Raw genomic sequence first — 56454 nt, 5'->3', positions numbered from 1 at the left:
ACCAGCGGCCACAGCACCACGTCGAACAGCCGATGGGGACTGCGCAGCAGGACGTAGGCGTGGCGCCGGGCCACGGCTCGGATCCGCAGCCAGCTCGAGCCGGTCATGCCGGCCCGTCCGTCTGCTGGGCGCCGACCGGGCGCTCGTGTTCGTCGGGCCGGCCTCCCGGTCCGGCTGCGTTGTCGATCCGGCCTCCCGGTCCGGCTGCGTTCTCGGGCCCGTCTCCCGGGCCGGCTGCGCTCTCGGGCCCGCCTCCCGGGCCGGCTGTGCTGTCGGGCTGCCCTGCCGGGCGGGCCGCCTCGACGGGGTCACCTGCCGGCCCCCCCGTCGCCAGGTGAAGGAAGACGCCCTCGAGGTCGCGCCGGCCGAAGCGACTCGCCACCGATGAGGGCCGACCGTCAGCCACCACCCGACCCGCCGCCATGAAGACCACCCGCTCGCAGAGCCGCTCGACCTCGGCCATGTTGTGGCTGGTGAGGAGCAGGGCCGTGCCCTCGGTGTCGCACAGCTCGGTCAGCCCCACCCGGACTCGCCGGGCCACGTCGGGGTCCAGCGACGCCGTGGGCTCGTCCAGCACCAGCAGGCGGGGCCGGTGGAGGGTGGCCTTCACCACGCCGACCAGAGTGCGCTGCCCGGACGACAGCTCCGTGCCCAAGCGCCCGGCCAGATGGCCGATACCGAACCGCTCGAGGGCCATGGTGATGCGCTCCCGCAGGTCCCGGACCCCGTAGAGCTGGCCGAACATGTGGAGGAACTCCCGTACCCGGAGTCGCTCCGGCAAGGGCAGATAGCCGGCGGCGAAGCCGACCTCGCCCATGGCCTGGCTCCGCTCCCTCGGGAGGGGATGGCCGGCGATTCTCACCGAGCCGGAGTCGGGGAGGATGGCGCCCAGCATCATCAGCAGGGTCGTGGTCTTGCCGGCACCGTTGGGGCCGAGAAGACTGACCCGCTCGCCCGGACGCACGACCAGGTCCACCCCGTCCACGGCGCGGACGCCCTTGAAGCGCTTGACAAGCTGATGGGCGTCCAGCACCGTGTCCACGCCTTCCACTCTGTCAGGCGGGGACGGGGAGCCGGCGAGGAATAATGAGCGGGACAGAGCCCCAGCAAACATCGCAGCCCCCGGGCGAGGCCACCGGCCATGGCCGCCAGGCCCTGGGGATCGGGCGGTTCATCAGCAAGCGGGGCGCCGCACCCGACGACAGCCCGAGCGTGGCGCGGTTGGTGAGCTTCTCCGACGGCGTCTTCGCCATCGCCATCACCCTGCTTGCGTTCCAGCTGCGGGTGCCCAAGGTCGACAACGGCTTCTCGGCGTCGCAGCTCGCCAACGCCCTCGGCCACGATGCCCACCAGTTCGTGGTCTACGGCATCTCCTTCGCCATCATCGGCCAGTTCTGGGTCATTCACCATCGGGCGTTCCACCATCTGTCGGGGCACGACCGATGGCTGGCCTACGCCAATCTCGTGTTCCTGTTCTCGCTCTCGTTCCTGCCGTTCTCTGCCAACCTGTTCGGTGAGTACCGGGACAACCGCACGGCGGTGATCCTTTACGGCGCCAGCTTGGCGGCGGTGAGCCTGACCTTCGCCCTGGTCTGGTTCACCGCTGTACTGCGTGGGTTCGTCGAATCCTCCACCGATCCCCGCCTTGTCCACATGTTGAGCTGGCGGGCAGCGTTGGTGCCGGCGGCCTTCATCGGGTCGACGGTGCTCGCCCTCTTCGCCAGCCGTACCGTCGTGGAGTACTCGTGGCTCGCCGTCATCCTTGTGTTCATCGGCATCGCCGTTGTCTATGCCGACCTGCGGGGCCGCTTCTAGCGCGCCTCGTGGAAGATGACACCCAGGGTGAAGCGGACGCCGGACGTCACCGTGCTGATCCCGTGCCGCATGAGGGCGCGGTAGTGGTGGCGGCTTCCGGCGACGGGCCGGTAGCGGGTCGGGAAGATCACAGCGTGGCCCAGCGGGACCGCGACCGACGTGCCGCGCGACTGAGCGCGCGGACGCTGCTCGACAAAAAGGTTCTCGCCGCCGGTGAAGTCCACCCCCGGCTCGGTCAGGGCGACCGTGAGCTGCAACGGAAAGGCCACGTCGCCGTACAGGTCCTGATGGAGGTTGTTGTACCCCCCGCGTTCGTAGCGCAGGATCAGCGGTGTCGGCTTGGTCTGTCCGGCGGCCCGACACACGTCGACGAGCTGCTGAAGGTGGGGCGGATGGCTCGGGGCCTCGCCGAGGCGCGTCGCCCAGGTGTTGGCGAGCGCCGCCAGAGGTGGATACGCGGCGTCGCGGAGCTCCGCCACTGTCGCCGGCAGCGGGTAGGCGTAGTAGCGGTAGCGTCCTTCTCCGAAGCGATAGCGTGCCATGTCGATGGTGGAGCGAAATGTGGCGTCCTCTTGGAACTGGTCGCGTAGCCACTTGCACTCGGCGCGGCTCAGCACGGCGGTCGTCGTCACGGCGTAGCCGTCCCGATCCAGCCCCGCGGCGACAGCGTCCCAGTCGCACGCCTCGACGCGCCGGCGCACGGCGCCGGGCTGTGTCGTCTGCGCCTTCGCCGCCGACGTCATGCCGAGGAGGCGAGCGCGGGCCGGCAGTCCCGGCAGGGCCGGTAGCCGGCGTCCATCGCTCGGTCCAGGGTGCGGAAGCCGACACGGTGGGACGGGTCGATGCGCCGAGCGTGATGACAGCTCGGGTAGCAGACGACGCCGGTCGTGTCGCTGCCCAGGTAGTGGATGCCGGCATCGGCCAAGCGGCCTGCCTCCTCGAGGTCCACGTCCTCGGCACTGAGCAGCTCGTGCTTCATCGCCGGCCCCAGGGCATAGTTGCCGATCTGGCCGTCGCTGCGCACGACGCGGTGGCACGGAATGAGGATGGGCACGGGATTGTGACCGAGAGCTGATCCGGTGGCCCGCACGGCCTTCGGCCGGCCGATCTCACGGGCGATCCAGCCGTAGGGGCGGGTCTCTCCCCGAGGGATCTCAAGCGCCTTGCGCAGCACGGCCTCCTCGAACTCGCTCAGCCCCCGCAGGTCGAACGCGAGGTCGGCGGCTCGTCCGCTGCGGAGGGCGGGCACGAGGCCGGCGGGCGGCCGATTTGCCCGCTCGATCGGCCGGCCGAAGCGCTCACGAAAGTCCTCTGCGAACCGGTCCATGTTCTCCTCGACCTGGGCGGCGGGGCGCACGTAGCTGATGCCACGGTCGGTGAAGGCCACGAACACGCCCCCCAGCGGGCCGGGAGAGAGCACGTAGCGGGCGATCACGCGGGCGTCGAAGTCGTCGGGCGGCTCGGCGACCAGCTCCCCCAGTACCCGGGTCAAGGGATCGTCGTCGACGTCGATGTCATGGGTAGGGCGAAACGGCCCGAGGTCGCGGGGGCTGCTCACGTGAGCTCCTCCTCCAGGTTGGTATCGGCGATCAGCACGCGTAGGCGCGCCAATCCGCGCGAGACGTGGGACTTGGCGGTGCCTTCGGGACATCCGAGGACCGCCGCCGTCTCCGAGAACGAAAGGCCGACGATGTGGCGGAGCACGACTGAGAGGCGCTGGGTCTCGGGTAGCTCGGCCAGCAGGTCCTCGACGACGCTCCTCAGCTCACGTCGACGGAGGTGTTCCTCGGGCCCACCCGAGGGGGCCCGGGGCTCGGGAGACGAGTCCAGCGGCACCTGGGCGGGCCGGCGGCTGGCGGTTCGAACCTGATTACGCCACAGGTTCAGCACGATCGTGACCAGCCAGGGCCGAAGCTGCAGCTCGCGGATTCGCTCGGGCGGGTACCCGCGCAGGGCCTGATAGGCGCGGAGAAACGCCTCGGCTGCGAGATCGGCAGCGTCGACCGGCCGTCCGGACATGCGCAGCGCCGTCGTGTACACCGCCTGTCGGTAGCTGCCCACCACCTCCGAAAAGGCGCCGTCGAGGTCGCTGCTGAGGCGGACCGTGAGCGCAGCCCGAGCGTCGGTCGCGGTCGTCATGTCATCAAGAACACCGCGAACCGAGACCGGTTGCACCGGCGGGCCGATCGGCCCCGGTCAGCCTGTCAGCAACGCAGCTGGGTGTGGGGCGGTCCCCAGCTGTTCGCATCGTTGATACGGAACCACTGCCCGCCCTCGCAGGCAACCCAGGCGCCCTTCTGCCCGTCCATGCCGCTCACGGCGTTGGGGTTCCAGTGGCTGAGGTAGCCCTCGACGGTTGGGCTGTACGCCTCTGGGCCACCCGCCCAGGTCCCGAACATGCCGCGCGGCGTGGTGGGCTCGCTGAACACACCCTGCTGGAAGGTCTGGACGTTGAGGTTGGGACCCGCCAGCTGGAGGGCACTGAAGATGTACAGCGCGGTCCAGTAGGCCTCCGGGTAGTACTTCTCCGCCGGCTCCTGGCCGGGGCGTGCGAGCTTGAAGACCTGATAGGCCTCGGACTGGGCCTTGGGCGGGAACGCGAACGCCTGGGCGGCGCCGGCGTGCGACCACTGGGACTGGGATGTCTCCCGAGCCTGGGGATCGAGCCACGGCGTGACGGTCCACTCGGGCGAGTAGCTCTGGCTGTCGGCCGAGCGGCTGAGGAAGATCTCCATGATGGGATCGCACCCGCAAATCACCGTCGTCACGCCGGCGCTTCGCATCTGGGCCATGATGCTCGTCGACTGCTGCTCCTCCGTGCTGATGTTGATGGAGTAGCTGACCCGCTTGGCGATGGTCGTGCCGCATTGCGAAGCGAGCCCGCTCTGGAACTGGTCGCCCTCCTGCATGTACTGAGGGTTCTCCGGCGTGATGAGGCCGAAGGTCCGGGTCCGGCGCTGATAGCTCGGATCCCCGGCAAAGATCGCAGGCATGCCGGCCGCTCGGCGGCAGATGCCCTGGACGCCCGCGGTCGTGATCTTCGTGCCGTCGGGGGCGATCGAGTACTCGTAGGGGGCGTACTGGCGGAACCAGGACTGCGGCAGGCCTACCGCCCCGATGGCGATCACGTGCTGTTGAGCGAGATCCTCGTCGTAGGGCTGGGTCGAGGCCAGAGTGGGGCTCGACGACAGGTCCAGGAAGCCACCCATGCTCCTGGCTGTGGCCGCGTCCGCCTGGGCTCCCTGCAGGTCCTGACCCTGGTCCTCGGCGATGTTGTCGCCCTGACCGTTGTAGTCCTTCACCGCCACGTGGCGCCCGTAGAGCTCGTAGCTCTTGTTGAACAGGTCGATATATGCACGTAGGTCGGACAGGTACTGGTCGTCGCTCCCGGGTGCCGCGCTGCCGGCCGCGGCGAAGGCGGCCTTCTCCTCGGCCGAGTTCGTCCTCCTGAAAACCGCCGTGATGGTGTCCCCGCTGACACCGGCCGCCGTAGCTCCTCCGTTGTTGCCGTGATAGGCGGGAACACACGGCGGGGCGTACACCGTCCAGGCCACCTGCTTCGCCCCGTTGGCACATGCCCCGCCGCCGCGCGTCGCGCCCCCCGAGCCGGTGGCAGCGGCGGGCGTGATGCCCGACGCCGAGGCGGAGCCACCGCCCGCCCCGCCGGCGGCAACCCCTTGGACGCCAGTGCCTCCGCCGCCGGCGGCCAGGCTGCCCGCCCCGCCTGCGCCCGTCCCGCCCGCTGTCGACCCGCCGGAGCCCGAGGCCTGCACGTGCTGGCCCGGCTGGTTGATGGAGGGCACGAGGGTGAGCACGAGAACGAGGGCGATGAGGGCGACGCCCATCGGCGCGTAGCGCCTCGCCAGGCGGGCCAGATACCGGCGCACCATGACTTCCACCTGGGTGCTGTCGAGCGCCGGCGGCGAGGAGCGCGGGGCCGGCGTCATCGGCTTGCCGCCCGCGCTTTGCGCACGTCCACACGCCTCCGCCGCACCGCCTCGACGGCACCAAGCACACCCACCCGACCTGCCCCAGACACCCCAGACACCCCCAACCTCGTCCTGACGGCTTCGTCAGCTTATCCCCCGGATCCAGTGCACAGCGGGGGCGCCCCGGCTACCGCCGTCCGGCCATGAACCACAGCGCCAGCTCCATGGCAGCCAGTCCGAACCACAGCCCAGCCACCGTCCACCTCCCCAAGGCGAGACCGACCACGAGAGCGATGACGAGCCAGACCACCCCGAGCGCCCCGAACAGGCGCCGCTGCCACCGTCGCCGTTTGAGCCGTGTCCCCGACGCCGGCGCGCCGTTCAGCGATGCCACCTGGCAACCATAGGTCGGCCCGGGAGGCCGGCCCGTGTGAGGCCGCTGGCGCCGAGCGTCCAGGCCCGGCCCGGCAGGGCCACCGGGCAGCACACCAATCACGCCGCCGTGCGTCAGCCAGGGGGATGTTCGGGTAGACCCTTGGTGTGGACAATGTGTTGAACCCGATGGCTGCCGCCGAATTGGTGAAAGCCCCATCTCGCGCCCTCGCCGGCGCGCTGACATGCGTGACCCGTCCGGTGGCGGAGGTGATCGGTGCCGTCCCCGCGCTCAGCCAGATCGGGCTGCTCCGTCCAATGCGGCCCGACCAGGTCGTCAGCGTGGTGGCCGCAATGCGCCGTTGGGGTTTGACCCCCGCCACCGGCTACGCGGCTGCGGCGGTGCGCTTCCCGAACGCGGCGGCGGTGATCGACGAGGCGGGGACCCTCAGCTTCGCCGAGGTGCACCGCCGCACGACGTCACTCGCCAACGGCCTGGCCGATTCGGGCATTGGTGAGGGTGACAACGTGGGAGTCCTCTGCCGCAACCACCGCGGCTTCGTGGACGCGACCATCGCGCTGTCGAAGCTCGGCGCCAACGCCTACTTCCTCAACACCTCGTTCGCCGGACCCCAGCTCGCCGAGCTCATCAAGGCGGAGAAGGTGACGGGTCTGGTCTACGACCAGGAGTTCACCGAGGCGGTCAAGCAAGGTGCACGGAGGTGCAGACGCTTCGTGGCCTGGGTCGACGAGCCCACCGGACGCGGACGTTCGAGTGATCCGACGCTCGAGAGCCTCATCGCCACCCACAACGACCGCCATCCCGCCCCGCCGGCCAAGCCCGGGCGTCAGATCATCCTCACATCGGGCACGACGGGACGGCCCAGAGGAGCAAACCGCGGCGCGCCGGGCACGCTCAACCCGCTGGTCGCCTTCCTCTCCCGGATCCCGCTCCGACATCGGGACACGACGCTCATCGCCGCACCGCTCTTCCATGCGTGGGGGCTCGGCAACTACGCCTTGTCGCTGGTGGCTGGGGCGAGCGTGGTCCTCCATCGTCGATTCGACCCCGAGGCGATCCTCGCCGCCATCGAGGAGCATCAGGTCACGGTCCTGGCTGCCGTGCCCGTCATGATCCAGCGGATCATGGACCTGCCCGAGACGACCCGCCGCCGGTACGACACACGGTCACTGCGCGTCGTCGGCCTCAGCGGCTCGCCGCTGTCCGACCGGCTCGCCCATTCGTTCATGGACTCCTTCGGCGACATCGTCTACAGCCTTTACGGATCGACCGAGGTTGGCTGGGCCGCCATCGCCACGCCCGAGGACCTTCGCGAGGCGCCCGGCACCGCCGGTCTTCCGCCCCGAGGCACGGTGATCCGCATCGTGGACGAGAAGGGAGACGAGGTCCCCGTAGGTACGACGGGTCGGATCTTCGTCGGCAGCGAGCTGCTCTTCGAGGGGTACACCGCCGGTGAGAGCAAGGAAATGCTCGACCAGCTCATGTCGACGGGAGACCTCGGTCACCTGGACGAGGCCGGGCGGCTCTTCGTGGAGGGCCGGGAGGACGACATGATCGTCTCAGGCGGCGAGAACGTGTTCCCCCAGGAGGTCGAGGAGCTGCTCCGGGCCCACGATGCCGTGGCCGACGCGGCAGTGGTCGGCGTCCCCGACGAGCATTTCGGCCAGCGCCTCAAGGCCGTGGTCGTGGTCCGGGACGATCATGGTGTCTCGCCTGACGCCCTCAAGGCCTACGTGCGCGCGAACCTGTCCCGCTTCAAGGTGCCGCGGGACGTCGAGCTCGTCGATGACCTGCCGAGGAACCCGACCGGGAAGGTCCTCAGGAAGGAGCTCGACGGCAGCGCCGACCGCGACTGAGCGCAGCGCGGGCCAGGTCGTGCTCGAGGCTGGAGCCGCGTTGTGACCTGAGTCACTTGCTAGGCGCCAGCAATTGGATGCACCAAGCAACTATCCGGGCTATCCTTGGGGCATGACCGCCACGGACGACATCTCGGCGCTCGAGCGAGCGCTGATCCGTGCAGCCCGCACGGTCGGCCGCCTCGACCTGCCTGCTCGGCTCGCCGAGGTTCCCCTCGGGAAGGAGTCCTACTGGTTGCTGAACCGGGTCGAGGAGCTCGGCCCGATGCGGGCGTCGGATCTGGCCGCCGCCCTCAACCTGGACGCATCCACGATCAGTCGCCAGACCCACAAGCTCGTTGACGCCGGCCTGATCGAGCGGAGCATCGACCCCGTCGACGGTCGTGCCTGCCTCCTCGCCGTCAGCGAACGGGGACGCGACGCCCAGGCGGAGGTCGTCTCATTCAGACGCCAACAGCTCGCCGAAATGCTCCGGGAGTGGTCCGACGCCGACCGCCGCCTCGTGACCAACCTGCTCGACCGCCTGGCCGACGATCTCGGTGGGCCGGAGGGCGTCAGCACCCGTTCCGCGACCCGCGCCCCTCAGCGCGTGCCGCAGCCGTCATGACCACGGTCGCCCGGCCCGAGCCGTCAGGGCCCCTCGAGCTCACGCACCGCCAGATCATGGTGGTGCTGAGCGGCCTCATGCTCGGAATGCTGTTGGCCGCGCTCGACCAGACCATCGTGGCCACCGCCCTGCCCACGATCGCGGGCGACCTGGGGGGCATCGGTCACCTCTCCTGGGTCGTGACGGCCTACCTGGTGACGTCCACCGCCGCGACCCCCCTCTACGGCAAGCTCTCGGACCTCTACGGGCGCAAGCGCCTCTTCCAGGCCGCCATCCTCATCTTCCTGGCCGGCTCGGTGCTGTCGGGCATCAGCCAGAACATGCTGGAGCTGGTGGCCTTCCGGGCGGTCCAGGGCGTGGGCGCAGGCGGGCTGTTGGCGTTGGCCATGGCCATCACCGGTGACATCGTGAGCCCCCGCCAGCGGGGCCGCTACCAGGGCTACTTCGGCGCCGTGTTCGCGCTCGCCAGCGTGGGCGGGCCGCTCCTCGGCGGCTTCTTCACCGACCACCTGTCGTGGCGATGGATCTTCTACATCAACCTACCTATCGGCGTTCTCGCTCTGGCCGTGACCTCGGTCGTGCTCCGTCTGCCCTTCGCCCGGCGCAAGGCAGTCGTCGACTACACGGGCGCGACGCTGCTCGTCGGTGCCGTCGTCGCCCTGCTCCTCGTCACCGTGTGGGGCGGCAACACCTACCCGTGGGGTTCACCGCCCATCATCGCCATGGCGCTCGTCGGCGTGGGCCTGGTCGGGGCCTTCGCCTGGTGGGAGCAGCGTCGGGCCACCGAGCCGATCCTGCCGCTCGGCCTCTTCCGCAACCGCGTCTTCAGCGTCGCCAACGCCACCACCTTCTTCCTGGCTATGACGATCTTCGGCGCCATCATCTTCCTGCCTGAGTACATGCAGCTGGTGACGGGCGCCTCGGCGACGGTCTCGGGGCTGCTCCTGCTGCCACTCATGGGCGGCCTCCTCGTGGCGTCCATCGTCAGCGGTCGCCTCGTCACCCGCGTCGGTCGCTACAAGGTCTTCATCGTCATCGGGGGCGCCCTGCTCGTGCTGGGCATGTGGCTCCTGTCGCACCTCGGGCTGCACACGTCACGAGTCCTCGCCGGGGCCTACATGGTCCCGCTCGGGGTGGGCATGGGCATGATGATGCAGAACCTGGTGCTGGCCGTGCAGAACGCGGTCCCCATGAAGGACCTCGGCACCGGCACGTCAACCATCAACTTCTTTCGGTCCATGGGCGGCTCCTTCGGCACTGCCATCTTCGGCGCCGTACTCACCGCCCGGCTGAACAACTGGCTCCCGCGCCTGCTGCCCGGTGGCTTCCACGGCCACGTGACCGCCAACTTCGTGTCATCGCCGCAGTCGGTGCGGGCCCTCCCGGCTTCGGTCCGCTCGGGCGTGGTCCTGAGCTTCGTCCACTCCATGCACACGGTCTTCATGGTCGGGATCCCCGTCGCGATCGCGGCGTTCCTGCTCGCCACCTTCCTGCGGGACCTTCCGCTGCGCCGCCAGTCCCACATCGGCATGGAGGAGACGGTGCCGGTGCCGGTGGAGGCGGAGGGCATCGAGGACGTCTTGGCTATGCCCGAAGGGGCCGTTTCGCGAATTTGAGCGGTCGGCCGGGTGGAGGCTGGTGGGCCTCCCGGTAGGCTTACGGCGGCCACCTCGGAGAGAATGCTGCCATGGCCCCCCCGATCCTGCTGACCGTCGACGACGACCCCGGCGTCTCCCGCGCCATCGCCCGCGACCTGCGCCAGCACTACTCCGAGGACTACCGGATCCGCCGGGCCGAGTCGGGCCAGGAGGCCCTCGACACGCTGTCGGAGCTCAGGGACCGCGGTGACCGGGTCGGCCTCCTGCTGGCCGACCACCGAATGCCGCAGATGAACGGGGTGGAGTTCCTGGAGCGGGCGCAAGAGGTGTACCCGGAGGCACGCCGGGTGCTCCTGACAGCCTACGCCGATACCGAGGCGGCCATCGGCGCCATCAACCGGGCCGATGTCCATTACTACCTGCTCAAGCCGTGGGACCCGCCCGAGGAACGGCTCTACCCGGTCATCGACGACCTCCTCGAGGACTGGCGGGCCCAGGATCGGCCACCCTTCGAGGGTGTGACGGTCGTGGGGCACCGGTGGTCGGCGGCGTCGCACGACATGAAGGACTTCCTCACCCGCAACCAGGTCCCGTACCTGTGGAAGGAGCACGGTCGCGACGAGGAGGCGGACCGCCTGCTGGCGGCCAAGGGCATGAGCCCCGACGACCTGCCCCTGGTCGTCGTCCCCCCCACGACGAAACTGCGGTCGCCGTCCACGGCCGAGGTCGCCGCCGCCCTCGGGTTGACCCGTACACCCAACCTTCCCTTCTACGACCTCATCGTCGTGGGTGGCGGTCCCGCCGGGCTCGGCGCCGCCGTGTACGCGGGCTCGGAGGGGTTGAAGACGGTGCTCGTCGAGCGCGAGGCAGTGGGCGGCCAGGCCGGTCAGAGCTCTCGTATCGAGAACTACCTGGGTTTTCCGTCTGGGATCTCGGGCGCCGACCTGGCCCGCCGCGCCGCCACCCAGGCGCAGCGGTTCGAGGTCGAGACCCTGCTCGTGTCCGAGGTCGATGCCCTCGAGATCTGCGGGTCGGCCCGGGTGGTGCGGATGCGCGACGGCACGGAGCTACAGGCTCGCTCGGTGCTCCTGACCACCGGCGTCGCCTACCGTCGGATCGGCATTCCCGAGGTGGAGCGGTTCACCGGCCGCGGCGTCTACTACGGGGCGACCATGACCGAGGCCACGAGCTGCGAGGGCGACGACGTGTACATCGTCGGCGGAGCGAACTCAGCCGGGCAGGCTGCTGTGTACTTCTCCCGCAAGGCTCGCAGCGTCACGCTGCTCTATAGGGGCGCGTCGATCGAGCGGTCGATGTCGCATTACCTCGTGGAACAGATCAGGGAGCACCCGAGCATCACGGTGCGGGAGCAGACCGAGATCGTCTGGGCCGACGGCGACGACCACCTCGAACAGGTGCGGCTTCTCCACCGGCCCACCGGCACCGAGGAGAAGGTCGACACCTCGTGGCTGTTCGTGCTCATCGGCGCCGCCCCCGGCACGGAGTGGCTGGGCGACACCGTCCGCCGGGACGATCGGGGCTTCGTCGTCGCTGGACCGGATCTGTTGGTCGACGGCAAGCCGCCGCCGGAGTGGCCGCTCGAACGTCACCCGCTCTTCCTCGAGACCAGCGTCCCCGGCGTCTTCGTGGCGGGCGACGTTCGCAGTGAGTCGGTCAAACGGGTCGCCTCGGCCGTGGGCGAAGGGGCGATGGCCGTGAGCCTCATCCATCGCTACCTGGATCAGCAATGACGCTCGTCGACGAGCTGCGGGGCTGCTTCCTGTTCGAGAAGCTATCCGACGAGCAGCTGACCTGGCTGGCCGAGCACGGACAGGTCGTGACGTACGACGAAGGCGAAGAGGTCTTCCACGAGGGCGAGCCGGCCGAGGGGTTCTTCGTCCTGTTCGACGGCCAGATCCAGATGCTCAAGCGGATCACCGGCGAAGACGTGGTGATGAACACGACCGATCACCACGGCGCCTACGCGGGAGCCATCCGGGCCTTCGTGGAGAGCGCGGACGACAAGGTCTACGTCAACACCCTCCGGACGCTCACGCCCGTGCGGTTCTTCCGACTGCAGGCGGACGATTTCGCCTACGTCCTGAAGACGTGGTTCCCGATGGCCGTCCACCTGCTCGACGGGATGTTTCTCGGTCTGACGAACGTCGAGAACATCGTCGGCCAGCGCGAGAAGCTGGTCGCCCTCGGGTCACTCTCGGCCGGCCTGGCCCACGAGCTGAACAATCCCGCCGCCGCCGAGGTGCGCGCCGCGCAGGCGCTGCGGGAGCGGCTGGGCGACGCCCGCCGGGCCATCGTCGCCCTCGCCGCCCAGGTGGACGCCGAGACGTTCGCGGAGATCGTGGCCCTGCAGGGCGCCGCCGCCGAGCAGGGTCGCAACTCAGAAAAGCTGTCGGCGCTCGATGCCGGCGACCGTGAGGACGAGCTCGGCCAGCGCCTCGAAGACGCCGGCGTGCCCCGGGGGTGGGACATGGCGCCCACCCTCGTCGCCGCCGGTGTCGACTCGGACTGGATCGAGCGGGTCACATCCCTTGCGGGCAACCGAGTCGAGGACGTGCTGGCGTGGATGGTGGCGGCCCTGGACATCGACGCCATGGTCGAGGAGCTGTCAACGGCTGCCGGCCGCATCACGACGCTGGTCGGGGCCATGAAGAAGTACAGCCGGGTGGACCCGTCGGCCATGGAGGCCGTCGACGTCCACGAGGGTATCGAGAACTCGCTGGTCATCCTTCAACACCGCCTGAAGCAGGGGATGGAGGTGGTTCGCGAATATGACCCCAACCTGCCCAAGGTGCCGGCCTATCCTGGCGAGCTCAACCAGGTGTGGATCAACATCATCGACAACGCCATCGACGCCACCGAGGGCAAAGGAACGCTCACCATCCGCACTGGTCGCCAGGCCGACTCGGTACTTATCGAGATCGCGGACGACGGACCCGGGATCCCGCCCGAGCTCCAGCGACGGGTGTTCGAGCCCTTCATCACGACCAAGGAAGTAGGCAAGGGAACGGGTCTCGGGCTCGACATCTGCTATCGCATCGTCGTCCGTCGGCACCACGGCGACCTGACGGTCACATCGTCGCCGGGCGACACCCGCTTCCAGATCCGCCTCCCCCTTCAGCAACCGGCGACCACCCATAAGAAGTAGCGTCGGGAGTCTGCCGCTCCGACAGGTGACGGGGGGAGATCGTATGAGGTCTGACGAGGTTCGGGCAGCCGGTCGCCTCGCCGGCCAGCTGTTCGGCGGGGTGGTCTCCGAGGTGGAGCACGTGCACCAGGCCGTGGCCAAGCGCTCCTTCGGTCCCACCGGGCCGTTGGGGCGCCCGGCCCGGGTGGTGCACGACGGCATCGCCCAGGCGGTGTACGGAGGCCTGCGCGGCGGCGGCTCCATCGCCGGGGCGTGCACCGGACAGGTCATGTCGATGGTCGCTCGCGAGGATCGAGAGACGGGCCCGAGCTCCTCGATGAACGTGGCGCTGTCGGCGCTGAACGCCGCGATCGGCGACCGGCTCGCCGATGCCGGCGATCCCTTGGCCATCCCCATGGCGGTGCGGGAGGTGGGCCGGGATGTCGTCCTGACGCGCGCCGCGCTCGCCGCGACACACCCGCGTGCCACCCCGAAGCTGGTGGTGTTCGTCCACGGACTGGGCGAGACCGAAGGCTCTTGGAGACCGGGCCGGGGCGCCGTCGACCAGGTGAGCTATGGCGACGCATTGCGCGACGAGCTCGGTTACACCCCCGTGTACCTGCGCTACAACACCGGACGTCATATCTCCGACAACGGCCGCGAGCTCGCTGGGCTCCTCAGGGAGCTGACCGACGCCTGGCCTGCGCCGGTCGAGGAGCTGCTCCTGATCGGCCACTCGATGGGAGGTTTGGTGATCCGCAGCGCCTGCCACGATGGCCAGGCCGCCGCTGAGGCGTGGGTCGGCGCAGTCCGCCACATCTTCTATCTGGGCTCGCCTCATCTGGGCGCGCCGCTCGCTCGAGGAGCCGGTCTGCTCGGCTGGTTGCTGGCCAGAGCGCCGGAGACGAGAGCCTTCGCCCCCATGGTCAACGGACCGAGCGCCGGCATCCGAGACCTGCGCTTCGGCTACATCCTCGAGGAGGATTGGATCGATTGCCACGCGGAGACCTGTCTGCGCGATCACCGCCATGACGCCCCACTCCTCGACGGCGCCGACCACTACGCCATCAGCGTCACCGTCACCACCGACCCCTCCCATCTAGTCGGACGGCTGGTCGGCGACCTGCTGGTCCGGCCGGCAAGCGCGCACGGGCGCAGGCGGCGGCACCAACACGTCGCCTTTCCCGTAGACGGCGAACGGCAGCTCGGGGGCATGCATCACTTCGACCTTCTTCGGCATGGCGATGTCTGGGCAGAGATGCGTAGCCTCCTCGACCCCTCTCGTCGTCGATCGCCGGACATCCCGGATCTCACCCCACTGTCCTGAGCGATGGGCACCATCGATCGACGAACACCCGTGCACGGGTCTGTCGCTCCCGGGTTTGATCCGGTGCACGACGCCTTTGTCGACAACCTCGACTCGGGACGCGACGTCGGAGCTGCCGTTGCCGCCTACCACCACGGTCGAAAGGTGGTGGACCTGTGGGGCGGCACGGCGGACCCCTCCACGGGACGACCGTGGGAGGAGGACTCCATCGTCTTGGTGTTCTCCACCACGAAGGGGGCGACAGCTCTGTGCGCCAACGTGCTCGCCGAGCGAGGGGCACTCGAGGTGGACGCCCCCGTCGTCCGCTACTGGCCCGAGTTCGCCCAGGGAGGCAAGGCAGAGATCCCCGTCAGGTACCTACTGTCGCACCAGGCCGGGCTGGCGTGGATCGATGGCGAGATGAGTCTCGATGAAGCGCTCTCCTGGGACCCCGTCGTCGCCGCTCTGGCCCGGCAGACGCCCAACTGGGACCCGGGCACGCGACACGGCTACCACGCCACGACCTACGGATGGTTGGTCGGCGAGGTGATCCGTCGGATTACGGGTACCAGCGTTGGGAGCTTCTTTCGCACCGAGATCGCCGAGCCCCTCGGTCTCGACTTCTGGATTGGGTTGCCAGAGGCCGAGGAGCGGCGCGTGGTCCCGGTGATTCCGTTCGAGATCCCCAAGGACGCCGACCTGGCCGAGATGATCGACGCCTTCCTGGGACCCGGCAGCAGCCTTGGCAAGGCGCTCGTGGCCCCCGGCGGTGCTCTCGCTGATCAGGTGGTCTGGAACTCGCGCGCCATGCGCGCCGCCGAGGTCCCCGCTGCCAACGGCGTGACCGACGCTCGCTCCTTGGCCCGTATGTACGCCAGCATCATCGGCGAGACGGACGGTATCCGTAGCCTCGGGAAGGACCAGATGCAGCGGGCCACTACCCGGGTCACCAGCGGACCGGACTTGGTGCTTCTCGACCTCGACATCCAGTTCGGCTTGGGCTACATGGTGCCCTCCGAGCTCATCGTGATGGGCGGGCCCAGGAGCTTCGGCCACTTCGGGGCCGGCGGCTCGGTTGGATGGGCTGACCCTGACGCCGGGCTTGCTGTCGGGTACGTGATGAACCGGATGGACATCGGTCTTGCGGGCGACGTTCGCAGCACCAACCTGTTCAACGCCGCATACCACGCGGCGTCCGGGTCGTAGACCGGGCCGACGACCGTCGGGTCCTTCCCCGCCCTCGACTCACCGACATCTCAGTCCACCACGAGCGCCAGGCAGGACGTTGCTCGCGGTCGATCCTCACTCCGTGCGCTGAGCGACGGTGACGACGGTGGGAAAGGACAGTCCGAACACCCGAAGGACGGGGCTCTGGCGACGCACTCGAAGGCCTGCAGCCTCGACGCGGGCGCGCATCTCAGCGCGGGTCGGCCAGTAAGCAGGTTGACCGGCCCTGGCGAACAAGCTCTGCGCCATGCGCGCTGCAGCGACGCTGCGAGGGTTCACGACCGCCACGATCACCCGACCTCCCGGGACGAGGACCCGGCGAAACTCTCGCAGCGCGGCGTCGTGATCGCTGAACCAGTGGAAGGCCTCGGTCGATACCACGGCATCGGCGGACTCGCTGCATACCGGGAGTCGGACAGCGTCGGCCTGGACCCAGGGGCCGATCCGGCGACGGGCCGCCTGCTCGAGCATGCCCAAGGAGAGGTCGAACCCGCAGATGAGACCGCTCAGGAGCGCTCCAGTCCGAGCAGTCAGGATCCCCGTGCCACAACCCACGTCCAGAACGCGTCGGACCGGTTGGGTCCGCAGCTCGGCGAGAACCGCCTCGTGAACCGGCCGGTACACCGCCCATTGGGCAGGCGGCGCATCATAGAAGCGCGACCAGATGTCGAAGAAGGCTCGCCGAGCCCTGGGTACTTCTGGCACCTCTCCTCGAGGATCTCGAGCTCGCCGTCGAGCCGTCTCGTCGGTTCCTACCCTTTCGCCAGCCGAATGGACACCTGGCTGTGTGTTGCCCACCCTGAGAGCACCGGCGAGCTGCCACCCAGCCCGCTGTGGACGTCCGGGCGTTTGTAGAGCCCCTTCCTGGGTAGATCCCGGACGAGAGCGGCCGGGCGACGCTTCTGTCCTGGATGGCGCAGGCCCTTCTCGGGCAAGGCGTTCGCAACGGGGGATGGCTGACCAATGGAACGACTGAGCGGGCTCGATGCGTCTTTTCTCTACTTCGAGACGCCTGCCAATCACCTGCACGTGTCGTCGGTGATGACCTTCGATCCCTCGACGGTGCCGAACGGGTATTCGTTCGCTCACATCAAGGAGACGGTGGCCGAGCGTCTTCACCTCGTCCCTCCGTTCCGTCGCCGGTTGGTGAGCGTGCCCTTCAACCTTCACCACCCGGTGTGGATAGAGGATCCCGACTTCGATCTGGACTTCCACCTGCGTCGGGTCGCGGTCCCCGCCCCGGGGGCTCACGACGAGCTCGTCGAGCTTGCCGGACACATCGTCAGTCTCCAGCTGGACCGATCGAGGCCCCTCTGGGAGATCTGGGTCGTGGAGGGATTGGAGAATGGACAGGTCGCCACGATCTCGAAGATGCATCACTCCACCATCGACGGTGTCTCGGGGGCCAACATCCTGGCCCACCTGCTCGATCTTGCTCCGGAGCCCACCGAGGAACGACCACCGTCGCGATGGGAGCCGGAGCGAGAGCCCTCGGACGCGGCGATGCTCGGACAGGCATTGGCCTGGCGTCTTCGACGGCCAGTCGAGCTGGCCAGGCTCGTCCCCACCACGGCGGGCGCACTGTTCAAGCTCGCCTTGCGTCGTCGGGGCGGCGCGCCCAAGGGAGCGACACCGCTGACCGCCCCGCGCACCTCGTTCAACTCCACCATCACTCCCCACCGCAGGGTCGAGCTCGTGAGTGTCCCCTTGGCCGACGTCAAGGCGATCAAGAACGCCTTCGGCGCGACCGTGAACGACGCAGTCCTCGCCATCTGCGCCGGAGCCCTGCGGCGCTACCTCGAGGAGGAAGGCGAGCACTTGGAGAAGCCTCTGCTGGCTACGGTGCCCATCTCCGTTCGCGCCAACGGCGACGGACCTGGAGCTGGGGCCAACCAGGTGTCGGCCATGTTCACCTCGCTGGCGACCGACATCGATGACCCGGTGGAGCGCCTTCAGATCATTCACGAGTCGACCACCGGGGCCAAGGAGGAGCACAACGCCGTCGGGGCCACGATGCTCCAGCAGTGGGCCGAGCTGGCGGCCCCCAACGTGTTCTCCCAAGCGGCTCGGCTGTACTCAGCCATGGGCTTGGGGGGACGGCATCCTCCCATCCACAATGTCGTCATCTCGAACGTGCCAGGACCGCAGTTCCCGCTCTACTTCGCCGGGGCCCGCCTGACCGCGCTGTACCCCCTCGGCCCCATCTTCGACGGCCTCGGTCTCAATATCACGGTCTTGAGCTACCTCGACACGGTCGGGTTCGGCCTCCTCGGCGCTCGGGAGCTCATGCCTCGCCTCAAGGCGTTGGGATCGGCCATAACCGACGCGACCGCCGAGCTCAAGAAGCGGGCCGGCGCTACGGAGCGATCGGCGCCCAGCTCAGCGGGGCAAGCCGGGCGGACCGCGACCCCGGTGGCCCCGCACCAGCCTTAGAGCCGCTTGCCTCGAAGTCGAGGTAGCACCTTGTCTCCGTACACACGAAGGGCGCCATGAGGGTCGGCGCCCGATGCGTTCTGAAGACAGACGACAGTGGATCCCATCTTCTCGATCCCGCGCACCCGTTCAGCGTGCTCATCAGCATTTGACGAGATGATGTAACTCCGGCAGAACTGCTCATCGGAGATCTCTGATGCCGCCTTGGCGTGCATCTTGGCGGGGTCGTGCCAGTCGTCGGAGTAGTACTCACGGGGCTGAGCGGCCTTCCACACTCGAGCACCGTCCAGGGCCGCCTGGTCCTCGTCGGCCCACGAGAAGCCACTCTGCAGGATGATCTCACCGGGAGCCCTCCGCAGGCCCTCACAGGCCTCGCGGTAGGCCTCCACCACACGAGGTGCCAAGCTCGGATCGGCCAGGGTCCACATGCCGTCCCCGAACCGCGCTGCCAGTCGCGCCGCGCCAGGGCCGAAGGCCGAGATGTAGATCGGTGGGCGTCGCTGGCCCTTGGTGTGGAGATAGGCGGCGTTGGTTCGGAAGAACTCGCCATTGTGGTCGACCCGTTCACCCCGGAGCAGTCGGGTGATGATCTCCAGCGCCTCCTCGAGCCGAGCGACCTGCCCTCGAGGGGAAGGCCACTCCATCCCTGTCGGCACCTCGTTCAAGGCTTCACCCGAGCCCAGCCCGAGGAACGCTCGTCCGGGAAACAGCTGCTCGAGGGTCGCGAACGCCTGTGCGACCACCGCAGGGTTGTAGCGGTGCACCGGTGCGGTCACTCCCGTACCGATCGGGATCCGCTTCGTCGCCTGACCGATGGCACCCAGCAGAATCCACGCCTGGCCGGACTCGCCAGGCTCCCACCAGGGCTGAAAATGGTCGCTCACGTTGAGGGCGTCGAAGCCGGCCGCCTCCGCCGCCACCGCCTGTCTCACCAGGTCGCTCGGTGGGAACTGCTCGGTAGCCAGCTGGATCCAGTAGCGATTCTCCGTCATCTCGTCCTCCTCGTTGCGCTGGCCTACCCCCGGCGGACCTGACCAGCAGCGAACCGAAAACGTGACGAGCTCGGCGCTGCGGAACGGCTCATTGACTTCACGGTTTCTACCCACCGCCCGGATGCACGAATCGTGTCCTCGGGCGCACAATGCTCCCCGCCAACGCCCGCTCAATTCACCCCGTGGTCGCGCCCGCCACCGTTAGGTAACGCCCCTATGCGGGTACAACAAACGGGTACCCGATTGGAAGGAAGGTCAATGGCTACTTCAACTCGTCAACGAACAGATGTCGCCTTCGGCGCCGCCGAGGACGCTGTCCGGGCGAGCATCGAAGCCGCCGAGAAGATCGCTCGTACATCCCTGCAGGCGGGCTCGGATGTCGCTCGAACGGTGCAGAATTCTCTGTCGACCGCGCTCGAGGCGCTCGTGCCTTCCCAGTCGAGCCATCACTCCGGCTCCTCCTCGAACCGGAGCAGGGGTAGCTCGGCGCCACACACGACGCGGCGGTCGTGACGAGCCGAAGATGGGGAAGATCGACGCAGCTGTGAGATGCATGGGATAGGCACGGACCGGGTCGCCCGTCTGCCCTCGATGAGCTCGTTATCGGGCGCCTGGTCCAGCCTTCCGCTCACCTCGGAGAGGAGACATCGATGCCGCAACAGGCGTGGAACGACAAGCGCGAACGACAGTACGAGCATGTGAAGGAAGGGCTGCGGACACGCGGCCGGCCACCGGGTGTCGCGGAGGAGATAGCCGCCCGTACGGTAAACAAGGAGCGGGCGCGCGCGGGTGAGTCGCGCAACGCCAGCAAGACGTCGACCCAGGACATCTCTTCCGGCCGTCGGGGTGGTATGCGATCCCACCGCGGCGCTGGCGGACGAACCTTCGACCAGCTGTACAACGAGGCACGGCGGCGAGGTGTCCGGGGTCGCTCGAGGATGACCAAGGCGCAGCTCGCTCGGGCCGTCGGCGAGCGCTAGCTCGAGGTGAAGCGGGCCTAGACGTGGTTCGAGAACTCCACCTGCCACCGCCACTCACGGTGGTCGTCGGCATGCCACCAGGCGGTCAGGATCCCCGCCTCTCCTCCGGGAAGGATGACGAGGCGGCCGAGGTCGCCCTCTGACGGCCAACCGTCCTGGAGACGAATTTCACCTCCGGACCGGATGAGGAAGGACATCGGCCCAGGCTCGTGGCGTTCGAGGTCGTAGCCGGCAGCAATGACCTTGGAATCCTCGCCCCGCACGACGACGTCGAGCTTCGGCGGGGCGGCGTGAACAAGTACACGGTCCCCAGCCGCCTCAGACGCGACACGGCTTCGGGCGTACGAGATTCCGGTGGCACCCATGGATGGGAACCAGAGGTCCCAGGTCTCGATCATGATGGTCATTCTTGCGGGCCGCATCTCCACGAGCCAAGAGCATCCCCGCATCGCCACGTTAGGCGGGCGTGATCGCGGGGGATGAATACCGCGACAGCGTGCGACGAGCCCGGCAATACGTGGAGCCGGCGAGTGCGGACGCTGGCTGTGCGTCACGGTCCTGCTGCCCTAATGCAGCAACCCGCGACCCTCTGTCGGCGGTTTGGGAGATGGCGATGGTGTCGGTCATATTCATGTACGGGCGTGACGGCTCTCCTCCCCTCAGCACGAGAACCGACGACGCCGAAGTGCTCAAGAGCGGGTTCTATTACTGCCCCTCATGCGAAGTCTACGGACGAGGCACCGAATGCTGGTGGTGCAACAATGCCGACGTGCAATGGACCTACGCTCCCGACCGGAGGGCGCTGCCTGCCAGGATCGACACCCGGTCGATGCGCTCCGCGTGGCGAACTCCCGACGACCTCGAACACTGGCTCGACGACGACAACATCGAGGACGAGCTCTGGAGGGCGCACCCGCGCCGGTGACCAGTAGGGCGGACCGCGATTGCCTGATTGCGCGCTCGTCGGGCCGCCGCAGTTGCCCGCCCGCTAGCCGTTCAGGTACGGCATCATGGCCGACGGGTACCGATCGCCGGCGGCCACCCCGATCGGCGCGGCGTCGTCAAGGCGACGCCGATCCTCATGAGTCAGCACGACGTCGAGGGCGGCGATGTTCTCCTCGACCCGTTCGGGCTTCGTCGTCCCGGGAATGGGAACGAGGTCCTCGCCGGCCGCCATCACCCACGCCAACGCCAGCTGGGCCGGGGTCACTCCCTTGTCGTCGGCTATCGCTCGTACCCTGCTGACGAGCTCGAGGTTGCGGCGAAAGTTCTCACCCTGAAAGCGTGGGTTGTCCCGCCGCCAGTCGTCCGCAGCGAGGTCGTCGGGCGAGCGGATCTGGCCCGTCAGGAATCCTCGGCCAAGTGGGCTGTAGGGCACGAAGCCGATGCCCAGCTGGCGCAGGGTCGGCAGGACGTCGGACTCCATGTCGCGGGTCCACAATGAGTACTCGCTCTGGACCGCAGTAATGGGATGGACAGTGTGGGCGCGGCGGATCGTATCGGCCGACGCCTCCGACAGGCCGAGGAAGCGAACCTTGCCGCTGGTCACCAGTTCGCTCATGGCACCGATTGTCTCCTCGATCGGCACCAGCGGGTCGATACGGTGCTGGTAGTACAGATCGACCTGGTCGACGTTGAGACGCTTCAGGGAGCCGTCGATCGCGCGCCGAACGTAGTCGGGCCGACCGTCGGGCCCGCGGTCAGGATCCTCGAGCGATCGAGACCCGAACTTCGTCGCCAGCTGCAGCTCGTGGCGCCTTCCAGCGATCGCCTTTCCAACCAGCTCCTCGTTGGCGTAGGGACCATAGCCCTCGGCGGTGTCGAAGAAAGTGGTCCCGAGCTCGATGGCTCGATGAATCGTCGCCATCCCCTGCGCGTCGTCGACCGACCCGTAGGCGAACGACATCCCCATGCAGCCCAGACCCAGCGCCGAGACCTCGAGACCCTGCCCCCCCAATGTCCGCCGGAGCATGCCAACACCTCCTCGCCGCCCACCCTATGGCCATCCATTCCGGCCAGCGACGCCGGCGCAGTCCAGGGAGCCTGCCCTCGCCCGGTCGCTCAGTTCCCCCAGACGTGCTACCTCATTGCCCTGTTTGGGGGGGATTGGAACGGGGTAGATGAGAAATTGGCGGGGGAGCGCCGGCGCCGGGGCGGAGGGAGCGAGAAGAGGGGCACACGGCGGAGTGCCCCTCTTCCTCGCATCCCCGGACGGCACAACGCATCTCGGACGGAAGAGGCCGGCTTCGACTCGGTGTGGGCGGACGAGTACCTCGAGCGGGGCAGAAGATCCCCGTTTGTCGCATTTCGGTATGGGGGTAGAGACATCTCGTCCGGCCTGTTGGAGGGGTTTCGGGCAGCCCTAGCCCGAGCGATCAGGGCATCACCCCTCCTGCGGGCCGACACACTTCCGGGGGCCCTTGCCACGCGCCGCTCGGGCCACCTACCGAGACAATCCGATCCCGGGAGCGAACAAACCGTGCCGCGGCGGTCCGTCACCGCACTCAGCGGCGCCCGTTCTCGCAACGTCCACCTGCGGGACGTCGTCGCGGGGCGAGCGCTGCGCACTTGGAATATCGGGCATCAGGGCGATGGTTGGCTTGAGAAATCGAGAACTGCACGAGCGGCAGAGTTGCTATCGCCTCCCAAGGAGGTGACGAACGTGAAAGCACTCAGTTTGCTGATCGACCTTGTCCGGTGGGGTGAGCCGTGGGACATCGAAGTGGACGAATCCCCCCGGCCGGGCTGGCGGACGTCCTCGCAGGCATGAACAGCATCAGTGCGTAGCCCACACCGAGAGGTCTTGTCGCGACGTTGGCGCAGAGGAGCCCGTCCTGCCCGCCTTCGGGGAGCCTCGAAGGGCCGGGGACCTGCCTCGGCGGCTACGTTGTCGGTCGGTGTCCCGGGAGGCACGGTGCACGTCGAGACTCAGCTGGTACCCGATCCCATAAGTGCGCTTGCGGCCAGGCAGCTCATCGAAGCCGCGTTGCAGCGATGGGGTGATGACGACGCCACCGAGGTGGCCACCCTGCTCACTACCGAGCTGGTGACGAATGCCATCGTTCACGCCCGAACGGACTTCGCCCTCAGGGTTGTCACCCACGAGAACCGTCTGCGGGTTGAGGTGTGCGATCTGAGCCATGACCCACCGCGGCTCGTCCCGATCCAAGACGCCGAAGAGCACGGACGGGGGCTGCACCTGGTGCACGCGCTGTCTGCATCCTGGGGCGTCGATTGGCGACCGGACGGCAAGGCCGTCTGGTTCGAGTTGGCGGAGGTCCGCGCCGAGGCGGCTCCGACGGCCGGCAGCTGACGCGTGCGGGCACCCGTGCGATGGTCTCCGCCACCCGGTGGGACAGGACTTCGGTGGTGGCGTCTGCGAATTCCTCTGCGGCTGTCCTGGCAAGGTGCCACCGAGCGTGAGGTTCTCATCGTCCACGGACCGGCAGGATGGGGAGAGGCGTCACCGATGCGAGGCTTCCCATGCGACCCGAAGATGGCCGCGCGTTCTGCCATCGAGGCTGCCGAGCGCGGGTGGCCGGCACCCCGACGTCACTCGATCTCCGTCAACTCGACCATACCGGCGCTTGGACCGACCGAAGCGGCCCGCGTCGCAGGCGACGACGCGGCCATGGGCGTCACGTGCTTCAAGGTCAAGGTCGGAGCAGGCGACGACGTGGGTCGTGTCTCGGCCGTCAGGGACGCGGTGGGCGCCGCCGCCACACTTCGAGTCGATGCCAACGGGGCATGGGACCTGGACACAGCGCGGGCTCGGCTTGGGGCGTTGGCACGCTTCGACCTCGAACTTGCGGAGCAGCCCGTCGCAGGGTTGGACGACCTGGCCCGGCTACGACGTCTCGTGAAGGTGCCCCTGGCCGCTGACGAGGCTGTGAGGGACGTGAACGACGCCCGGCACCTCAAGAGGCTGGCCGCCGCGGACGCGATCGTGGTGAAGGTACAGCCCCTTGGTGGGGTTCGGAAGGCGCTGTCGGTGGTCGACGAGGCCGGCGTTCCGGCGATCGTGTCCTCGATGCTGGAGACCTCCGTCGGGCTGGCCGCTGGCGCAGCGCTGGCAGCCTGCCTCCCCGATCTGCCCTACCCCTGCGGACTCGCCACGGGCTCGCTCCTGGCCGCCGACGTCGCCGACGATCCGCTGCTGCCCCGCGGCGGCATCATCGAGCTCAGGCCGGTGGCTGCCAACCCGGCGCGCCTCGACCGCTTGTCGGTGCCCGACTAGTGCTATAGCCGAGCGGCCACCAGAGACCACGGCTCACCTGAGCTCGTGGCGGGCCACTTTGCCGACAGCGGAGCGGGGCAGTCGGCCGACAAGGACCAACTCCCGCGGCGCGGCGTAGGCAGGGAGCTGATCGGTGACAAACGTGCGCAACGAAGCCAGGTCAGGCGGCTTTGCGAGGTCGCGGGGGACGACCCAGGCGACCACGCGGTCACCCCACTCCGGGTCGGGGCGGCCAGCCACTGCCACCTCGCTGACCAAGGGGTGACCTGCGATCGCGGCCTCGACGGCAGGGGGCCACACGTTCTCACCGCCGGTGATCACTAGGTCCGACATTCGACCCAAGACAGTGATCCGCCCGTCCGGTTGGATCGCTCCCGCGTCGCCAGTGGAAAGCCACCCGTCGGAGGTCTTCGGGTCGTGGCCGTCCCGATAGCAGCGCAGGAGCATCGGTCCACGGAGCATGATCTCTCCCCCGACGACGCGCGCCTCGACAGCGTCGAGGGTCCGCCCGTCGTACACGACCCCGCTGCCCGTCTCGGTCATGCCGTAGGTGGCGATCACGTTCTTCGGAAGCCTCGGGGGCGGCGTGCTCCCACCGAGCAACACCGCGCGGAACAGCCCCGCCTCGACCCGGGCGAAGGCGGTAGCCACCAGTGAGACGAGCGTCGCGCCATCAACCCGAGCGGCCCTTATCACCTCGGCGGCGTCGAAGCGAGGGAGCGCGGTCAACCTGGTGCCGGTGAGGAGCGCCCGGGTGATTACCGCCAGCCCGCCGATGTGCGCCACGGGGAGGCACGCCAGCCACCGGTCGGACCGGACATCGACGCCGAGACGGGTGCTGGTGGCCGTGGCCGAACTGGCCACGGCGTCATGGGTGAGCACCACCCCCTTCGGCTCGCCCGTCGTGCCGCTCGTGGCGACGACAAGGCCGTCGCCGGCCTCGACCGGCATCCCGCCGGGGCGGTTCCATCGCTCACCGTCGCCGTCTACCACCACCGCTGGCCGGAGAGTGTCCAGCAGCCGATCGGCAGCCCGCGGCGGCAGCCGGGTGTCGACCGGGACCACGGCGTCCCCGGCGTCCCAAGCTCTGCGCAGCTCGGTCACGAAGGACGGACCGCCGGGCACGGCCAAGGCGACAAGGGAGGGCACGGGCGACTACGGTAGCCCATTGTACGAGTAACTACTCTAGGAGTAGACGCTTGGCGACTATGCGCTTCGGAGGAGCCGGTCTCATGCCAACGACCGCCGCGCCTGTCTGGGTCCGCTCGGGCGACTACGGGGACATCGATTACGAGACCGCCGAGGGGATCGCCAAGATCACCATCTGCCGGCCCGAAGTCCGCAACGCCTTCCGGCCGCGCACTCTGTTCGAGCTGAGCCACGCCTTCACCGCCGCCCGTGACGATCCGACGGTCGGCGTGATCATCCTGACCGGACAGGGTGACCGGGCCTTCTGCTCGGGTGGGGACCAGCGGGTCAGGGGTGACGATGGATACCGCGACGAGGCCGGCGTCGGTCGGCTCAACGTGCTCGATCTCCAGATCCAGATCCGCCGTACCCCGAAGCCGGTGGTGGCCATGGTCGCTGGTTACGCCATCGGCGGCGGCCACGTGTTGCACGTCGTGTGCGACCTGACCATCGCTGCCGACAATGCCTGCTTCGGCCAGACCGGCCCTCGAGTGGGGTCCTTCGACGGGGGCTACGGTTCCGGGCTGCTGGCGCGCATCGTCGGGCAGAAGAAGGCAAGGGAGATCTGGTTCCTCTGTCGCCAGTACGACGCCGAGGAAGCGCTCGCCATGGGCCTGGTGAACGCCGTTGTCCCTCTCGAGCAGTTGGAAGACGAGACCGTGGCCTGGTGTCGGCGAATGCTCCAGCATTCCCCGCTCGCCCTCCGGATGATCAAGGCCTCCTGCAACGCCGTCGACGACGGGATGGCGGGCATCCAACAGCTGGCCGGAGACGCGACCCTGCTCTACTACTCGTCCGCCGAGGCGCAGGAAGGTCGCGACGCCTATCTCGACAAACGCTCTCCCGACTTTGCTCGCTTTCCCCGGCGTCCGTGAGCATCTCATGCGACCCGGGAAGAACCGTTGGGTGCTGGGGGCGAGGCCGAGGACGCTTCCCGCTGCCGTCGCACCGGTCCTGGTTGGCACTGCGGTCGCGGCCAGCGAGGGACCGGTACGGGCGTGGAGGGCGGCGGCGGCGCTGTTGGTAGCGCTCGCTCTGCAAGTCGGCGTCAACTACGCCAACGACTACCAGGACGGGACCCGGGGTACGGATCGTGAACGCGTAGGCCCAACCCGCCTGGTGGCCTCCGGACTGGCCGCACCAGCCCAGGTCCGCGCCGCCGCCCTGCTGTCGTTCGCCGTCGCCGGCGCCGCTGGAGCGGCCCTGGCGATCGCCGTGCAACCCTGGCTGCTCCTCGTCGGCGCCGCCAGCATCGGCGCCGCGTGGGCCTACACCGGCGGCCCTCGGCCCTATGGGTACCGCGGCTGGGGCGAGCTCTTCGTGTTCGTGTTCTTCGGGCTGGTGGCCACGACCGGCTCAGCATTCGTCCAGCACGGCCGACTGTCGGGGCTGGCGCTGGCCGCATCGGTGCCACTCGGCCTGCTGGCTGCTGCGCTCCTTGCGGTGAACAACCTCCGGGATCGTCCCCAGGACGCGCTGGCCGGCAAGCACACGCTCGCCGTGCGCTTTGGAGACCGGGGAGCCCGGCGCTTCTATGCCGCCTTGGTGACCGCGGCCCTCATCAGTCCGTTCTTCATCGCCATTGCCCGCCCGCGAGCGCTGGTTGCCCTGGTTGTCGCCCCGCTGGCTGTCCGCCCGATGCGACGGGTGCTCTCCGGCACAACGGGCTTCGCTCTGGTGGCGGCCCTCAGCGAGACCGCCCGTCTGCAGCTCTTGTTCGCGGCCACGCTCGCCGTCGGCGTTTGGCCACGGTGAACGACGACCTACTGGCCCGACGCAGCCGTATTCGATCGGCTGAGGAATGGCTCGACCACGGCCAGGAACGCTTCTGGACGTTCGAGGTGCACGGCGTGGCCGGCGTCGGGGACAAGCGCCAGCTCGGCGTTCGAGCCGATGGCGCTCACCATGGCCTCCGCCCGGTCGCAGAACACCGCGTCCTTGGCGCCGGCGACCGCGAGCACCGGCATGCCCAGGGCGTGGAGCCGCGGCCACAGGGGCTCCTGGGCGCCTGTCCCGGCGAGGCGCAGACTTGTCGCCAGGCCCGCTACGGTGTTCTCCCGCCGGGCGTCGAGATGGGCCTCTGCTGGCCCGAGCGAGGCAAAGAGCGGGCCCGCCAACCACTGGTGGAGGAACGCTTCGAGCCCGATCTGCTCGAGCTCACCTGCCAGCCGATCGTCGGCCGATCGTCGCCGCCGTCGGCTTTCGCCATCCACGATGCCAGCCGTGCCGCTCACCAGGACCAGGGATCGGACCAGGGAGGACGCATCCAGGGCGAGCTGCAGGCACAGACGGGCTCCCATCGAGTAGCCGAGGTAGCTCGCCCGCCCACCGACGGTGCCGAGCAGCCTTGCGCCCCCAGCCACGTCGGTGGCGACTTGCGACGAGCCCCCGTGGCCGGGCGCATCGACCCGGACCACCTCGAAACGACGGGCCAGGGCGCGGCTGACTCGGCCCCACGACCGGCGCGTCTGGGTGAATCCATGGACCAGGACCGTTCGCGGACCGGACCCCTCGACCTCGGCATGCAGCACCGAGCCATCGTTGCATCACCGGCAGCCCAGGCGGAAGCGCCGGCAAGATCGGCAGCGCCGGCGACGCCCACAGCGCAATGGACGTAGCCGCAACGTTCTGCGCCACGCTGGTCGACGAGTGGCGCCGCGCCGGGGTGACCAACGCGGTGGTGACGCCGGGCTCGCGATCGACACCGTTGCTGTTGGCATTGGGCGCCGAGGAGCGGATTCGCTTGCACGTCTTCCTCGACGAACGCTCGGCCGCGTTCTTCGCACTCGGTATCGGGCTGGCGAGCGGCCGGCCGGCGGTCGTGGCGACGACCAGCGGTACGGCAGCGGCCGAGCTGCTTCCGGCGCTGACCGAGGCCCACCACGCTGGAGTGCCGCTCATCGCTTGCACCGCCGACCGTCCTCCGGAGGCCCATGGGATCGGTTCTCCCCAGACGATCGACCAGTCTCGCTTGTACGACGCGGCCCTGCGCTGGCGCACGGACCCGGGCGTGCCCGACGCTTCCACGGCGAGCACCTGGCGCTCCCTCGCAGCGCGAGCCGTCTGCGAGGCGCTCGGGGCGAGCGGGCGGCCGGGTCCCGTTCATCTCAACCTCGCCTTCCGTGAGCCTTTGGTCGGCGAACGCGGGTCGCTCCCGGCCGGTCGGCCCGCCGGGGCGCCTTGGCACCGCGCCCTGGCGTCCGGGGCGCCCTCCCCATCCACCATCGTCGAGCTGTCCGAGCTGGCATCGGGCCGCCGGGGGATCATCGTCGCCGGTGCTGGCTCGGGCGATCCCGACGGTGTGCACGAGCTGGCGGGCATCCTCGGCTGGCCAGTACTGGCCGACCCCCGCTCCGGCTGCCGCCGCCCGGGGCACACCACGGTTGCTGCCTTCGACGCCCTGCTCCGGCACGGCCCTCTGGCCGCTGAGCTGACCCCTGAGGTCGTGCTGAGGGCAGGGGCACCGCCGGCGTCCAAGGTCCTGGCCGGGTGGCTGGCGGCGTCCCGCGCCGACCAGGCGGCCGTAGAGACCCATGGCTCGTGGCTGGACCCACAGCGAACGGCCCGGGTGGTGGTCGCGGCCGATCCTGGTGCGGCGTTTCGGGCCATGGCCCGCAGCGGGCCTGCGCCCTGCGCCCCCGGCTGGCTGGAGACCTGGGCCGTCGCCGAGTCCACCGCACAAGAGGCCCTCGACCGTGTGTTGGCCCGCCACCGGGCGCCGACCGAGCCGGGGATCGCCCGGGCTCTGGTCGACTGTCTACCGACTCAGACAACGCTCGTCGTCTCGTCCTCGATGCCGGTCCGCGACGTCGAGTGGTTCGCCAGGCCGCGTCAGGACGTGCGCGTGGTCGCCAATCGGGGGGCCAACGGCATCGATGGGGTCGTCTCGACAGTGCTTGGCGCTGCCGCCAGCCGACCCGGGTACCCGACGGCAGGGCTCCTCGGCGATCTCGCGCTGCTGCACGACGCGGGAGCGCTTCTCGGCGCCGCGCTCCGCGAGCTCAACTGCGTCATGGTCGTCGTTGACAACGACGGCGGCGGCATCTTCTCGTTCCTCCCCCAGGCGTCGGCGCTACCCGACGATGAGTTCGAGCGCCTCTTCGCCACACCCCATGGTCTCGACCTGGCCGCCCTGGCCAGACTTCACGGCATCGCCACGTGTGAGGTCGAACGGCTGGACGAGCTTGCCCCGGCCGTGGGGGCGGGGTTCAAGGCGGGAGCGACGACGATGATCGTGGTTCGCACCGAGCAGCGGGCGAACGTGCGCGTGCACGACGAGCTCCACGATGCCGTCGCTGCTTCCCTCGACGAGCTCGATCGCCGAGCTGGCTGACGCATCCTGAGTCTGACTGTCTTCTGACGCTCCGCCTCAGGGCCGCACGATTGCGTTGAGCATGGCCTGGAGCTTGAGCTCGGTCTCGACCAGCTCCGCCTCGGCGACGGATTCGGCGACGATGCCCGCGCCGGCCAGCAGCCGGGCGTTCCCGCCCGCGAGCTGCGCCGAGCGTATGCCGACCGCCCACTCACCGTCGCCAGCGGCGTCCACCCATCCGACGGGCCCCGCATACCGCCCGCGGTCGACACCCTCCACGGCGGCGATGTGGGCCAAGGCCAACTCGGTCGGGGTCCCCGCCACGGCCGGCGTGGGGTGGAGCGCCAGCGCCACCTCCAACGCCGACGGGAGAGGGTGGGCGAGCCGGCCTTCGATGGCAGTGCCGAGATGGGCGACGATCCCGACGGGAACGAGTGACGGGACTTCCGGGACCTCGAGATCGCGACACAAGCGAGCGAGCGTGCTACCCACTGCATCGACCACGAGGCGGTGCTCGTGACGTTCCTTGGCCGATGTCATCAGCGAGGACTCGGCCGCGAGGTGGGAGCCCGCCGCGCCGTCCCGCGGGGCGGTGCCAGCGAGGGGCTGGGACCGTACCCGCTCACCATCACGCGCGACGAGCAGCTCCGGACTGGCGCCCACGAACCCATTTGCCGCGAAGACCATGCAGGACGGGTAGGCGGTCCCGAGCCGTCGGAGCACCTCGGCAACAGGGATCGTGCGACTCGCCGCCACCGCTACCTCGCGAGCGAGCACGACCTTCCCCAGGCGGCCGGCAGCCACCGACCGAGCCGCATCGGCGACCTGTTCACTCCAGCGGCGCACGTCGGTCACAGACCGCACCGTGTACTCGACCGGCCGAACGTCGTCGCGCACGCGTGACTGCTCGCCGCGCCACCTGGCCGCGCCGGCGACAACGTCGGCGCGGGGATCCGAACCGGTGATGGTAAGCGACGTCGTGCCATCGCTCTCGCGCCGCACCAGAAGCTCGGGGACGATCAGTTCACCCTCGATCGACGCCGAGAAGGGCAGGGCCCCGACAGCCACCGGCGGATGCGGACCGTCCACGTCGATCGCGGCCAGCAGCTCGTGAACGTGTGCCGCCGCCGAGCCCATCCGTCCAGGCGCGACCCTCACCCTCGCCGCAACTCCCCTGCCGGCAAAGCCCGTCCCCGTCTTCTGCCACAGGACGCCGTGTTGTCCGGCAACGCGAGCCAGGTCCACGTCGGTGCCAAGCTCGACCGTCTTTGCCACCAGGGCTCCCCGCCGTGCCAATCCCGTGCGGGTGGTCATGATCGCGTCCCGACGAGGAGCTGCACGATGCCCCCTGAGAGCAACTGCCGGCGAGCATCGGAAAAGCCTGCGGCGGCGATCATGGCGACCAGGGACGCCGGAGGCGGCAGATAGGCAACCGAACGGGGCAGGTAGCGGTACGCCGCTCCATCCGACAGCGCAGCTCCGAGGCGCGGCACGACCTCGGTGAAATAGAAGTGGTGCCCGAGCCGCAGCGCCGGGTTGGTCGGCTCGGCCACCTCCAGGAGCGCGATGCGACCGCCCGGACGCACGACCCGGGCCAGCTCGACAAAGAACGCATCGAGGCTCACCAGGTTGCGGAGGGCGAACCCGCAGGTTGCACCGTCGACCGATGCCTTCTTCAGCGGGAGGTGGTCCACGTTCCCGCGTACCAGCGGCGCCACGGTGTGGGCAGCCCCGAGCATGCCCGCAGACAGGTCGACACCGAACGCTATGAGCTCCGCCCGCCCCAGCTCGACGCAGAGGTCGCCCGTCCCGCAGGCGAGATCGAGCACGGACGCCCCGGGCGGCAACCCGAGAGCGGCGACGGTGTGGCGGCGCCATCTCCTGTCGAGGCCGAACGTCATGAGCCGGTTCAACCGGTCGTAGCTGGGGGCGATCGTGTCGAACATCGCCGTCACCCGGCGGAACTTTTCGACGCCCTGAGGCAGGGACTCCGTCCCGCCCCGGCTCACCCCTCCACCGCCAAGGGCCGCTCGAGGCGACGCAGTGCCTCGGATCGCACCGCCGCCACCTCGTCCTGATCGCCGACAGCCTCGATGTGCTCTTGGGCTACCGCCAGCAGGGTTCGCCGAAAATGGTGGGCGACCAGCGAGACCGTCGCCGGCAGGAGGGCGTCGAACGCCTCGACCAGGCGGGCCGCGGCCTCGGGATCCTCGTCGCCCCCACGACGTTGGGCCTGGCGCACGTGTTCGTCGAAAAGCTCGACCGCCCTCTCGGCCAACACCCGAGCGGACCGAGCGTGGAGGCGGGCCAGTTCGAGGACGTCGCCGAGCGGCAGCCCGTACTCCAAGAGCCGGAGCCCGGCCCGCAGGGCGGCGCTGTCTGCCTCGGTGTAGCGGCCTTGCCCTTCGTGGCGACGAGGGATGAGGACTCCCTCCTTCTCCAGGGCCTCCAAGAGGGCCACGGGCACCCCGGCTCGCTCCGCCAGCTCGGAGAGGGTGAGGAACTCCTCGGGCGATCCGTCGGGACGCCCTTCGTCGGCCCCTCCGACGACAGCCTCGACGAGGGCCTCGTCAGCGCGACCGAGCTCCTGCCGGACGATTCGGCCGATCACACCGAGCGTGAAGCCGCGCTCCTGGAGTCGACGGATCTCCCGGAGCCGCTCCAGGTGATCGTCGTCGTAGATCGCGACCCGTCCGATGCGCCTCGGCGGGGGCAGGAGGCGCTTGGCCTGGTAGAAGCGAATCGTGTCGACGGAAACCAGGGCCGCTCGGGACAGCTCCTCCACCCGGTAGTCCACGCACCCACTCTAGGAGTAATCACTCCGAGAATGCGAGCCGAGGACGGCGTCGCCTCGTCATGCGACCGCGACGGCCGCAAGCTCGGGACGTAATCGAATCATGTCAGAGAGATCACCGTCGTTATTGAAGAGAAAGATGCGCGACAAACTGCATCTTTTAAGGTATCCGGCGTCTCAGGGGGCCTTGTCAGATTCGTCGTCGACCCGTACCCTGGGGCCGTCGGCCAGTGTATTTCTGGTGCGGACGGTGGGTGGATTGGGCACGCAGCACGTCTAATGCAGCTGACATGCTGCGGGGGTTGTCCAATATGAGCACAAAGTGCCCTTCTGAGATATCGGCCAAGGCGTCAATGCCGGGCATCACACCGCCCACCCGAGCCGGACGCATCGGCACATCGCTGATGCCCGACCCGACCTGTTGATCGCCAAGTGTTGCTGATGTCCCTCGAGCCTGGCACCGTCGCGCCCACTTGTACCCATCCGCTCCGTGTCGCGCTGCTCAACAGCGACGAGCTGACATTGGAGGGCCTGCGGAGCATGCTGGCCCCCCATCGCGACCTGGTCGAGGTGGTGGGCAAGGTGCCCGTCACCGAGAACCTCCTTGCCACCCTCGCTGAGGTGAGGGCCGAGATCGTTCTGGTCGAGGTCCGACTCCTGGCTGCCACCGGGTTCGAGCCGTCGGCATGGCGGGCGGCTGGGGAAGCCCCGTTTCAGGTCGTGATCTTCACCTACGAGGCCGACGAACAAAGCGTCTCGGATGCTCTTCAACGGGGAGCCTCGGGATATCTCCTCAAGTCTGTGAGCGGCGATCAACTGGTCAACTACCTCTTGCAAATCCGCGACGGAGCGGTACTTCTCGATCCCACCCTGGCCACCCGGATCGCCATGGGCGCCGCCCACACCGAAGGCGAGCATTGGCCCGGCCACGAGCTCGGCCTCTCCCGCCGAGAGAGTGAGGTACTGAGCCTCCTCGTCGACGGCTTGAGCAATCGCACGATCGCTGACCAACTGGTTGTGGGCGAGGAGACGGTCAAGACCCACCTGCGCTCCATCTACAGGAAGCTCGACGTGAAGGACCGTGCACAGGCCGTCGCCAGCGTGCTCCGTGCCGGCATCTTCACCTGATGAGACGAGCAGGGACGGTACCGCCCGCGTGCCGACACTGACATCCCGTGGTGGATGCGCTCGGGCTGTGATCGCCTCTGGCCCCTGAGCCAGCACGGAGATGGGACTGTTCGTAGGCTGTACAAAGGATCCATTCGAGCGGAGACATACTGCCAATGCTGGAGATCCGTCTTTTGAGCGAGCAGCGGGTCACCGGCGGACCGGAGGCTGACGGTCGTTCATCGTCGTCTCGTTCGGTCGCGCTTCTCGCCTATCTCATCCTTCACGCCGGGGTTCCCCAGGCCAGGCTGCAGTTGGCTGGCGTTTTCTGGCCCGACTCCACCGACGCCCAGGCCCGTACGAACCTACGACGCGAGCTTCACAACCTGCGGGAGATGCTCGGCGGCGACCCTTCCTTGGACGTCGATCCAACCACGTTGACGTGGCGCGATTGTCCCCTTTGCCGGGTTGATGTCCGGGTCTTCGACACTGAGCGTCAGGCGGCGTATTCCTCGAGGGCGGCTGGGGACAGCGCCGGGTTCCTCGCTCACGCCGAAGCAGCGATGGCTGAGTACCGCGGCGACCTCATGCCCGGATCCTACGACGACTGGGTAGTCGAGGCGCGAGAGCCTCTGCTCCGGGCATGCGTGGATCTGTGTGACGGAACGATTCGTGCGCTGCGCGACACAGGCGACCGGACCCGCGCCGCGGAGGTCGCCCGTAGGCGAATTCAACTCGAGCCCCTCGAGGAGGTCGGATATCGCTTCCTGATGGAGCTGCAAGCTCAGTCCGGAGATCGGGCGGCCGCAGTGAGCACGTACCACCGCTGCGCGACGGTGCTGGAGCAGGAGCTGGGCGTCAGCCCGCACCGTGAGACCACCGCGATCGTCGACCGGCTGCTCGACGGCCGCGATGCCCCCGAAGAGCCGCAAGGGTCGGGGGGAGTCCGGCCTCGGCCGACTCGGGCGGCCGGTGCTGGGCTCGTCGGTCGTGGCAACGAGGTTGCGCTGCTCGTTGAGCGGTGGCAACAGGCGGCTGGCGGACAGAGCGGCCTCGTCGTCGTGTCGGGGGAAGCCGGAGTCGGGAAGAGCCGGCTCGTCAGCGAGCTGGCTGCGATCGCCGGTGCCCAGGGGGCCGCCGTGGCGGCGACGCGTTGTTTCGGAAGGATAGCCCGACTTGCTCTTGCCCCGGTAGCGGACTGGCTGCGAAGCCCGGACCTGCGGCCCGGGGTGGAGGCGCTGGACCCAGTTTGGCAAGCTGAGGTCGACCGGTTGGTTCCACGATCCGGGCCATCTTCTGATCGCGGCGCAGCCAGCGCCGAGCGATCGCAGGGGGACGGTTCTCGCGCGACGATCGACGCCTGGCAGCGCCATCGGTTCTTTGAAGGCCTGGCCCGCGCTGTGCTGTCTGCCGACCGACCGATGCTCCTGGTTCTCGATGACCTGCAATGGTGTGACGAAGAGACAGCCGCCCTCTTGGCATTTGTTCTCGGCTTTGCCGACGAGGCGCGGCTGCTGGTGGCGGCCACTGTCCGGTCAGACGAGTTAGAGGACAATCGGGAGGTCGCGGCGTCGCTGCGCGCGATGCGGTCAGCGGGGATGGTTACAGATGTTGGCCTCGCCCCCCTTGACGTTGCGGGAACCCTCGAGCTCGCGATGTCGCTCCTCCACCGACCCCTCACCAGCGCCGAGGAGGCCCTGCTGCAGGGCGCCACCGGCGGCTACCCGCTTTTTGTCGTCGAGACGGCCCACAGCTTGCCGGATCCGACCACCGCTGCGCAGCCCTTGCCGGTCAGCGACCTGCAAGCTGTCCTCCGCGGTCGGCTCGAACAGGCCTCGCCAGCGGCTCGCACTGTGGCGGGCCTCGCTGCCGCCGTCGGGAGGGACTTCAGCCTCGACCTTCTCAGCGAAGCGAGTGATCTCGACGCCGAGACGCTCGTGCATGCCGTGGACGAGCTCTGGCGCCGCCGAATCCTGCGCGAGCAGCGGAGTGGGTACGACTTTGCCCATGACCTGCTCCGGGACGCGGCATATGCCTCGGTGAGCCCACCACAGCGGTGGCTACTGCATCGGCGCCTGGCGCAGGGAATCGAGCTTCTCAGCGGCGGTCACTTCGATGACGTCGCCGCGCAGCTTGCCGAGCAGTACGACCGGGGCGGACGTCCCGACCGCGCCTTTGGCTACTTTCGTCGGGCCGCCGAGCTGGCGAGCGCCGTGTTCGCCAACGCCGAGGCGATCCGGCATCATCGTCGGTGCCTGGACTTGATCGAACAGATGCCCGGTGGGCGCGATCGGGACGAGCGCGAGCTGGATGTGCTCCAGACCATGTCCGAGCCGGTGAATGCCCTATACGGCTACTCCTCCCCCGTGCTGCAATCGACCTTGGAAAGGTCGGCGGCTCTCGCCGAAAGCCTGGGCCGGCCGGAGGTGCTGCTGCGGAACCTCGTCGGGGTGTTCACGGTCCGCTTCGTCCAGGGACACATTGCTCTCGCGCACGAGCTGGCGGGCCGCGCCCTCGCACTGGCCGAAGCCGACCCAGATCTCGCGGGAGAGGCGCACTTCGCCTTCGCTGGCTCGTCGATGAGCCTGGGCCTGCTGGCCGTGGCCACCGCCCACTTCGACCAGGCCATCGATCTCTCACCCGAGGCGACCTCGATGATCGTCGGGACCCGTCCGGAGGTCCACTCGCAGGCGTGGGCTGCCCACGCCCACTGGCTATTGGGCCACGACGACCAAGCACGCGCTCGATGTGCGGAGGCAATCACGTGTGCGAGGGCGTCCAACCATCCCTACACCCTCGCCATGGCGCTCGGGTATGCGGCCATCACCCACCAGCTCCGGGAGGACAGGTCCTCGCTCCGGGACGCCGTGGTCGAGCTACGTGACTTGTGCCAGCGTTACGAGTTCGCATACTACGGCGAGTGGGCGCTCATCCTGGGCGGCTGGGCGGCTGGTCGCCACGAAGGGGTCTCTCAGATCCGCGAGGGGATCAGCCGGCTGCGGTCGCAAGGTGCCAACGCGAGGATGCCCTACTGGTTGTCGCTCCTCGCCGAAGCACTCGTCGGCGAGGGGCGCTCCGAGGAGGCCGGCACCGTCCTGGATGCCGCCCTGGTCGTCGCAGAACAGCGCGACGACAACTGGTGGCTTCCGGAGGTCATGCGCCTCCGAGCTGGCCTGGAGTCCGGCCCGGCTGCATCGGAGCAGCTCCGCGGGGCAATCGATGTCGCCCGCGGCCAGTGCAGCAGGACGCTGGAGGCGAGGTGCCGAGCAGATCTCGCTGGTAGGAGCGTTCGCTCGCCGCCTCGTCGTTCGACTGGCGAGGCGAACGCTGAGCGAACGCTGCGCCCGTAGCGTCCCGATCAGCAGGTCCATAGTACGAGGGCCCATGACGGGAGACCGACGATGACTCCAGCGAGCACCAATACCCACGAACGACGCCACTCAGCCCCGCCGTTCCACACCCTGGCCGCGGGGATCCGCGGGCAGTTGATCATGCCTGGCGATCCGGCATACGACGAGGCACGGGCCGTCTACAACGCGATGATCGACCGCCGTCCGGCTGCCGTCGCCCGCTGCGCCGATGTCTCAGATGTCACCGCGTGCGTGCGCTTCGCCAGTGAGCACGGAGTCGAGGTGGCGATACGTGGCGGTGGCCACAATGCGGGCGGTCTAGGCGTTTGGGATGATGCACTGGTCATCGATCTCTCCCAGATGCGCGGCATCGCGGTCGACGCGTCAACCCACACCGTCGAGGTTGGCGGTGGATGCACGTGGGCAGATGTCGACCGGGCCACTGGGGAGCACGGCATGGCCACACCGTCTGGTTTCCTTGCCTCGACAGGGGTTGGCGGGCTGACCCTCGGAGGAGGCGTCGGCTACCTGACGCGCCGATTCGGCCTGACGATCGACAACCTGCTGTCCGCAGAGCTCGTCCTCGCCGACGGCTCCGTCGTCACGGCGAGCAACGAATCCCACTCCGACCTCTTCTGGGCCTTGCGTGGAGGAGGCGGCAACTTCGGCGTTGCAACCTCTTTTCGCTTCCGCTGCCACGACATCGGCGAGCACGGTGTCGTCATCGGGGGACCCGTCTTGTACGATCTGGAGGATACCGGCGCTGTGATGCGGTGGTACCGGGAGCTGCTTCCCGCGCTTCCGGAGGAGCTCAGCGGCTGGCTGGGCATCCTTACCATCCCACCTGCCCCTCCGTTTCCCGAGGAGCTGTGGGGTCGCAAGTCGTGCGGCATCGTCTGGTGTTACACGGGGAGCCACGAGAGGTCCGCCGAGGTGCTGGCCCCGATCCGCGACTTCGGCTCGCCGCTGCTCGTCGGGCTGCAAGAGATGCCGTTCTCGGCGCTCCAAAGTGCCTTCGACGCGCTCTATCCGGCCGGTCTCCAGTGGTACTGGCGCGCAGACTTCTTCCGCGACATCTCCGACGAGGGGATCGAGGCCCACGTCAAGTATGGAGCTCGCCTGCCGACTGGCCACTCCACCATGCACCTGTACCCGATCGACGGAGCTGCGGCGAGAGTTCCCGACGATGCGACCGCCTTCGCGTACCGCGACGGAGGCTGGGCCGGCGTGATCGTCGGCGTCGATCCCGACCCGGCGAACGCTGGCCTCATCACCGGATGGGCGAAGGAGTACTGGCAGGAGTTGCATCCCACGTCAGCAGGCGGGGCCTACATCAACTTCATGGGGGACGAGGGTCAAGACCGGGTCCGGGCCTCGTACCTCGGCAACTACGACCGGCTATCTCAACTGAAAGCCCGCTATGACCCCCAGAACTTCTTCCACATAAACCAGAACATTCCACCCGCCGGTCGGTAGGCGCTCCACCGCGATCGTGGGAACGCATTATGGCGTCGCCCCCACGAGAGCGCGCGCCAGCAGCGCGCCGTCAGCGCCGACGTCGCGAACCGTCACGTCGGCGACGGCGTGGTCGGCAGTGCGTCGAATGACCGAGGCGGTGGCCCTCGCCGGACCGACCTTGGTTTGATCCAGATAGCGAAGCATGACATCGGCCGCCGTCCACCCGATGACGGACTCGGCGATCGCGGCAACGAGGAACCCGAGAGCGCCGCCGTTGATCGTTCCGAAGCTGTTCGCGACGTAGTCGGAGCGATCGAGCTCCGCGATGTCGCCACTGACGTGCAACCCCATACGCTGGGCGATCGGGCCCGTAGGCGAGGCGACAACGCGATCGAGCTGCGATCGCACACCGATCGCGGGTAGGTCGCTGACGAGCGACGCCTCGCTCGGGATGCGGACGAACGAGGCTGTCACCGACCCGACGTCACGGACGTCTCCGTCGATCGACACAATCTTCGAACCGCTCCGGATGACCCTGGCATCGGTTCTCACGGGCCCGTTCATGGGGCGGCCACTGGTGGTGACCGAGAGGTCGAGCGTGGCGACAAAGTGCGGCGCGACGGCGGACAGGGCTGCTCGGGAGCACGCGACGTCGGCCATCATGATGAGTGCTCCGATCCCGACGCGCCCCGATGAATCGCGGACGGCGTCGCTGATATGGAGCTCTGCGACGCCGTGGTCGGGGCCTTCCAGCCAATTGAGAATTTGAAGGTCCCTGAGCAGGTGCTGGTCCGGCGGATACGTCACGAGAGGCCTTCTGCCCACGCCGCCAGCCGGTCCCAGAGCAGTGCCCGGGTCGGGACGATGTTGTGGTTGTGGGCGGGCACGACGGACAGCGAGACATCTGGGCATGCCCGCAGCGCGGGAGCCGTCGATCGCACGTCTGTCGTGATGTCGTGTTCGCCACCGGCAACAAGGACCGGCACGTCGACGCCGACGGTACGTGTCACTGACCCGAGGGCTGCAGGTTGCCTCATACCTGTAGATAGTACCTACTATGGTTAGCACTGGAACCACCGAAGTCGCCCTCGATCGCGCAGGCACGTCTCGCTCGTCAGGCAGCTACCTCATGAGAGGGCAGCTGTCGGTGCTACTGCGGCAGCGCCCAGTTGCGATCAGGGTGCTCGGGGGGCAGGTTCATGGGTTCGCTGGGCACCCACCCGCTCGCCTCCAGGTCCTCCAAGACGTGAACCATGTTGTACGTGTCCTCCTCGTAACAGAACTTCCCGTCGCCGGCGTAGCGCAATCGTGAGTAGGCCGACTGCGTGTAGGGCGCGCCGTCCGCCCGGGCGCCAGGAATGATCTGGGTCCACTTCACGACGACGTCGTCTCCCTCGATAGCAGTGAACTCCACCGGAAACTTCCATTTCCCGAGGCCGACCATCGAGTGCTCCAGCCAGTGTGCGATGGCCTCCTTACCCTCGATGCGACCCCACGCAGCATCCACGTAGACGGCGTCGTCTGTGTAGAACTCGGCCAGGGCCCCGAAGCCTTTGGGCTCGAGGCCCTCATCGATGCGGCGGCGGAGCTCGTGGTAGCGGTCCACGACGGCCTGGACCTCGTGACGCGGATGGGTTTGGGGATTGGCGCTCATCGGGCGAGGGTAGCTCGAACTTCCGCCCTGAGCGCGATCCCACCGCGTGTCGTAGGCTCTCGCGATGCTCGATCGCGACATGTCTGAGCGCTTGGTGGATGGGCTCAACGCGACCTATGGGATCCATCCCGGGTGTCGGGCCGCTCACGCCAAAGGCGTCCTATGTGCAGCCATGTTCACGCCCCACCCCGAGGCCGCGTCGCTGAGCCGGGCTTCCCACCTTGCGGCTGGCGGGGTACGAGCGCACGTGCGATTCTCCAACGGGAGCGGCGATCCATCTGCCGCGGACGGGGTGCGCGATGCCCGCGGTATGGCGGTCAAGTTCTATCTGTCAGATGGGACAGCCGACATCGTCGCCTTGTCGTTGCCGGCCTTCTTCGCCCGTACGCCCGAAGACCTCCTCGCCTTCAACGAAGCCCGCCGTCCAGACCCGTCCACCGGGGAGCCAGATGTTGAGAAGGTGGGCGAATACCTCGCCGCGCATCCTGAGGCGGTGCCGGCTGTGACCGCCGCCATCACCCACGCCATCCCTGCTAGCTACGCCACCCTCGCCTATCACGGGCTACACGCATTCGGATTCATCGCCGCCGACGGCAAGGTCCGCTACGGGCGTTACCACCTCGTACCGAGTGCGGGTGAGGCATCCCTCGCCGAAAAGGAAGCTGCAACCCGTCCCTCCGAGTACCTTCGCGATGAGCTGGTCGATCGCTTCGCGCGTGGTCCAGCCGCCTTTGACGTCCAAGTCCAGTTGGCCGGTGAGGGCGACCCGCTCCACGACCCGACGGCAGCCTGGCCCGACGATCGCGAGGTCGCACTCCTAGGTCGGCTGGAGGTGACAGCGCTCGCCTACGACCGTGAGAACGACGGCGATGTGCTGGTGTTCGACCCAAGCCGGGTTCCCGACGGCATTCGCCTCACCGACGACCCGATACTGCTTGCCCGTCCAGGCGCGTATTCGGTCTCCGTCGCCCGCCGCACTGCTCCCGCCTAATGGCGATCGACCGCTGAGCTCTGCCTCGCCGGCTCCGAGCGACCGAGCACGAGGCTGGCTCGGTGACGCCTTGCCGTGCGTTCGGCGATCGGGATGGCCACACGCATCAAACGCGGGAACACGCCGAAGGCGCGCTGGACGCGGCCCATTACGGTCGGGAACACGAGCTCGACTGGCTTTGTCTTGATGGCATCGACGACGCTCTCCGCCAGCACGGAGGGATCGATAGCTCGTTCTGCGAAGCCAAGGAATGCAGACTCGTCCGCCAGCTCCTGTTCCAACATGGGTGTCTGGACGGCTGGCGGGTGCACGATGGTGAAGCTCACCGGTCCATCGCGCTCTTCAAGCGCGAGGCTGTGATGAAACACGCGCAGCGCGTGTTTGGTGGCACCATAGGTCGCATAGCCCGTGAGAGGCATGAATGCCGTCATGCTGCAGATGTTCAGGATCTGGCCGTGGCCTTGCGCCCTGAACCTCGGAATCACTGCCTTCATGCCAGTGACGGGACCGAAGAAGTTGACGTCCATCATTTCCCGGTGAGCGGCAAGATCAAGTTGTTGGGCGAATCCGGTGCGGACGATACCAGCATTGTTCACCAGCACATCAACACTCCCGAATGCATTCCACCCGGCGTCTAGTGCCGACTCCCATCCGGCGGCGTTTCGCACGTCCAGACTCACGGCAATGGCCGCCGATCCGAGCTCATCTGCCAGTGCCTTGGCTGCCGGCTCATTGATGTCGGCCAGCACCGCCCGGTAGCCGCGACCCACTGCCTCCCTGGCCACCGCGGCACCGATGCCGCTGGCTGCGCCCGTGATGAACAGCACTTCTCCGGTCATCCAACAGACCAGCAAACGTGCAATCTCATGCTTCCTCCCTCAAGCGTTCCCGGCAATCTAAGGCAGGTCGCACTCCGGCACCACCTCGTCGACCGCCTGCTGACGCGGTGGAGTGCGCACTGGCGAGCACCTCCCCACCCGAGCGTCCGAGACTCCAGCCGTTTCCACTACTCGCCCCACTCCCGGCGGGCGCGCCGTCACTCCAAGCACTCACCTTCGCCTTCCGCACCACGGCGCAAGGTCAGCGACGCCGGACAGTCAACGACGGAAGACGGCACGGGGACCCTGGGGCGCACTTATCGCTCATCCATGGGCCCCCGCCCGTCCTCCACGACCACGAGGGGGGAGCCGCCGTGGTCACCTTTCACGGTAAGCGGGTCGAGCTGCGATGAGAAGGGTACGAGGGGTCACCTGTTGGGGTGGAATCCCGAGCCGGTCCTTATCTCGCCAGCTAGGTGGTCGATGCCAACCATGGGCGGCCGATGATCGCGGGCGCGCCGGTTTCGCTCGTGGAACGAAGCCGGCGCCGGAACCGTCGGGGGGCCAAGTGCGGACCAGCCCACGCCCGCGGTGTCCTTTCGCGAGTGTGCGCCTCTGGGGGGCGCCTGTCGATCCCCCCGACTGCCTCGAGCTTTTTCCGCCGCGGGCCCGAACATGCGTTCGTGGCATCGCCGACAACCCCCTCCCCTCGCCCCCGAGGAGAGGGTCTAGAGGCCCCCGGTCGCATAGCGCCGTGCTCCAGCGTCGCCATCGAGATTACGCAGCGTCAGTTCGACCGTCGAGTCGAGCTCGTGCACCCGGCGAGGCAATCGGCGGAGCAACGCTCGACCGAGGACAGAGGCGAACGCCACCATTTCGTCATACGCCTCCAGAACAGGGTCATCCCAGCCCGGATAGAGCATGTAGCCGAGCTCAAGAGCAAAGGCGTTCGTCAGCTCGTCGGGAAGGTCGAGGAGAAATGGATCGAGCAGGATTCCATCACCGCTCAGCAACGGAATGGCGAGGCTAGGCACGCCGGCCTGCATCATGGGCATGGTGAAAACCAGGATCGGGCGGCCACTGCGATCACCCAGGTCATGGCTGAAGTCGGCGAGCTCACGGGGCAGACCTCGATCCAAGAGGTCGGACCAACTGTGCTCGCATAGCTCGCTCCATCCGAGCTCTGTGAGCGCGTGACCATCCAGCAGTGCCATCCGTCCGTCCCCAGACCTTTCGTTTCGCAGGTGCTGTCAAATGTCAGTACCCGCCAAATTCAAGTGCAAACACCCATTTTGGGAGTCTCGCTTGGTGCGGAGCTGGCCCGACCGGGTCGGGGTGCCCCGCTCGCCACGAGGCTCCCGTGAGGACTGACCCCGCCGACTCCCCACCTGGTCACCCTGGGAACTGGGATGAAATGTGCCGATTTTCTTCCGTGAAGTCACAGGACTGGCCCGTCCGCTTGCAGAAGGTTGAGGACGAGCCCTGACGAGGGTCGTGAACTCGTGGTGCCGGGTAGGGCGCCAATCACCGTGCGGAGCTCTCATCACTCCATGGCGGACATCACACAGGCGAAGTTCCCATCGTGAGTCACCCGACGGATCTCCTGGGTGACGACGACACACTGCTCCGTCGCCGACGACACGCGGCGCTTGCAGCTCAGGTGGTGGGCGACGCAGAGATGGTGCCGGGTTCGGTGCAGGAGCACGAGTCCTCCGTGCCGCCGGCGGCAGTACGGAGGGGTCTCCTTTTCTATTCGGCTGTCCTGACGGCTATCGGCTCGTGTGTCGCCTTCGGGGCCCTCCGGAGCCCGATCACCACCGCCGCCCTCACGAGCGGCGCCGCTGCATCGGATCTCACGGCTCCCTTGCCGCCTCCTCCGAGCCCGCCGACGACGGTCACACCTCCGACAACGGCCCCGCCTCCACCGCCTCCCCCTCCGACTTCTCCGCCCACCTGGGCGCCGCCGCGGGTCGTCCCAAAGCGCGCACCGATCCGCGCCAGCGCCGCCTCTAGTACTGCCAGCCTGGCCAGCATCTGGGCCTGCATACGGCAGAAGGAGTCCGGGGGCAACTATGCCGAGAACACCGGCAACGGGTACTACGGGGCCTACCAATTCGATCTCGGAACCTGGCAGAGCCTCGGTTATCCCGGCCGGCCGGATCAGGCGCCGCCCGCGGAACAGGATGCCGCGGCCCAGAAGCTCCATTCGGAGCGAGGCTTCGGACCGTGGGCCAATACCGCCCGCATGTGTGGAGCATAGGGCGAGCTGCCCGGCTCCGGGGGTGCCCCGCGATTGATCTGGCGCCCGGCCCTGGAGGCGCCTCGCCTCGTGCCGGCGCAGGCGCGAGCTCAGCGAGCTAGGCGCGGGAGTGTTCGGCGCAGCGGTCCTTGCCCTCGTTGTCGGTGGTCCATCCCCCACCCGCCGCCCACCTGCGGACAACCATTTCGGGAGGTTCGTCAGAGCTGCCTGACGTACCTGACCTTGGCATGGCGGCAACCACGCCGCAGGTGTCACACCTGATCCCGTTGAGGCCCTCGACGGTCAACGCCCTAGAGCCCCAGCCGTCGCAGGAGACGGGCGGTGGTCCGGTTGGTGCGCCGGTACACGTCTCGCCGTACCGTCCGCTTGGCGAGCGCCTCAGGGCCCTTCTCGGCCGCCTCGACATTCCCCAGGTCGCGCGCCGCTCGGTACAGCTGGGAGCGGAGACGGGATCGTGCCATGGCGGCAGTTTGCCGCTGGACCCTGACGGTTTGCTTACTAGATGCTGACTGGTTCCTGACGGTTTTCCTTGACAGGCCGTGGCGTGGGATCCCTAGCCTATTTCCGTCCTTGGCCTAGTCTCACCCTGCCAGATACTGGGATCGATAGCCCCGCCGGGACCCAGGAGGTATTGAGATCGTGCAGCCAGAGACTTCCAATCCCTACCCGGTCGACTTGTCAGTCGACTATGAAGACGCCCCGCGCAACCGCCTGACAGTGGGCTTTCGGGTCTTCACGGCCCTACCCGTCCTGGTCGTGCTCTCCTTGTTGGGCAGTGGACAGATCCACGTCGGCTACGGGTCGAGCTTTGGTGCGGGCGGCGTCATCTTCCTGCCCACGCTGCTAATGCTGCTGTTCCGGCGCAAGTATCCGGGTTGGTGGTTCGACTTCAACCTCAACATGGTCAGGTTCGGCAGCCGGGTCTTCGCCTATCTCCTGATACTGCGAGACGAGTACCCCTCAACCGACGAAGAGCAGGCTGTGCACATCGAGCTCCCTGACCCTCAAGGCGGCGGTGCGCTCAATCGATGGCTACCTCTGGTCAAGTGGTTCCTGGCCATCCCGCACTACATCGTGCTCTTCTTCCTGTACATCGCCGGCATCGTCCTCAGCCTGATCGGCTGGTTCGTGGTGCTCTTTACCGGCCGCTATCCCCGGTCCTTCCATGACTTCGTGGTCGGCCTCATGCGGTGGTCCATCCGGGTTCAGGCCTACACGACGGTACTTGTCACGGACAGATATCCGCCCTTCCAGCTCAGACCATGAGGCTCGCGCCCCCCGGGAGGTCGACCTCCTGAGAACGGCATCCTGGTCGGGATGTCTGCCCACCCACCACGCACCTGGACCCTCGCACCCACACCTCCACGTCGGCTTCACCGAGCGTGCACCGTCGCTGGGAGTTAGCGTGACGCGTGGCGTCGACGGGACGCCACGCAGCGAACAGGGGGTATGGGACCATGAAATACCTGGTGTCATGGATCACTCGGAGCGGCGCCTCAGCCGCAGATAACGAAGCGGCAGTGGCCCGCGTCCTCGAGGTCTACAGCAAGTGGACGCCCCCGTCTGACGAGACGTTTCACGAGTTCCTCGGCCGACTCGACGGCCGAGGCGGATACTCCATCGTAGAGACCGACAATCCCGAATCCCTGGGCGAGGGTCCGGCGAAGTTCGGTGCATACTTCGACTTTGAGATTGTCCCGGTGGCCGACATCGCCGACACAGTCCGCCTCCTTGCCGAAGGGATAGATTTCCGCAAGACCAAGTAGCTACGAGTACGCCGCTCGTCGCCGTGGTCCTTCCACCACGATGGTGTGCTACCGAGGTGTCGCTTCCTCGTCGGCTCGCCCAGGGCTAGCCCGATGGTTCGGGCCCGGTTCAGGTGGAGACGGCGTGCGATGGGGACGGATGCTTCGGCTCGTAGAGCCCAACTGTTCCTCCTCCGGGGAGCTGGATCTTGGTCACCGAACCCCACCGTGCTTCTTCGACTTCCGAACACCTGACGCCCTTGCTGCCGAGCGTCTGTATCTCCGCGCTGAGATCGTCGCACATGAGATAGAGCTCGTCCGAGCCGTCTACGTCGGTGGGATGGACAGCCAGCTCTCCTGGAGGCAGCCCGAAGATCAGCCAATCGTGGCCGGCATCAACGGACGGGAAACCGAGGATGTCCCGGAAGAAGGCCCGATCCGCCGCGGCATCCCGGCTGTACACAATCAGATGTGCACCGAAGATCATGAACCGGCTCCCATCACTCGATTGTCTCGGAGTCTCGCATGACATTATGTAGGAAGCGATGTGGGCCGCTGGCGGCGGCACCGGAGAGCTGATCGTCAGGCCGTGAGCACCTTTGGGTGGCACCACGGTCGGATGTGACGGTGGTGGCTATGGCGCGGTCGCCACCAGGTCGAACTCGTTGCCTTCGGGGTCCGCGAACGTTCTCCATCGAGTACCGCCCTGCTCGACGTCGTTCAACTTCACGGCACCAAGCTTGCCATGGTGCATCTCCGTGTCTCTGTGCAGCTCGCTGGGAGCTAGATGGCGGTGCGGCCGCCGTCGGCGGCGACGATGGCGCCGGTGACGTAGCTGGCTCGGGGTGAGGCGAGGAACGCGACGACCTCGGCGATCTCGTCGGGCTGGGCGGCCCGGTTGAGCGCGGTGGTGGCGCCAAGGCTGTCGAAGAGTTGGCGTCCTTCGGGCCGGGTGTAGATGGGACCTGGGGCAACGGCGTTAACCCGCACGCCCCTGGGGCTGTACTCGGCCGTCCAGCCCTGGGTCAGCGATGCAAGAGCCGCCTTGGTTGCTCCGTAGGCGGCGCCTCCGGGCAATCCGATGCGCCCAGCCATGCTGCTGATGTTGATGATGCTGCCAGTGCCTTTGGCCGCCATGGCCGGGGCGAACGCGCCGACGAGAAGGTACGGCGCTCGGACGTTGCTGGCGAACATGGCGTCGAAGTCGTCGACGGTGGTCTCCTCGGTCGGTCCGTAAACGGCGTGCCCGGCGTTGTTCACCAGGACGTCGACCTCGCCAGCCTCTTTGGCAAGGCGCTGGATGTCCGCGGGGTCACTGAGATCGGCGGCGATGAATGAGGCTCGACCTCCCGCTGCTTCGATCTGTTCAACAACGGCGGCGCCTCGAGTGTCGTCCCGTCCGACAACGATGACGCTCATGCCGTCGCGAGCGAGCTGCACGGCGACTTCCCTGCCCAGGCCGGAGGTCGCCCCCGTAACGAGAGCGGTAAGGGACTGTCTTGAGACGGCGGGATCTGACATGGGGCTCCCTTTGGGATATTGAACAGGACGGTCTGTTTACCGCCTACTATACAGACCGTTCTGGTAAAGTCAATCTCATGGCCACAGAATCAGTCGTCGAGCGGGCCTCGGCTCGCGAGCGGCTGCTGGTCGCTGCCAGCGAGCTTTTTTATGAGGAGGGTGTGCACACGGTCGGCGTCGATCGGATCGTCGAGCGCGCGGGCGTGGCGAAGGCGACGCTCTATTCCTTGTTCGGGAACAAGGATGGATTGGTTCGGGCCTACCTGGTGGCGCGCCACGACCGCACCCGCGAGCGCATGATGCAAGAGCTCGCCGCTCGCTTCGAGACCCCACGTGATCGTCTGCTCGGGATCTTCGAAGTCCAAGGCCTATCGTTCATCGAACCGGGCTTCCGTGGCTGCGCCTTCGTCAGTGCGAACGCGGAGTCATCGCCAGGAAGCAGCGTCGAGGAAGTCACGGAGGACTATCGCAATTGGGTTCGCTCGCTGTTCTTTGACAGTGCCAAGGAGGCGGGGGCGACCGACCCCGAGCACCTCGCCCGACAACTTGTCCTGCTCTACGACGGCGCCGGGATCTCCGCCTGGATGGACCACGACGCGAACGTTGCCGAAGCTGCACAGACCGTCGCCGCCGCCCTGATCGACTCCGCTGTTCCCGATGACGCGAGGCCGGTCGGGCGCAAGTCGCCGCTTCGCTCTCGACGGCCAGCGGATCGACACGCGAAGTAGTGATCAGGGTCTGCATCGTTCCGAACGACGACGGCGACGTTTCACTGCACCCCGCCCTCCCCCAATGCGCGTTGCTATCCCTCGAGATACTCTGCGAGCTTCACCAAGGAGGAGACCATGCCTTCGGAGTGATCGTCCGCTGAGATGCCATCGGGGACATTGTCAGCAATGATGTCGACGCGCGTTTCTCCATCGACTGCCATGACCTCCCACGTCATGGTCATCGTGCCGGCGTAGGCGGGATCGTCGGAAACGAAGTCCACCGCTTGCACCACACGCACGCCGGGGACGAGGTCGATGTATTTTGCCTCGACGATATCGGTGTCCCCAGTGGCCTTGCCCTGTGAGACAGAGGCGTCGGCGTAGGTCAACACCATTCGATAGGACCCGCCGGGACGCGGATCAAATCGTTCGAAGGCCCCCGTCATTCCTCCTGGCGGAAGCCATGCTGTCAGGGCGTCGGGATCGACAAAGGCCGCATAGACCCGCTCACACGAGGCGGCGATCATCCGAGAAGCTGTGTCTGTGCGAGGCATCCCATGATGATACGGGCGCGAAGATCCCGCAGCGGCGGGACCGTGGCTACCTTAAACCACCAGGTGCTCGTTGGCTTTCGGACTCTGCATGTTCTCTGCGATGCGAGCCTGCTCCTCTTCGGATGGCTCGGTTGTCCGCAACAGGACCGGAGCCAAGACCAGGCCCGCCAGAACGCACCCAGCGGCAATGTAGAGCGCCAAGTGGTAGCCGGACGTCAACGAGCCCACGAGGGGATGGCCGCCAGCGACCAATGACCGGGTCCGGCTGGTGGCGATCGTGCTCAGCACGGCTAGGCCGACGGCGCCGGCCAGCTGCTGGGAGACGTTGACGACGCCCGAGCCCAACCCGGCATCGGCGTTGGGGATCTCCGACATTGCGATCTGCAGCAAGGGCATGAACGACGCGCCGGCGCCCACGCCCAACAAGAGGAAGGGGAAGAAGATCTGGGGGAAGTAGCTCGCGTGCTCACCGGCCAGGGCGAGCAGGATCAGGCCGGCAGCAGTAAGGACCAGGGCCGGGTACATCACCGGTTTGGGGCCAAAGCGGTTGATCAGTCGGGCTGTGATGCCGGCCGACATGGCCGCCATGACGACTACCTGGGGGACGAAAGCCAAACCTGTACGGATAGGGCTGTAGCCCAGCACGTGCTCGAGGTAGAGCGCGCCGATGAAGAAGGTCGAGAACATGCCGGTGATGATGCAGCCGCGAATCACGCTCGAACCGGTCAGGGTGCGCAGCCTCAGGATGCGCAGCGGCATGATCGGGTTGGCGAGCCGCGACTCCAAAACGATGAAGCCGGCGAACAGCCCTACGGCGATGCCGAGCGAGGCCAGCGTGTGCGGCGACGCCCAGCCGTCGCTCGATGCCGTGACGATCCCGTAGATGCCGATCATCAGGGACAGGGTCACCAGCACCGAACCGACGACATCGACCCCCTGTCTGATGCCAAGGCCGACGTTCTCCACCACGAGAATGCGGCCGAGGATCAGGGTGGCGATGCCAATAGGCACATTCACGAGGAAGATCCAGTGCCAGCTCAATGCCTGGGTCAGCACGCCGCCGGCCAGCAGGCCGACGGAGCCGCCACCCACAGCGACGAAGACGTAGGCGCTCATGGCCTTGGCCCGCTCGACCGGGCTGGGGAACTCCGTCACGATGATGGCGACGATTACCGAGGCGGACAATGCCCCACCGATGCCCTGGACGAAGCGCGCCGTCACCAGCATGGCCTGGCTATCGGCCGATCCGCAGGCGATGGACGCGAGGGTGAACAGCGTCACCCCGACCAGGAACACCTTCTTGCGGCCGATGAGATCGCCCAGGCGACCGGCCATGAGGAGGAAGCTGCCGAAGGAGATGAGGTAGGCGTCCACCACCCAAGTCAGGCCCGACTGGCTGAAGTGGAGGCTGCGCTGGACCGCCGGGAGCGCCACATTGACGATGGAGGCATCGAGCGCATTCATGAGCATGGCCAGGCAGACGACAACCAGGGCTATCCAGCGCCGGCGGTCGCCGATGGGCCGGGGAATGGTCACCGTGGTGGGGATAGTCATGATTTCGGGACTATCCTAGCGAGGTGATCGACCCGGTCCGGCGGTTAGGATCTGGGTCGTGAACGCTCGGTCAACCGCTTCGCCCACCACTGGGACGATCGTGCTCCTCACCCGACTTGCGCGGGCTGTCTACCTGCGCAGCTCGATGGAGCTGGTCGGCATGAACCTCAAGAACATGGTGGTCCTCGCATATTTGCGCGACCACCCGGGGGTGTCGCAGCAGGGCATGACCGAGGACCTCTCCATGGACTCCAACACAGGCGTGCTTGTGCTCAACGACCTCGAGGACCTGGAGTTCGTGGAGCGCCGGCGGGATCCGGCCGACCGCCGGCGCCACATCGTCGACATCACGGACGCCGGGCTGGAAGCCTTGGAGCGGGCGGAGGTGGCCCAGGGGAGCATCGAGAACGAGATCCTCGGTGGGCTCAGCGAATCAGAGCGGGCGACGTTTCGCGCCTTGCTGGTGAAGGCACTGGACGACCACCTGCCTCGAGCAGGGGAGGACTGAAAAAGACAGACGGCGTTTGTCTGTCTCCCAGTATCTCGAAAAAAGCCCTGTCGACCCGTCGCGGTCGCTCCCCTACTGGGACGGCGCGGCGTCGCCGTATTCGTCGTGCCAGCGCCACCACGCGTACGGTGGGCTTTGGGGGTAGCCCTCGGGCGACTCCTCCCACTCCTCCTGGCGTCCGAGCGCGGTCAGGTCGAGGTAGCTCCAGGTACTCCCCATTGCTTCGTCGCCGCGGTTGTTGACGAAGTAGGTGCGAAACACACCGTCGCCGTCGCGGATGAACGCGTTCGTGCCGTGCCATTCGTCCACGCCGAAGTCGGTGGCGAAGCGATCGGTCATGGTGTACCAGGGCATCGTCCATCCCATCCGCGCCTTCACGCGCTCGATGTCTTGCTGCGGCGAGGGCGAGGCGAAGGCCAGCGTGGTGTCGCGGGCGTTCAGATGGGCGACGTGGGCGACCTGGTCGGCTACCAGTGAGCAGCCGACGCAGGCATGGTCGGGCCAGCCGTACACGCCGGGTTCGAAGAAGGCGCGGTAGACGATCAGCTGGCGGCGGCCCTCGAACAGGTCGAGGAGGCTTGCTCTTCCTCTGGGGCCGTCGAACTCGTACTTCTTCTCAATAGCAACCCACGGCATGCGGCGACGCTCAGCGGCCAACGCGTCGCGGGCGCGAGTCAGTTCCTTCTCCTTCACGAGAAGTTGCTGGCGCGCAGCCTCCCACTCCCCTGGTGACACGATCGGGCGGGTTTTCATGACGAGTTCCCCACCGTCGGGTTCGGGTGGTCGATCATTGGTTCTCCTTCTTGTGATTACAACAGCCTGACGTGGTCCGTCCGGTGCCCATGACTACGCTGCCTCCACGGCCGCCGCATTCTGGCGCTCGAGCGCCTTCGCCGCACCGCTGCGCCAGCTCTCAGCCATGGTCTCCGACATGGGATCGGGGAAGATGTCATCCTCCTGGTTCTCGACTCCGTCGAAGATAGCTTGGGCGACGGACTCCGGAGAGGCCTTTGGTATGTCGAAGCCTCGGGTCATATCCGTGTCCGTGGGGCCGGTCAGGACTGCATGAACCCTCACCCCCCGTCCGGCCAACAGGGCGCGCAGCGATTGCGTCAGGTTGAACGCGGCCGCCTTTGAGATCGCGTAGGCCGGAGTGAGCGGCAACGGAGCCAAGGCCATCGTCGACACATTGTTGACGATGGCTCCCCGAGAACGAATCAGCAACGGCAGAAAAGCCTGGGTCACCCCGTATGTGCCGAAAAAGTTCACGGCGAGGTGTCGTTCGAGCACGGAACGGTCGCTCAGGTCATCATAGAGTGCCACACCGGCGTTGTTGACGAGGACATCGAGCGACTCGACTTCCTCCACAGCTCGCTCGATCTGCGGCGCGCTGGTCACGTCCAGGGTCAAGGGCATGATGCGCCCATCCGAGTGGTCCAAGGGCTCGCGCGTACCGGCATACACGCGCCTGGCGTCTCGCCTCAATGCTTCCTCGACCAGCGCTCGACCGATGCCTCGATTGGCCCCGGTCACCAGAACTGCTTTGTCCGCGATTGTCGCCATGATGACGATCTCCTCCTGTTCGCCGGTTCGGGCCGGCACTACCTATGAGACGAACGGCAAGAGGCTGAATGGACCGCTCCGCGGGAAAACGCCGACATGTCGGCAACCCTTCGGCCGACAATGGGAAGGGTGCGCTCCCTGGTCCAGATGGTCTTGCGACCCCCACATCCACACCGGCAGGAACACTGTGACCCTGCCTGTGGGTGGGTGACCAGTGCTGCCGTCGGGAGCTGGCGCCTGTCGAGGTCGTTGAGCACCCCGTCGCTCCAGGATCGGTGCGTCGACCGTGCTGCTACGAGCCTCCCGAGGAATACGCGCCCAACCGGCGGGCGAGGAGGCGCTGCTCTGGCCCCGATGGGGCGAGGTCGGCCGCGCGTTGAAGCTCCTCACGCGCTTTCTGGATGCGGTCGAGTCGACGAAGGGCGTCAGCTCGGGCTGCGTGCCAAAGATGCGATCTAGACAGGCTGGCTATGGCATCGAGGGCGGCCAGCCCTGCCAGCGGGCCGTCCCGCTCGCACACGGCCACGGCCCGGTTGAGCGCCACAGCCGGATTTGCCGTGGTCCTCGAGAGGAGGTCGTAGAGGCCTACAATGCGGTCCCAGTCCGTGTCGGCCCACCTGTGTGCTGTGGAGTGGCAGGCCGCCAAGTGCGCCTGCAACTGGTAGGGCCCAGCGACCCCTCCTGACCAGCGGACCGCATCCGCCAGCCTCTGCGACCCCTCCGCGATGGCCGCCCTGTCCCAGAGCGAGCGGTCCTGGTCGGCAAGGAGCACCGGGTCGCCGACCGCGTCCACCCGAGCCGGGCGGCGGGCGCCGGTGAGGAGCAGCAACGCCAGCAGAGAGAGCACCTCGGCTTCGTCGGGCATGAGCTCGACCAGCAACCGGGCCAACCGCAAGGCCTCGACCTCGAGGTCGACCCGCACGACGTCGTCGCCCCCACTCGGGGCGTGGGCCTCGGTGGCGATGAGGTAGACCACTGCGAGTACGGCGGGCAGTCGCTCGGGAAGCTCGGAGTCGGAGGGAACGCGGTAGGGAATCCGGGCGGTTGCGATCTTCTGCTTGGCGCGGGTGATGCGCTTGGCCAGGGTGGCCTCGGGCACCAGGAACACCCGTGCGATCGCGGTCACCTCGAGGCCGGCGAGGGTGCGCAGGGCCAGTGCCACCTGCGCCTCGCGACCAAGTGCCGGGTGACAGCAGGTGAACACCAGGCGCAGCAGATCATCCCGAACCACGCTCTCGGGCTCGAGCACCTCGATCGCCTCCTCCGCAGGGTCCATCGGCCCCGGTCTCCAGGTTGACTCGGCGGCCGTCTCCCTGTCCGGCCGGCCAGACTCCCGGCGCAGGGCGTCGAGAGCCTTGTGGCGAGCCGTGACGGTCAACCACGCCCGGGGGTTTTCCGGCACTCCTGTACGCCGCCAAGTCCGCAGGGCTGCGACCGTGGCCTCTTGCACCGCGTCCTCGGCCGTCTGCAGGTCGCCCAAGGTGCGGATCAGGGTCGCCAGCACCCGACTGCCCTCAGCCCGGATCGTCTCGGCCAGGAGTTCCTCGGGGATCACCCTGGGGGTGCGCTGCCCGGGACCGGCGCCACCGGGCGCACCTCGACCTTGCCCCGCCAGGCAGCGGGGAGTTGCGCGGCCCAGCGGATGGCCTCGTCGAGATCTGCCGCCTCCAGCAACACGAAGCCCCCGAGCACCTCTTTGGCCTCGGCGTACGGCCCGTCGGTCAACATCACGTCGCCATCTTTACCCCCGGCCACGGTGATCGTTGTGGCCATCGACGGGGGTTCCAAGGCCCGCCCGTACGGCCATGGCCCCTGCAGAATCCCAGCCGCCTCACCAGCCTCGATGGCCTTGCCGTAGGCGGGGGTGAACTCGGCCTCGTCGGGGTCGCTCCAGTACCGTTCCGCATCGAAATACAGCAGCGCTGCATAGCCAGCCATGATCGTCCTTTCCGGGCAGGCGGTGTCTGCCGCTCCATACACACGACGATCGCGCAGACACAGAAAGGACACTTGTATATGCCCAAGGGACGGCGTAGTGGTGCGGTTGTGGTCAATCGTGCGTCACGGCGCAGCCGGGCCGGCTATGCCGAATGACCACACGCCGAAAGCCTGAGGTGGCACAGGCAGCGGACCAGCTGAGCCGAAGGAGGTTCCGGTGCCCAGGAAAGCATCAGGTCCGACGATGGAAGTGCCTCCGGAGGCCGCCGCCGCTATGGGCGCACCCCACAGGGGCTTCCCGGTGTTGGCGTCGTAGGCGGCCACGTCGAAGGCCGTCGTGGACGGGGCGAAGACCACTCCGCCGGAATAGGAGGTCGGTGCATAGCTGGGCGCCGAAAGGGCGTCCTGCCAGATGACCGCACCCGTGGCCAGATCCACGGCGTGGAGGGACACCGCCCGACGGGGATCGTTGGCCAGGCTCGTGTCGGCGGTGGCGCCCGGCGGGGTGGCCCCCAGGTCAACGCCGGGGCCGGCAAAGGGCAGGGGTATGGCTGAGGTCATGAATGCTGCGGGCCGGCCGGCGGCCTGTCCGACGGACAGCCCGCCGATTGTGCCCCCAACGGCGCCTACGAGCTGTGGGCTGAGCTGGCCCGCCTGGGAAGGCTCGTCCTTCCAGACCAATCTCCCGCTCCGTTCGTCCACGGCGTACGCGTAGCCGGACTTGCTGGCCTCGATCACCAGCGGGGCGTGCTTGCCGCCGGGCAGGGCCACGTTGTGGACGATGGCGGCGGAGGACCCGAAGTCATCGTCGCCAGTTGCAGAGTCGCTGGGCTGGCCCGTGTCGTATTGGTTGGGAGGCTCGAAGAACGACCACACCCGCTGCCCCGTCTTGGCGTTGACGGCAAAGATTCCAGAGTTGGTCGCAAAGTCATGGGCGGCGATGGCCCCTGTTTGGTCTGCGCAGTTGCCCGTGCCGAACACCACCAGTCCCGCCTGGGTGTCAAGGGCGGGAGAGGACCACACGTCTCCGCAAGCGTTGCCTTGATGATCGTCTCCAAGGCTGTGGACCACGGTGTCGCGCTCGGGCTCGTACTTCCACAAGAGCGCGCCGGTGTAAGCGTTGAACGCCTGTATCCCGGTCACCTGGATGCCAGGAGAGCCGTTGTCATCACTCCCGACGATCACCTCCGGTGGCGACGTGCTCAGATTCACCACGGGCGAGGACTCGATCTCGATGGCACTTGTCGGCTGAGCCGGATCCACGTCGGTGCCCCACACCTTCTTCCCCGTGACAGAGTCGAGCGCATAGAGGGTTCCTCCTCCGCCCACGAAGGCAAGGGGATGGGGGCTTCCTGGCAGGCTGGCCACCTCCGGGGAGGAGGGGAACTCCCCAAACGCCGCCTTGTGCTGGTCGGTGCTGGTGAAGGACCATTTCACCAAGCCGTTGGCGGCCGTGATGGCCCGGAAGCTGCCCGACGAGTCGCCCACGTACACAGTTCCCCCGACTACGGCGGGCTCGGCGGTGACGGCGCCCTGGGTGGGCAGGAACCACCGTGGGGCAAGCCCGGACGCGTTGCCGGCAGTGATGTTGTCGGCGCCCGGACACATGGCGGCCGCTGCGCTGTGGAGCTCGTCGTGGCCGAACTGGGGCCAGGACGCACTGCATGCAGAGGGCGGCGCCGCGTGGGCCGGAGTCATGCCCGCCACAGCGACGACCGGAGCAAGGGGTACAAGTACCAGGAGCGGTAGTCGGAGCGTCGCCTTCATCGGCTCAGCAGTGCGTCGGCGAGACGATCACCTGGCCGGCGCTGTTGGTCACCGGCGAGGACGGGGCCTTGGCCGCACCACCCCCGGCGGCCACCCCGCAGGTCCCGGCGTAGGCGGAGGGAAGCGGGTAGGCCTGGGGCGGC

General features: G+C 67.8%; 56 protein-coding genes and 1 pseudogene (1 of these 57 only partly in view). 24 read left to right on the top strand and 33 right to left on the bottom strand.

Annotation, left to right across the window (positions count from 1 at the left end; all coding sequences use genetic code 11):
• Positions 1-107, bottom strand: partial view of an ABC transporter permease gene (locus VH112_02440; protein ID HEX4539076.1) — the 5' end (the start) only. The gene continues 691 nt to the left of window position 1, outside the view; only the first 107 of its 798 coding nucleotides appear in the window; the start codon lies at positions 105-107; the stop codon falls past the left edge of the window.
• A complete protein-coding gene (locus VH112_02435; protein HEX4539075.1) occupies positions 104-1042 on the bottom strand; it encodes an ATP-binding cassette domain-containing protein in 939 nt (312 codons plus the stop codon). Before VH112_02435 ends, VH112_02440 begins: the two co-directional genes overlap by 4 nt.
• Positions 1043-1086: 44 nt before the next feature.
• Between VH112_02435 and VH112_02430 the strand changes: the two genes are divergently transcribed.
• The gene (locus tag VH112_02430; GenBank protein HEX4539074.1) at positions 1087-1815 is read left to right on the top strand and encodes a TMEM175 family protein; all 729 of its coding nucleotides are present in this window, start codon (positions 1087-1089) and stop codon (positions 1813-1815) included.
• Here VH112_02430 and VH112_02425 read toward each other — a convergent pair.
• The 5 genes from VH112_02425 to VH112_02405 all read right to left on the bottom strand — a co-directional run bounded on the left by VH112_02425 (position 1812) and on the right by VH112_02405 (position 6138).
• The gene (locus tag VH112_02425; GenBank protein HEX4539073.1) at positions 1812-2558 is read right to left on the bottom strand and encodes a 2OG-Fe(II) oxygenase; all 747 of its coding nucleotides are present in this window, start codon (positions 2556-2558) and stop codon (positions 1812-1814) included. The two genes, VH112_02430 and VH112_02425, sit on opposite strands and share 4 nt — an antisense overlap.
• The gene (locus VH112_02420; protein ID HEX4539072.1) at positions 2555-3373 is read right to left on the bottom strand and encodes a methylated-DNA--[protein]-cysteine S-methyltransferase; all 819 of its coding nucleotides are present in this window, start codon (positions 3371-3373) and stop codon (positions 2555-2557) included. Before VH112_02420 ends, VH112_02425 begins: the two co-directional genes overlap by 4 nt.
• On the bottom strand, positions 3370-3954 hold the full coding sequence (locus tag VH112_02415; GenBank protein ID HEX4539071.1) for a sigma-70 family RNA polymerase sigma factor: 585 nt from the start codon (positions 3952-3954) through the stop codon (positions 3370-3372). The genes VH112_02420 and VH112_02415 overlap by 4 nt, the downstream gene beginning before the upstream one ends.
• 65 nt (positions 3955-4019) lie before the next feature.
• Entirely contained in the window at positions 4020-5762 is a 1743-nt protein-coding gene (locus VH112_02410) for a hypothetical protein (GenBank protein HEX4539070.1), read from the bottom strand.
• A gap of 169 nt (positions 5763-5931) precedes the next feature.
• Positions 5932-6138 carry a hypothetical protein gene (locus tag VH112_02405; GenBank protein HEX4539069.1) on the bottom strand — a complete coding sequence of 69 codons (207 nt, stop codon included), beginning with the start codon at positions 6136-6138 and terminating at the stop codon, positions 5932-5934.
• A gap of 227 nt (positions 6139-6365) precedes the next feature.
• On the opposite strand from VH112_02405, the gene VH112_02400 reads away from it, so the two are divergent.
• The 7 genes from VH112_02400 (at position 6366) to VH112_02370 (ending at position 15856) form a co-directional block, all read left to right on the top strand.
• Positions 6366-7994: an AMP-binding protein gene (locus VH112_02400; protein ID HEX4539068.1), complete on the top strand. Its 1629-nt coding sequence runs from the start codon at positions 6366-6368 to the stop codon at positions 7992-7994.
• A 112-nt stretch (positions 7995-8106) separates the two neighbouring features.
• On the top strand, positions 8107-8601 hold the full coding sequence (locus tag VH112_02395; GenBank protein ID HEX4539067.1) for a MarR family winged helix-turn-helix transcriptional regulator: 495 nt from the start codon (positions 8107-8109) through the stop codon (positions 8599-8601).
• Complete coding sequence (locus VH112_02390; GenBank protein HEX4539066.1) at positions 8598-10217, top strand: MDR family MFS transporter; 1620 nt, start codon at positions 8598-8600, stop codon at positions 10215-10217. The genes VH112_02395 and VH112_02390 overlap by 4 nt, the downstream gene beginning before the upstream one ends.
• Positions 10218-10288: 71 nt before the next feature.
• On the top strand, positions 10289-11950 hold the full coding sequence (locus VH112_02385) for an FAD-dependent oxidoreductase (GenBank protein HEX4539065.1): 1662 nt from the start codon (positions 10289-10291) through the stop codon (positions 11948-11950).
• Positions 11947-13365 carry an ATP-binding protein gene (locus tag VH112_02380; GenBank protein HEX4539064.1) on the top strand — a complete coding sequence of 473 codons (1419 nt, stop codon included), beginning with the start codon at positions 11947-11949 and terminating at the stop codon, positions 13363-13365. The genes VH112_02385 and VH112_02380 overlap by 4 nt, the downstream gene beginning before the upstream one ends.
• Before the next feature lie 43 nt (positions 13366-13408).
• A complete protein-coding gene (locus VH112_02375; GenBank protein ID HEX4539063.1) occupies positions 13409-14671 on the top strand; it encodes a hypothetical protein in 1263 nt (420 codons plus the stop codon).
• Between the two features lie 63 nt (positions 14672-14734).
• Positions 14735-15856, top strand: a complete 1122-nt coding sequence (locus VH112_02370; protein ID HEX4539062.1) for a serine hydrolase domain-containing protein — start codon at positions 14735-14737, stop codon at positions 15854-15856.
• Between the two features lie 96 nt (positions 15857-15952).
• Here the strand turns inward: VH112_02370 and VH112_02365 are convergent, their stop codons facing one another.
• The gene (locus VH112_02365; GenBank protein ID HEX4539061.1) at positions 15953-16501 is read right to left on the bottom strand and encodes a class I SAM-dependent methyltransferase; all 549 of its coding nucleotides are present in this window, start codon (positions 16499-16501) and stop codon (positions 15953-15955) included.
• 339 nt (positions 16502-16840) lie between these two features.
• Between VH112_02365 and VH112_02360 the strand changes: the two genes are divergently transcribed.
• A complete protein-coding gene (locus VH112_02360) occupies positions 16841-18310 on the top strand; it encodes a wax ester/triacylglycerol synthase family O-acyltransferase (GenBank protein HEX4539060.1) in 1470 nt (489 codons plus the stop codon).
• Here VH112_02360 and VH112_02355 read toward each other — a convergent pair.
• Positions 18307-19302: a TIGR03557 family F420-dependent LLM class oxidoreductase gene (locus VH112_02355; protein HEX4539059.1), complete on the bottom strand. Its 996-nt coding sequence runs from the start codon at positions 19300-19302 to the stop codon at positions 18307-18309. The genes VH112_02360 and VH112_02355 overlap by 4 nt on opposite strands.
• A gap of 650 nt (positions 19303-19952) precedes the next feature.
• Here VH112_02355 and VH112_02350 point away from each other — a divergent pair.
• The gene (locus VH112_02350; protein ID HEX4539058.1) at positions 19953-20282 is read left to right on the top strand and encodes a hypothetical protein; all 330 of its coding nucleotides are present in this window, start codon (positions 19953-19955) and stop codon (positions 20280-20282) included.
• 17 nt (positions 20283-20299) lie between these two features.
• Here VH112_02350 and VH112_02345 read toward each other — a convergent pair whose 3' ends face one another.
• Positions 20300-20680, bottom strand: coding sequence for a hypothetical protein (locus VH112_02345; GenBank protein HEX4539057.1), 381 nt, complete (start codon positions 20678-20680; stop codon positions 20300-20302).
• Positions 20681-20889: 209 nt separating this feature from the next.
• Here VH112_02345 and VH112_02340 point away from each other — a divergent pair, with 209 nt between their 5' ends.
• Positions 20890-21207: a hypothetical protein gene (locus tag VH112_02340; GenBank protein ID HEX4539056.1), complete on the top strand. Its 318-nt coding sequence runs from the start codon at positions 20890-20892 to the stop codon at positions 21205-21207.
• 63 nt (positions 21208-21270) lie between these two features.
• Here the strand turns inward: VH112_02340 and VH112_02335 are convergent, their stop codons facing one another.
• Entirely contained in the window at positions 21271-22254 is a 984-nt protein-coding gene (locus VH112_02335; GenBank protein ID HEX4539055.1) for an aldo/keto reductase, read from the bottom strand.
• A 942-nt stretch (positions 22255-23196) separates the two neighbouring features.
• On the opposite strand from VH112_02335, the gene VH112_02330 reads away from it, so the two are divergent.
• Positions 23197-23595 carry an ATP-binding protein gene (locus VH112_02330; protein HEX4539054.1) on the top strand — a complete coding sequence of 133 codons (399 nt, stop codon included), beginning with the start codon at positions 23197-23199 and terminating at the stop codon, positions 23593-23595.
• A 183-nt stretch (positions 23596-23778) separates the two neighbouring features.
• A complete protein-coding gene (locus tag VH112_02325; GenBank protein HEX4539053.1) occupies positions 23779-24519 on the top strand; it encodes an enolase C-terminal domain-like protein in 741 nt (246 codons plus the stop codon).
• Between the two features lie 33 nt (positions 24520-24552).
• On the opposite strand, the gene VH112_02320 is transcribed toward VH112_02325, so the two are convergent.
• Positions 24553-25668: an AMP-binding protein gene (locus VH112_02320; protein HEX4539052.1), complete on the bottom strand. Its 1116-nt coding sequence runs from the start codon at positions 25666-25668 to the stop codon at positions 24553-24555.
• An 83-nt stretch (positions 25669-25751) separates the two neighbouring features.
• Here VH112_02320 and menB point away from each other — a divergent pair, with 83 nt between their 5' ends.
• Together menB and VH112_02310 are read left to right on the top strand one after the other, a co-directional pair.
• Positions 25752-26582: a 1,4-dihydroxy-2-naphthoyl-CoA synthase gene (gene menB, locus VH112_02315; GenBank protein HEX4539051.1), complete on the top strand. Its 831-nt coding sequence runs from the start codon at positions 25752-25754 to the stop codon at positions 26580-26582.
• A gap of 7 nt (positions 26583-26589) precedes the next feature.
• Positions 26590-27462 (top strand): 1,4-dihydroxy-2-naphthoate polyprenyltransferase, encoded by an 873-nt coding sequence (locus VH112_02310; protein ID HEX4539050.1) that lies wholly within the window; start codon positions 26590-26592, stop codon positions 27460-27462.
• Positions 27463-27470: 8 nt separating this feature from the next.
• Here the strand turns inward: VH112_02310 and VH112_02305 are convergent, their stop codons facing one another.
• Positions 27471-28238 carry an alpha/beta fold hydrolase gene (locus VH112_02305; GenBank protein HEX4539049.1) on the bottom strand — a complete coding sequence of 256 codons (768 nt, stop codon included), beginning with the start codon at positions 28236-28238 and terminating at the stop codon, positions 27471-27473.
• Between the two features lie 77 nt (positions 28239-28315).
• Between VH112_02305 and menD the strand changes: the two genes are divergently transcribed.
• Complete coding sequence (gene menD / locus VH112_02300; GenBank protein ID HEX4539048.1) at positions 28316-30040, top strand: 2-succinyl-5-enolpyruvyl-6-hydroxy-3-cyclohexene-1-carboxylic-acid synthase; 1725 nt, start codon at positions 28316-28318, stop codon at positions 30038-30040.
• 36 nt (positions 30041-30076) lie between these two features.
• Here the strand turns inward: menD and VH112_02295 are convergent, their stop codons facing one another.
• The 3 genes from VH112_02295 to VH112_02285 are packed head-to-tail and all read right to left on the bottom strand — an operon-like array spanning position 30077 to position 32816.
• Entirely contained in the window at positions 30077-31333 is a 1257-nt protein-coding gene (locus VH112_02295) for an isochorismate synthase (GenBank protein HEX4539047.1), read from the bottom strand.
• Positions 31330-31974 (bottom strand): ubiquinone/menaquinone biosynthesis methyltransferase, encoded by a 645-nt coding sequence (locus VH112_02290; GenBank protein ID HEX4539046.1) that lies wholly within the window; start codon positions 31972-31974, stop codon positions 31330-31332. The genes VH112_02295 and VH112_02290 overlap by 4 nt, the downstream gene beginning before the upstream one ends.
• Positions 31975-32024: 50 nt before the next feature.
• On the bottom strand, positions 32025-32816 hold the full coding sequence (locus tag VH112_02285) for a MerR family transcriptional regulator (protein HEX4539045.1): 792 nt from the start codon (positions 32814-32816) through the stop codon (positions 32025-32027).
• A 438-nt stretch (positions 32817-33254) separates the two neighbouring features.
• Between VH112_02285 and VH112_02280 the strand changes: the two genes are divergently transcribed.
• From VH112_02280 to VH112_02270, 3 genes are all read left to right on the top strand, one after another.
• Positions 33255-33941: a response regulator transcription factor gene (locus VH112_02280; protein ID HEX4539044.1), complete on the top strand. Its 687-nt coding sequence runs from the start codon at positions 33255-33257 to the stop codon at positions 33939-33941.
• Positions 33942-34096: 155 nt separating this feature from the next.
• Positions 34097-37270 carry an AAA family ATPase gene (locus VH112_02275; GenBank protein ID HEX4539043.1) on the top strand — a complete coding sequence of 1058 codons (3174 nt, stop codon included), beginning with the start codon at positions 34097-34099 and terminating at the stop codon, positions 37268-37270.
• A 51-nt stretch (positions 37271-37321) separates the two neighbouring features.
• On the top strand, positions 37322-38746 hold the full coding sequence (locus tag VH112_02270; protein HEX4539042.1) for an FAD-binding oxidoreductase: 1425 nt from the start codon (positions 37322-37324) through the stop codon (positions 38744-38746).
• A 27-nt stretch (positions 38747-38773) separates the two neighbouring features.
• Here the strand turns inward: VH112_02270 and VH112_02265 are convergent, their stop codons facing one another.
• The 3 genes from VH112_02265 to VH112_02255 all read right to left on the bottom strand — a co-directional run bounded on the left by VH112_02265 (position 38774) and on the right by VH112_02255 (position 40382).
• Positions 38774-39535 carry a hypothetical protein gene (locus tag VH112_02265; GenBank protein HEX4539041.1) on the bottom strand — a complete coding sequence of 254 codons (762 nt, stop codon included), beginning with the start codon at positions 39533-39535 and terminating at the stop codon, positions 38774-38776.
• On the bottom strand, positions 39532-39765 hold the full coding sequence (locus VH112_02260; protein ID HEX4539040.1) for a hypothetical protein: 234 nt from the start codon (positions 39763-39765) through the stop codon (positions 39532-39534). Before VH112_02260 ends, VH112_02265 begins: the two co-directional genes overlap by 4 nt.
• A 113-nt stretch (positions 39766-39878) precedes the next feature.
• The gene (locus VH112_02255; GenBank protein HEX4539039.1) at positions 39879-40382 is read right to left on the bottom strand and encodes a nuclear transport factor 2 family protein; all 504 of its coding nucleotides are present in this window, start codon (positions 40380-40382) and stop codon (positions 39879-39881) included.
• A gap of 64 nt (positions 40383-40446) precedes the next feature.
• Here VH112_02255 and VH112_02250 point away from each other — a divergent pair, with 64 nt between their 5' ends.
• Entirely contained in the window at positions 40447-41373 is a 927-nt protein-coding gene (locus VH112_02250) for a catalase family peroxidase (GenBank protein HEX4539038.1), read from the top strand.
• On the opposite strand, the gene VH112_02245 is transcribed toward VH112_02250, so the two are convergent.
• The 4 genes from VH112_02245 to VH112_02230 form a co-directional block, all read right to left on the bottom strand.
• Positions 41370-42200 (bottom strand): SDR family oxidoreductase, encoded by an 831-nt coding sequence (locus VH112_02245; protein HEX4539037.1) that lies wholly within the window; start codon positions 42198-42200, stop codon positions 41370-41372. The two genes, VH112_02250 and VH112_02245, sit on opposite strands and share 4 nt — an antisense overlap.
• Positions 42201-42919: 719 nt before the next feature.
• The gene (locus VH112_02240) at positions 42920-43405 is read right to left on the bottom strand and encodes a hypothetical protein (GenBank protein ID HEX4539036.1); all 486 of its coding nucleotides are present in this window, start codon (positions 43403-43405) and stop codon (positions 42920-42922) included.
• A gap of 329 nt (positions 43406-43734) precedes the next feature.
• Positions 43735-43896: a hypothetical protein gene (locus VH112_02235; protein HEX4539035.1), complete on the bottom strand. Its 162-nt coding sequence runs from the start codon at positions 43894-43896 to the stop codon at positions 43735-43737.
• An 845-nt stretch (positions 43897-44741) separates the two neighbouring features.
• Positions 44742-44912: a hypothetical protein gene (locus VH112_02230; protein ID HEX4539034.1), complete on the bottom strand. Its 171-nt coding sequence runs from the start codon at positions 44910-44912 to the stop codon at positions 44742-44744.
• Positions 44913-45090: 178 nt separating this feature from the next.
• On the opposite strand from VH112_02230, the gene VH112_02225 reads away from it, so the two are divergent.
• Together VH112_02225 and VH112_02220 are read left to right on the top strand one after the other, a co-directional pair.
• On the top strand, positions 45091-45717 hold the full coding sequence (locus VH112_02225) for a DUF4389 domain-containing protein (GenBank protein HEX4539033.1): 627 nt from the start codon (positions 45091-45093) through the stop codon (positions 45715-45717).
• Between the two features lie 191 nt (positions 45718-45908).
• Positions 45909-46217, top strand: a complete 309-nt coding sequence (locus VH112_02220) for a DUF3303 family protein (protein HEX4539032.1) — start codon at positions 45909-45911, stop codon at positions 46215-46217.
• 109 nt (positions 46218-46326) lie between these two features.
• Here VH112_02220 and VH112_02215 read toward each other — a convergent pair whose 3' ends face one another.
• The 3 genes and pseudogenes from VH112_02215 to VH112_02205 form a co-directional block, all read right to left on the bottom strand.
• Positions 46327-46683, bottom strand: a complete 357-nt coding sequence (locus tag VH112_02215) for a hypothetical protein (protein HEX4539031.1) — start codon at positions 46681-46683, stop codon at positions 46327-46329.
• A gap of 147 nt (positions 46684-46830) precedes the next feature.
• Positions 46831-47052, bottom strand: a pseudogene (locus VH112_02210) (VOC family protein).
• A complete protein-coding gene (locus tag VH112_02205) occupies positions 46980-47717 on the bottom strand; it encodes an SDR family oxidoreductase (protein HEX4539030.1) in 738 nt (245 codons plus the stop codon). The pseudogene VH112_02210 and the gene VH112_02205 overlap by 73 nt, the downstream one beginning before the upstream one ends.
• Here VH112_02205 and VH112_02200 point away from each other — a divergent pair.
• Entirely contained in the window at positions 47696-48445 is a 750-nt protein-coding gene (locus VH112_02200; protein HEX4539029.1) for a TetR/AcrR family transcriptional regulator, read from the top strand. The two genes, VH112_02205 and VH112_02200, sit on opposite strands and share 22 nt — an antisense overlap.
• Before the next feature lie 74 nt (positions 48446-48519).
• On the opposite strand, the gene VH112_02195 is transcribed toward VH112_02200, so the two are convergent.
• Both VH112_02195 and VH112_02190 read right to left on the bottom strand, forming a co-directional pair.
• Positions 48520-48954, bottom strand: a complete 435-nt coding sequence (locus tag VH112_02195) for an SRPBCC family protein (GenBank protein ID HEX4539028.1) — start codon at positions 48952-48954, stop codon at positions 48520-48522.
• A 78-nt stretch (positions 48955-49032) separates the two neighbouring features.
• A complete protein-coding gene (locus tag VH112_02190; protein ID HEX4539027.1) occupies positions 49033-50535 on the bottom strand; it encodes an MFS transporter in 1503 nt (500 codons plus the stop codon).
• A 58-nt stretch (positions 50536-50593) separates the two neighbouring features.
• Between VH112_02190 and VH112_02185 the strand changes: the two genes are divergently transcribed.
• Positions 50594-51043, top strand: coding sequence for a MarR family winged helix-turn-helix transcriptional regulator (locus tag VH112_02185; protein ID HEX4539026.1), 450 nt, complete (start codon positions 50594-50596; stop codon positions 51041-51043).
• Positions 51044-51115: 72 nt separating this feature from the next.
• Here VH112_02185 and VH112_02180 read toward each other — a convergent pair whose 3' ends face one another.
• The 5 genes from VH112_02180 to VH112_02160 all read right to left on the bottom strand — a co-directional run bounded on the left by VH112_02180 (position 51116) and on the right by VH112_02160 (position 56311).
• A complete protein-coding gene (locus VH112_02180) occupies positions 51116-51796 on the bottom strand; it encodes a DUF899 domain-containing protein (protein ID HEX4539025.1) in 681 nt (226 codons plus the stop codon).
• Positions 51797-51889: 93 nt separating this feature from the next.
• Positions 51890-52606 (bottom strand): SDR family NAD(P)-dependent oxidoreductase, encoded by a 717-nt coding sequence (locus VH112_02175; GenBank protein HEX4539024.1) that lies wholly within the window; start codon positions 52604-52606, stop codon positions 51890-51892.
• Between the two features lie 292 nt (positions 52607-52898).
• Positions 52899-54161, bottom strand: coding sequence for a sigma-70 family RNA polymerase sigma factor (locus VH112_02170; protein HEX4539023.1), 1263 nt, complete (start codon positions 54159-54161; stop codon positions 52899-52901).
• The gene (locus tag VH112_02165) at positions 54158-54544 is read right to left on the bottom strand and encodes a YciI family protein (protein HEX4539022.1); all 387 of its coding nucleotides are present in this window, start codon (positions 54542-54544) and stop codon (positions 54158-54160) included. The genes VH112_02170 and VH112_02165 overlap by 4 nt, the downstream gene beginning before the upstream one ends.
• A gap of 123 nt (positions 54545-54667) precedes the next feature.
• Positions 54668-56311 (bottom strand): PQQ-binding-like beta-propeller repeat protein, encoded by a 1644-nt coding sequence (locus tag VH112_02160; GenBank protein HEX4539021.1) that lies wholly within the window; start codon positions 56309-56311, stop codon positions 54668-54670.
• Positions 56312-56454: the final 143 nt, after the last annotated feature.

This window comes from Acidimicrobiales bacterium (assembly GCA_036270875.1).
Taxonomy (GTDB): domain Bacteria; phylum Actinomycetota; class Acidimicrobiia; order Acidimicrobiales; family AC-9; genus AC-9.
The sequence above is the reverse complement of the archived record's forward strand: the minus strand, read 5'-3'. Positions and strand labels throughout refer to the sequence as shown.

Excerpts from the sequence above, each read along its gene's own strand:
- VH112_02375 (HEX4539063.1), top strand. The coding sequence starts at position 13,409 with ATGAGGTCTGACGAGGTTCGGGCAGCCGGTCGCCTCGCCGGCCAGCTG.
- VH112_02350 (HEX4539058.1), top strand. The coding sequence starts at position 19,953 with ATGCCGCAACAGGCGTGGAACGACAAGCGCGAACGACAGTACGAGCAT.
- VH112_02220 (HEX4539032.1), top strand. The coding sequence starts at position 45,909 with ATGAAATACCTGGTGTCATGGATCACTCGGAGCGGCGCCTCAGCCGCA.
- VH112_02295 (HEX4539047.1), bottom strand. The coding sequence starts at position 31,333 with ATGACCACCCGCACGGGATTGGCACGGCGGGGAGCCCTGGTGGCAAAG.
- VH112_02360 (HEX4539060.1), top strand. The coding sequence starts at position 16,841 with ATGGAACGACTGAGCGGGCTCGATGCGTCTTTTCTCTACTTCGAGACG.
- VH112_02195 (HEX4539028.1), bottom strand. The coding sequence starts at position 48,954 with ATGATCGCCGCCTCGTGTGAGCGGGTCTATGCGGCCTTTGTCGATCCC.
- VH112_02340 (HEX4539056.1), top strand. The coding sequence starts at position 20,890 with ATGGCGATGGTGTCGGTCATATTCATGTACGGGCGTGACGGCTCTCCT.
- VH112_02385 (HEX4539065.1), top strand. The coding sequence starts at position 10,289 with ATGGCCCCCCCGATCCTGCTGACCGTCGACGACGACCCCGGCGTCTCC.
- VH112_02215 (HEX4539031.1), bottom strand. The coding sequence starts at position 46,683 with ATGATCTTCGGTGCACATCTGATTGTGTACAGCCGGGATGCCGCGGCG.
- menD (HEX4539048.1), top strand. The coding sequence starts at position 28,316 with ATGGACGTAGCCGCAACGTTCTGCGCCACGCTGGTCGACGAGTGGCGC.
- VH112_02335 (HEX4539055.1), bottom strand. The coding sequence starts at position 22,254 with ATGCTCCGGCGGACATTGGGGGGGCAGGGTCTCGAGGTCTCGGCGCTG.
- VH112_02230 (HEX4539034.1), bottom strand. The coding sequence starts at position 44,912 with ATGGCACGATCCCGTCTCCGCTCCCAGCTGTACCGAGCGGCGCGCGAC.
- VH112_02190 (HEX4539027.1), bottom strand. The coding sequence starts at position 50,535 with ATGACTATCCCCACCACGGTGACCATTCCCCGGCCCATCGGCGACCGC.
- VH112_02240 (HEX4539036.1), bottom strand. The coding sequence starts at position 43,405 with ATGGCACTGCTGGATGGTCACGCGCTCACAGAGCTCGGATGGAGCGAG.
- VH112_02250 (HEX4539038.1), top strand. The coding sequence starts at position 40,447 with ATGCTCGATCGCGACATGTCTGAGCGCTTGGTGGATGGGCTCAACGCG.
- VH112_02270 (HEX4539042.1), top strand. The coding sequence starts at position 37,322 with ATGACTCCAGCGAGCACCAATACCCACGAACGACGCCACTCAGCCCCG.
- VH112_02325 (HEX4539053.1), top strand. The coding sequence starts at position 23,779 with ATGGCCGCGCGTTCTGCCATCGAGGCTGCCGAGCGCGGGTGGCCGGCA.
- VH112_02260 (HEX4539040.1), bottom strand. The coding sequence starts at position 39,765 with ATGAGGCAACCTGCAGCCCTCGGGTCAGTGACACGTACCGTCGGCGTC.
- VH112_02345 (HEX4539057.1), bottom strand. The coding sequence starts at position 20,680 with ATGATCGAGACCTGGGACCTCTGGTTCCCATCCATGGGTGCCACCGGA.
- VH112_02430 (HEX4539074.1), top strand. The coding sequence starts at position 1,087 with ATGAGCGGGACAGAGCCCCAGCAAACATCGCAGCCCCCGGGCGAGGCC.
- VH112_02180 (HEX4539025.1), bottom strand. The coding sequence starts at position 51,796 with ATGAAAACCCGCCCGATCGTGTCACCAGGGGAGTGGGAGGCTGCGCGC.
- VH112_02355 (HEX4539059.1), bottom strand. The coding sequence starts at position 19,302 with ATGACGGAGAATCGCTACTGGATCCAGCTGGCTACCGAGCAGTTCCCA.
- VH112_02415 (HEX4539071.1), bottom strand. The coding sequence starts at position 3,954 with ATGACGACCGCGACCGACGCTCGGGCTGCGCTCACGGTCCGCCTCAGC.
- VH112_02310 (HEX4539050.1), top strand. The coding sequence starts at position 26,590 with ATGCGACCCGGGAAGAACCGTTGGGTGCTGGGGGCGAGGCCGAGGACG.
- VH112_02390 (HEX4539066.1), top strand. The coding sequence starts at position 8,598 with ATGACCACGGTCGCCCGGCCCGAGCCGTCAGGGCCCCTCGAGCTCACG.
- menB (HEX4539051.1), top strand. The coding sequence starts at position 25,752 with ATGCCAACGACCGCCGCGCCTGTCTGGGTCCGCTCGGGCGACTACGGG.
- VH112_02280 (HEX4539044.1), top strand. The coding sequence starts at position 33,255 with ATGTCCCTCGAGCCTGGCACCGTCGCGCCCACTTGTACCCATCCGCTC.
- VH112_02165 (HEX4539022.1), bottom strand. The coding sequence starts at position 54,544 with ATGGCTGGCTATGCAGCGCTGCTGTATTTCGATGCGGAACGGTACTGG.
- VH112_02275 (HEX4539043.1), top strand. The coding sequence starts at position 34,097 with ATGCTGGAGATCCGTCTTTTGAGCGAGCAGCGGGTCACCGGCGGACCG.
- VH112_02160 (HEX4539021.1), bottom strand. The coding sequence starts at position 56,311 with ATGAAGGCGACGCTCCGACTACCGCTCCTGGTACTTGTACCCCTTGCT.
- VH112_02410 (HEX4539070.1), bottom strand. The coding sequence starts at position 5,762 with ATGACGCCGGCCCCGCGCTCCTCGCCGCCGGCGCTCGACAGCACCCAG.
- VH112_02255 (HEX4539039.1), bottom strand. The coding sequence starts at position 40,382 with ATGAGCGCCAATCCCCAAACCCATCCGCGTCACGAGGTCCAGGCCGTC.
- VH112_02205 (HEX4539030.1), bottom strand. The coding sequence starts at position 47,717 with ATGTCAGATCCCGCCGTCTCAAGACAGTCCCTTACCGCTCTCGTTACG.
- VH112_02395 (HEX4539067.1), top strand. The coding sequence starts at position 8,107 with ATGACCGCCACGGACGACATCTCGGCGCTCGAGCGAGCGCTGATCCGT.
- VH112_02175 (HEX4539024.1), bottom strand. The coding sequence starts at position 52,606 with ATGGCGACAATCGCGGACAAAGCAGTTCTGGTGACCGGGGCCAATCGA.
- VH112_02380 (HEX4539064.1), top strand. The coding sequence starts at position 11,947 with ATGACGCTCGTCGACGAGCTGCGGGGCTGCTTCCTGTTCGAGAAGCTA.
- VH112_02425 (HEX4539073.1), bottom strand. The coding sequence starts at position 2,558 with ATGACGTCGGCGGCGAAGGCGCAGACGACACAGCCCGGCGCCGTGCGC.